Consider the following 57,671-nt stretch of genomic DNA (forward strand, 5'->3'; position numbering starts at 1 on the left):
TCCTGGGTTCTGGCGAGGCCTGGGTTTCCTGTTTGAACTAAAATTTTGCCCCAACCGGCGACACGTGGGTCCCGAATGAGGGTGACATTTCCGCCAGCTTGCGACGTTGACGTCGCGGCTGAGTCCTTTTGCTTGAGGGATTGAGTTCTTCGAAATCGCAGGCGAAATCCTGGGGCCGTTTCAACTCTGGACATCTCGATGTTTCGTTGGACACGAATAGAGTGGTGTGACTTGGACGGTCAAAAACGGAGAATTGTTTGATCAAAAAAATTTTCACACATGGCGGGAAATGTCCGAAATCAGAAACCGGTTGCTCAATTCGGGCTATGCACCGCATTGGATTGAGCCCAAACCGGCATCACCTCGATTGACGTTAGGATTGCACGATGAGCAGCATTGAAAGCCAAATTTGATCTGTGCTGAAATGCGGTTGCTCAGGCTTTTCGCTACGCCGCATCCCATACCTTGTTGAGAATTCTCGCCGCGATTTCTGCTTTATCCTGCGGGAGAAAACGGCCGTAATGCTTTGCCACGACTTCAGGAGTATCCTGAATGGCGTAACTGGCTTGTTCGTAGGACCCTGTCTGTTTGAGAATATGTGTCGCAAGCACGTCGCGCACGTTATGTGGTCCGTGAGGCAACAAGCCCTTTATCGCGCCTCGCCCGGTCCACGGATTGTAAATTCCATAGCGCTGGATCACGGTTCGCCAAGCTTCGAAAAATGTGTTTTGCGAGTATTCAGCATTCGCGCTCGTAATCTTTGCCGTTTTCACGAAAAATGTGCCGGGATCCTGAGCGGGCCCTATCAGCCGCGATCGGTGCCGATCATTCCAGGCGTCGATTAGTTCGTAAAGCCGCCCGAGATCAGGCAGGATTAATCGAAAAGGCTTTGATCCAAAGAAAGAGGAGTGAGCGTTCTTAAATGCAACGGACGGGATGAGTATCTCCCACCCTCCGTCGCGAGCGCTCCAGCGAAGTTCGCCTCGTTTTGCGTTTTCCAGGTTTCTTTCGGATGTTGGTTGGGTGCCAGGTTTGCAAAGCAAAAGTTCTCTTAAATTTTTCTGCCGCAGACCTGTATGCAATCCAATGCGTAAGAGAAGGAAAGCTCTAACCGCTTCTGCTGCCGCCTTGGGATGACGCTTCTCATCAGGCATCCGGTGCAGTATTTCTTCGGTGATCTTTCGATACTCGCCCACGGGGCTCGGAGCCTCAAGAACTGTCATGATTGGCTCAAAAGGGTCGCGATGTATCCTTACGACCCGCTCGATTTCTTTCTTTCTGGTTCGTGCATGTTTTACCAGCCGGTCACAGCCACTGACCAGTCAGATTGAACATCAGAGATGTCCGATTTTGAAATCAAGCTTTCGATTTCGCGAAGGCCGCCTGATATTTGCTCCGATTGTCGCAGCCAACCAGTTTCTTCCCGGCACAATGCGGACGCCAGGGTCAACATGTCGATCTCCCAAGCGGTGAAAAAACCGCGACGACGCTCACGCCATTGTAAGTACCAGTCCCAAACTTGCGGGAAGATCATCATGCCGAACGTTAGAGCCTCAGGGTCAACTCCAAAACCTTGCACTTCGCTGTCCACGGGAGCAGCGAAAGCCCCGAAGAATAGCCCGAAGTGCTCGACCTTTTGTGCAGCTGTCTCAGCGCCCCATACGCCATTTCGTTGTTGGCCAAACGCTGCGAAAGTTGCTGTCTTGAAGCGCAAGATTTCGGCCATTTCGTCATTCAGACATTTTGGCGCGTCCACAACATACGAGGTATCCGACAACCGGCTACCAGAGACCTTTCTTTGTGAACCCGAGCCAAGTTTGAAACGGACTGCATATCGTTGTCGAATTGCCGCTGCCTGATAGCGGCGATACTCGGTAGATCCGCTGATAATCACTTCGCGAACCCAAGCCAGGATCTCATCCTGTTCGGCGCGTGGCCTTCGTCTGAAATCTTCCGGCAGGTGCCAAACCAGTCGACGGCGTTCCGCCGGGTTCATTTCGTCCAACTCACAGCTCGTATTTGGTGCAGCATTAGCTCTGGAAATTTTGGAAAAGTATCCCTCAGCGAGGCGATATCGTCGTTCGATACGGGTCAGGATATCCTGGCTGATTTTTGACGTCGGTACCGTATTTCTGCGTCCCCATCCGACGAAAGTGCTGCGCTTAAGGCCGTCGTCCGTTCGAACGACGGCATCGTAAAGGTGGTAGATTGACTCACCATGACGCTTGGCATGCAGACGAAGTGCAGCGCCAAAACTTGCGGGTTCGCTCCAAATCGACTCCAACGGCTCTGGAAACTCGACGACTGGCCGCGGTCGCTTGCCCCTCTGTTTGCGTCGATCGTTGTTAGGCCGTGTGGACGGATTTGATCAAGATGAAGGCTGCGGCGATAGCGACGATAGACCGGAAGTTTCTGGCGGTTTTCTCGCAACGCAGGGCGACGCGTTTAAAGCGTTTGAGCTTCCCCATCATTTGTTCGATGCGTGCGCGGCCCCGGTAGAGCGCTTTGGCGAAGTGCCTGGGAATGTCGCGCCGGTTTGATTTGTAAGGGATGACCGGGACAGCCCCGGCCTTTCGCGCAGCCTCTCGATTAGCATTGCTGTCATAGCCCTTGTCGGCAACGATGGCCCGGTGTTTGATTTCGGGGCCGGTTTCCATGAGATCTGTAAACTGCTTGCTGTCAGAGGCTTGGCCACCGGTCAGTTCAAAGCCAAGCGGCAGGCCGTTCCGATCCGTTTTCAGATGGATTTTGGTGCCGAACCCGCCGCGCGAACGCCCGAGCGCTTGACCTTCCTGCCCCCTTTGGCGCCTGCCGCTGAAACATGGGCGCGAATGACGGTGCTGTCGAACATGACAATCAGATGCGCGCCTTCATCAAGCCCGGCCAGAATGGAAAAATAGTCCTCGAACACACCTGCCTTGCCAAGACGGTCAAAGCGTTTCCAGACGCTGTTCCAGTTGCCGAACCGCTCGGGCAAAGCGCGCCAGGAGATGTTGTGAAGCGTGAAATATTGCAGTGCCTCGAGAAACAGACGGTCATTCTTTGCCTTCGCGCCAACCCGTGGCAAGCAAGCCCGGAAAACCTCCAGTGCCAGTTCGAAATCCCGTTCTGTCATCTTGGTACACATCGCCGACCTCCAAATCACGTCGGCAACCTATGAATCACTTTGAAATCAAATCCGGAATCCCAAAACTTATACCTGAGTCAATTCGTCCACACGGCCTAAGTCTAGATGGTGATTGGCAGCCCGATAACTCGGTGTGACTGTTCTTCCTGGTTGCTTCCGGACGCAGCGCAGTTTCGGTAATCGAACGTGTGACGGCATCGAAAATTGGTTGGAGGTTAGATCGCTCTATCATCAGATAGCGAGAATCCAAACCCAATCGCTCGGCTAGCGCTCGGACGTCTAAGCGGCTCCCTCTGTATGCAGGATATTCGTTCCTCTCCAGCAAGTCGACCAAATGCCGGTGGAGAACTTCCACATCTTGCGGTGTGAAAACCGGCGCGAGACGTTTCTCGCAAAAGGTTTTGATCATGCTTTGGGTGAGGGCGGATCGTTTTGATTTCATTAACTAACTTCCATAGATCGGGGGTGCCGAGCTATAGGAAGAAGCGGAGCTAAGAAAGACTGGCGGCATTTAAGTTTGTGCAAAAACGCCTGCTTCGGCCTTTGCAGCGCATAATCTCCCGCCACGGGAGCGGAGAGAGCTCAAGATCAGCCTGACAGACGATCGATTTTGTGAATTAAGTACCGAAAAGGATCGTACCCGCGTGGAACTGGTCTCGAAATTGTTGATTTCCATAGCTAGGCGGATCGGTAATTTTAGTTGAAGGGTTGTGCAACCAAACTGAATTCAACTATTTAGATTAAAACTGCCAATGAAGTACAATTCGCTCGAATAGATAATTACCGCGCCATATCGGCCGTTTTTTGCGTCTCCGGGGGGAATATGAGTCGCGATCACGTTTTAGAGTCGTTTGTATGTCCTGTTGCCGAGGAAGCGCTTTCGACGTTTTCCGTAATCTCCCAGCGAGCAAAGGAACAACTTCTAGATGGAATAAAAGGTGGTGGGCCGTCGGCGTTCGCCAGCATGAACACTTTCACGGACAGTAAGGCTTTGAACAGTCGCAAACGTATCGACGATGAGATCCGTGAAGGTTATCGAATACTCTCGGAAGTTCCGTCTATTGCGCGAGTGGTCGTGGTAGACGAGCAAGATGATAAGACAACGTTCTATTTTTCGAGGACTTCTTCACCGGCGCTAATAGATCCTCCTCTGAAATTTGCAAGTTATCGCTCGCCGGTTGGGCGCCTTGCCGAGTTGGACGTCGGGGATGAGCTCGAGTTACCTCGAGGAGGCGGTGAAAGCATCATTGTCGAGATCATCGAGCATGCTCGGTTTCAGCCAATTTTTTCCGACCTCCAATGGGATGGACGCAATGCAATTCTAGAAGGGGTTGGCTATGGGCCTATCTCTGTACAGTCTCTCCGTGCACTTCTGAAAACAGTTCCTGAGATTGACGAGTCGTTTCTGGATGAACTGCTTAGGGAAGAAGACGAGGACGCAAATGTCCGTAAGGGAATTCGTCGAGCGGTCATCTCCAGTATGGATCTGCGAGACCAACCTGTCTTGGATAAGTACCAAGGCGAAATCTTTCGAATGCCGCTTGGTAGTCGTCTTTTAATTCTGGGGGCACCAGGGACAGGTAAAACAACCACATTGATCCGCCGGCTCGGACAAAAGCTCGATCTTGAGTTTCTTGATGACGCTGAACGTCGAGCCATCCGTGGAGATATTGAATCCGGCCACAATGAAAGCTGGATCATGTTTACTCCAACGGAATTGCTAAAGCTGTACGTGAAGGAAGCGTTCAGCCGGGAAGGTATTCCAGCGCCGGATTCGCGGATCCAAACTTGGTCAGAAATGAGAACCGAACTGGCGCGAAATGAATTCCGAATTCTTCGCACCGCAGCGAGCAAAAGTTCGCTGGTTATGAAAGATACGGCAAAAACAATTGATTCCGGAATCGAGACGCGACTGATTGACTGGTTTTCTGATTTTGATCAGTGGCAGCGTGGTACGTTTTGGGAAGAGTTGCATGAAGCCGCGAAAAGACTAAGCGAAAATCCACTACCAAGTGTTTCCAGCATCGGAACACGTATTCTCGAGATCGTGGAAAAAGCCGACGATGACAATCCGGCAGCCGATTTGTTGGCTCTCACGAACGTAGCTGTCGAAATCGGGTCGTTGCTGGAAAGCATGAAGAAAGACACTGATGACAAAATCCGCCAAAGCCTGAACGTCCATGCATTTCAAGATAAATCCTTCCTAGACGAAATGGCGGCATATGTGGCGTCACTTGAAAAACTCGTGGATGATGACTTCGACCCAGATGAAGAGGATGAAGAGGAGGAGGTCATCCAAACACGTGGAAGCCGGTCTATGGCTGCAACCGCGTATATGAATGCAATGCGCACGCTCGCTCGTGCAAAGGCGCGCCGGAGAAGTTTACCCAAGACTGGACCGACCAGTCGTCTACTTGAATGGTTGGGAGAGAAGACTTTGCCGGAAGAGACCATTCCGGAAGTGGGGGAGAGCCTCGTAGTTCAAGCGGCCCTGAGGATTTTTTCCAATCCCGTAGGTCGGTACATAGACAGAGTACCTTCCAGATACCGCGGGTTTCGAAGGGTGCGTCAAGCTGAGAGCCGTTGGTACCGTACGGAAGGAATTGCTCGATCGGAAGTGCATCCCCTCGAAGTAGATGTAATGCTTCTCACGATGCTTCGGGAGGCGGACCAGCTGATAACCGGAGCGCGAGATTTGATGGAGCGGGATACCGCTGCTCGTCGGATACTTCGGAGAATGGAGCAACTTTACAGGACACAGATTCTGGTCGATGAGGCAACGGACTTTTCTCCGATTCAACTTGCCTGTATGGCCACGATGGCAAGACCGGGTACGCGATCATTCTTTGCGTGCGGTGATTTCAACCAGCGAGTAACGAATTGGGGAACACGCACTGACGATGAAATGAGATGGGTTCTCCCGGATATTGCCACGAAGACTGTCACTGTCGCCTATCGTCAGAGCGGTCAGCTTCATAACTTTGCAAAGCAACTGATAGTCCTGTCCGGAGGCAGTGAAGATGATGCGGTCTTACCAAAATATACAGAAAACGATGGTGTGCCTCCCGTCCTTGCGAAAGGTATGAATGACATAGATCGAACGGCATCATGGCTTGCGAGTCGGATCGTTGAGATCGAGAAATTTGTTGGGGAGCTGCCGTCAATCGCTGTGCTGGTGAATTCCGAGGAAGAGGTCTCGCCAATTGCCAAGTCTCTCAGCGCGACTCTTGAAGACCAAAACATAAGTGTTCAAGCGTGTCCGGACGGTCAAGTTCGTGGTCGCGAGAGTGCGGTTAGGGTATTCAATGTCCAGCACATCAAAGGGCTGGAATTCGAAGCTGTGTTTTTCCTCGGTGTCGATGGCCTGGCTCAGAAACAGCCCGACCTTTTTGACAAGTACCTTTACGTCGGTGCGACGAGAGCGGCGACTTATCTTGGCCTGACATGTGAGGCTGATCTCCCACCTGCGTTGAGTTCTCTCGAGAGCCTATTCGAAACGCATTGGTGATCAGGGGCTTATAGAAGATTTTGTGATGAAGAGACGTAACCGATTGCCGAGGTCTGAAAGTGGAAATTAGCCGAAGCATTTGGCAGGTAGAACTTCCAATCGGGAATTTATTGCATCGGGAAACGGGCCGATTCCGCGAGACACAAACGGAAGTAGCCGTGGATCGCACACGCTACTGGTATTTTGTGCGAGCCAAAGATGACCACTGAGAGCTACCCACAAATTGGTGATTTTGTTTCTGTGCGTGGTCGGAACTGGTTGGTTGAAGACGTAGAGGCTGGAGAGACAGGCCCAACTGTCGCTCGACTGGCTTGCGTCGAAGATGATGCACAAGGGGAAGCGGTCACAGTCGTCTGGTCATCGGAAATCGCCCCTGAGATCGAAACAGATGAAATCTGGAAATCTATTGCCAAGAACGGGTCGGATGGGGCCGATACCTTCTCCGCCTACCTTCGCACAGTGAAATGGGGCTCTGCGACATCAGCAGACCGTAGGCTGCTTCAAGCGCCTTTCCGCGCAGGGATAAGAATGGACGCCTATCAACTCGCGCCTTTGTACAAAGCGCTAAGCCTACCGCGCGTCAATCTACTGATCGCAGACGACGTTGGTCTCGGCAAAACAGTTGAAGCAGGGCTCATTGTTCGGGAAATGCTTCTGCGACGGCGCATTGACTTTGTCCTGGTCTCAGCGCCTCCCTCGATGTTGCAGCAGTGGAAGGACGAACTGGCGGTTAAGTTTGGTTTGGCTGCCACGATCATTGACCGTGACTATCTGGGCCATGTTCGACGCACCCGGGGTTTCTTGTCTAATCCCTGGGCGACAGGTTCTTTTTTCATTCTTTCGCATCGGCTGTTGACCGATGAGACATACGTCGCCGGGTTGCGCGAAATGTTGGGAAACACGCGGGCGAAGTCGTTATTCGTTCTCGATGAGGCCCATCACGCCGCACCTTCCAGTGGATCGCGGTATGCAATCGACAGTCAGCTCACGCGGTCAGTAAATGAATTGTCGAAACGGTTCGAGCACCGTTTGTTTTTGACGGCCACTCCGCACAATGGTCACTCCAACAGTTTTACCGCGCTCCTTGAAATGTTGGATCCGCAAAGATTCACGCGTGGGGTGAAAGTCCGTCCGAAGGATCTCGAGCCGGTCATGGTGCGTCGTCTGAAAGGTGATCTCCGAGCGTTGGGAGAGACCTTTCCGGAGCGGCTGGTTGAACCGATAAAGATCGAGAACATCTCAACCGATGCGCCCGAACTGCGACTCGATCAAATGCTCGCAGACTATGGTGAATTGCGCGGTCGTCGTATCGCCAAGCTTGGACGACGGGCTCAAGTCGAAGCGATGCTGGTCTTTTCCGGTTTGCAGCAACGCCTGTTGTCGTCCGTCGCAGCCTTCGAAAAAACCCTTAACGTGCACCTCCGGAGCCTTCAACGCTACAAGGAAGAGAATGCCAAAGCCTATGGCTCAATGGGTCAGGCGTTCGTTTCCGGGTCCGGTGTTGTCGATGAATTCGATGAGTTAGAGACCGAAGAACAACTGGCGAATCTTATCGAGGAGGATGAAGAAGCCGCGGCAGAAGCCGCAACGCTGGTTGGTGCCGGAGGAGCGTCCCTCGATGAAATTCAGGCAGAAATCGATGCAGTTAACGCCATGCTCGAGGTTGCAGGGCCTGCCGGACAAAGGCCTGACCAGAAAGTGCATTGGATCGCTCAGTGGGTTGAACAAAATCTCCTGAATGGAGCGGAATGGAACGACCGTCGCCTGATCATTTTCACAGAATATGAAGACACGCGGCGTTGGCTTCAGGCACGGCTATCGGAGCTGCTCGATTCTTACGATTGCGAAGACCGGATCGCGGCCCTGACGGGAGCTACGGCGCTCGATCAGCGCGAATTGCTGAAATATGCCTTCAACGCAGATCCATCCGAAGAGCCGCTCCGGATCCTGATCTGCACTGACGCGGCGCGTGAGGGTATAAACCTTCAGCATCGGTGCTACGATCTCATCCATTTCGATCTGCCGTGGAATCCGTCGCGGCTTGAACAGCGAAATGGCCGTATTGATCGAAAGCTTCAACCCGCACCGACAGTCTACTGCCGCTATTTCCTGTATGCTCAGCGGGAAAGCGACATCGTCCTGGATGCGCTTGTCCGAAAAACGGATCGGATCCGGCGGGAACTCGGCGCGGTCGGCAAGGTCATTGAAGATCGGATGATGGAACGGTTGATCAGTGAAGGTATCGGCAAAGGCCGAGGCCAGGCACTGGTTGAGGCTCTGAATTCGGACGAAGACAATGAGGTCATCAGCCGCGCTTTGCGCGAGATGGAGGAAAGCGAAGGGGAGAAACGGCAGGATCGGCTCAAGAATGAAATCGACCGGCTAAGAGCTGTTCTTGAGGAATCTCGCCGGAAAGTGGGTGTCGACCCCGGTGACCTCGAGCGGGCTATACAAATCTCTCTGTCCCGCATTGGCATTCCGTTTCAAGCTGAAGCGGATGGCAGTGGGTGCACTGTCGACACCTACAGCCTGGACCCGCAAGCGCCCGCATTTGCCCATGACAGGAGTTGGGCTGACGTATTCGACGAGTTGCGTGACCGACCCCGAAAACGTGGCGAGAGCCTCAATGACTGGCGCAGGAACACCGAGCCGCGCCGCCTATCGTTTGAGCCGCCGGTTTTAGCAGACGGCAGGGATGCGTCCCATGTCGCTCAGCTCCATTTGGAGCATCGCCTTGTCCGGCGGCTGCTTGCGCGTTTCAAATCACAGGGTTTCCGGAGTGATCTGGAGCGGGCCTGCGTACTCGTTGGCCCAGGAGCAATGCCCCGCGTCGTTCTTCTGGGGCGCCTATCGATGTATGGCCCGAATGCAAGTCGCTTGCATGAAGAGCTCATCCCTGTGGTTGCCCAATGGCGAGAGGCCGATCGTGGTAAGAAGCCCCTGACCGCACTCGCGGAAAAGGGCGAGCGCGCGCATCTGACGCTTGAAGAACTAGAAGAAGCACTTGCCCATGGGCATCCTGCGTCGGAGCACGTCGTCGAGCGGCTCTTGTCCTTCGCGCAGCAAGATGTTGTCGCACTCCGCCCAACGTTGGAAGAACGTGCGATCTTGCGTGCGGCCGATGTGACGAAGGATCTTGTGAAAATCGGTGATGCAGAGGCCACGTCACTCAGAAAACTGTTATCGGAACAGCGCGACCGGATTGCAAATCTCGCGAACGATCCCAAGCAGGCTCAGTTGACGATGGAGTTCGACGCTGCCGAAAAACGTCAGGCGGACAGCGATCGGCGCCATTGGTCTGTACGGTTGTCGGAGTTGGACCAGGAAATCAAAACTGAGCCCAATCGGGCTCGAAACTCATACGATGTAAAAGCCCGAAGGATCGAGCCCATCGGGCTGGTGTATCTTTGGCCTGTGAGCGGCTAGGCGACGAATTCAAAATGGTAAGAACAGAAACAACAAACCCCGATTTTGAATGGCTAGACCATGCTCGCCCGGTCGGATTGGTCGTCGCACGATCAGTGCTTAGTGATTTGGGGCTGGTTCCTGAACGGCAGACGCGTTCCGACTCCGTTCAGGCTGCTGAATTTATCAATATAGACGAAGACGGTGCAGCACTTTCTGACCCCTGGGGCTTTTTCGAAACAGTTCTCGAGTGGGATGAGGCATTGGTTTCAGGTGCTCCGGGGGGACCGGAGCTTCCTGCCTCCGCACGGTCCGATTTGCGCGAGTTGCAGACCGAACTCGAAGCCACATGGGCAATCACAGACCGGAAAAATCCGGAAGATCTTACGCTGCTGGTCCGAATTGAAGATCCCGGGGTAGACCTCGACAAGCGTGGTGCGCTTGAAGGATGGGAAGCAACACCTCATCAGCGGTTCGAAAGGCTACTAAGGGAAACGAGCGCTGAACGGGGCGTTCTCATAGGCGACGATGAACTGCGCCTGGTCTATGCGCCACGTGGTGAAACCTCCGGCTGGATCATCTGGCCCTTGCGCGAATTGACGTCCGTTGCGGGTCGCGTCTTGCTCGGCGGCTTGAAACTGATGCTCGGCAGGTCGCGCCTATTCGTTGGCCGGGCAGAGCAACGTTTGCCGGCCCTACTGAAGAAGAGCCGCGACGAACAGGCGAGCGTTTCCATCGCCCTTTCGGAACAAGTGCTCGGTGCCCTGCATGAAATGCTCCGCGGGCTCTATCAGTCTGATCGCGAGCTCTTTGGAGACCTTGCGGCAAATCGGCCGCAGCACCTCTACGAAGGCATCCTTACTGTGCTCATGCGGCTCGTATTTGTGCTCTATGCTGAAGACCGAGACCTCCTGCCGTCACAAACGGATGCGCGGAGCCGGGCAATTTATGACGAAGGCTACTCGGCGCGTGGTCTTCATGACCGCCTGCTGGAGGATAAGGCTCTTCATCCCGATACGATGAATGAACGCGTTGGGGCCTGGGGTCGGCTGCTCGCACTGTTTCGCCTCATCCATGCCGGCGACCCGAGCGGCTGGGTTAAGGGCAGGGGTGGTGAGTTGTTCGACCCTGACCGGTTCCCGTTTCTTGAAGCGCGCAAGGCGGTTTCGGACGCTCCCAAAGTGCTCCGGGTCTCTGATAGCTGCATCCTGTCCATTCTCGATGGGCTCAGGATGCTGAAAGGGGAACGGCTCTCCTATCGAACTCTTGATGTTGAACAGATCGGTTCGGTCTATGAGACCGTTATGGGTTTCACGGTCGAGAAATTGAGGAACCCGGCGCTGGCGATAAAAGCCGGCAAGAACAACAAGGTACCGGTCTTCATCGATTTAGAAGAACTTTTGAAGACCGCTCCCGGGAAACGGGCAAAATATCTGAAAGACAATGCCGACCGCACCTCTCTCGGCAGCGCGACGGAGAAGGCGCTCAAAGCGGCAAAAACTCAGGAAGATCTCGCAGCGGCACTTGACGGAATTGTTGATGAGCGCGCTTCCCCCGGCAGACATGTCGCACCCGCTGAAACCCCAGTCCTTCAGCCGACGGATGAACGACGTGGCACGGGGAGCCACTATACGCCGCGCTCGCTAACCGAGCCGATCGTTCGGCAAGCGCTGGAACCAATCTTTGATCGTATTGGGGAGGACGCAAAGCCCGATAACATCCTCGAGATAAAGATCTGCGATCCGGCGATGGGCTCCGGTGCCTTTCTGGTAGAGGCCTGCCGTGCAATGGCAGCTCGGCTGACCAAAGCTTGGGAGCGCTGGCCTAGAGAGCGACCGAAGTTACCGCAAGATGAAGATGAGGATTTGCATGCGCGCCGACTCGTGGCGCAGCGCTGCCTCTATGGTGTCGACAAAAACAGGATGGCGACCGATCTCGGGCGGCTGTCCCTTTGGCTGGCGACACTTGCGCGTGATCATGAATTCACCTTCCTCAATCATGCTCTCAAGACAGGCGACAGCCTTGTCGGCCTAACAAAGGCCCAAATCGCAGATCTCACCTGGGATGAACCCGGGGCAGGCCGGCCCTTGCTCCGCAAGGTTGTGCTTGAGGCGATCGACAAGGCGGAGAAGGGACGCGACGCGATCCAGCACGCACCAGATGATGTAACGCTTGCCATCCAGGAAGTGCGTAACCGAACTGTGGAGAAGGAACTGACGGCTATTCGCGCGCTCGGCGATGGCCTGTTGGCAACGTTCTTCGGCGCTTCCAAACCAAAGCCGCGCAAGGAGGCATTGATTGCCCTCCAGGCAGCAATGACCGAGAGAATGCAGCCAGATTGGGATAAAGCTGCTCAGCTCCAGACAGAGCTGCGAACGCAAGGGGGCCATCCGCTCCAACCATTTCATTGGGAGCTCGAATTCCCAGAAGTGTTCGACCGCGAAAATCCGGGTTTCGATGCCATGGTCGGGAATCCGCCATTTCTTGGTGGGCGAAGCATTTCGACAAGAAATGGTGCCTCCTATATTGCCTGGCTAAAGCACGGGCGCGATGACGTAGACGGCGGCGCGGATCTTGTCGCGCATTTCTTTCGTCGAGCCTATTCGCTGCTCCGCCAAAAAGGAGCGATGGGTTTGATCGCTTCCAATACAATTGCGCAAGGAGATACCCGAGAAACCGGCCTTAGAACAATTATTGCCAATCGCGGTAGCCTCTATCGGGCAACCAGTCGTCTGAAGTGGCCCGGCGACGCTGCGGTTGTAGTTTCGACAGTGCATATTGGAAAAGTTTTGCCTGACAATGAGCTTCCCACAATCTTGTTGGATGAACGCCCAGTTGATCGGATTTCAGCCTTTCTAGTCCCCGGATTAAACGATGAAAGTCCTGCCAGGCTAAGCCAAAATGAGAATCTGGCATTTCAAGGATCCATTATTTTGGGAATGGGTTTCACATTCGATGATAAGGCCGCAGAGAAAGGAACGGCTTCATCGCTTTCCGATATGGAAAGGATACTCGAAGATCCGCACAATGCGGAACGGATTAAGCCATACTTGGGAGGAGAAGAAATTAACAACGACCCAAGGCACTGGCATCATCGTTATGTAATTGATTTTGAGGACTTCCCGCTCTGCCGTGACAAGGAACTTCAACTCTGGTCCGATAGTTCTGAGGATGACCGAACCTTGATGTTGCGCAAAGGAGTAGTGCCGCGTGATTACAACCGGCCCGTGGCAGCGGATTGGCCCAAATTGCTCGATATTGTTGAGCGTTATGTCAAACCGGATAGGGAAAAAAGTAAGAATAAGGATGTTAGAGCGTATCCATGGTGGAGGCATTGGCGTCCGCGACCTGAACTTACAGAAGCTATGGTTGGAAAAGATACTGGCTTTGCTCTTTCTCGAGTTTCGCCACATTTGGAGCTCGGTCCTGTTCCCAGTTCAACTACATTCGCCGATTCCTGCGTCGTATTTGCGGTCGAGCCTGTCTTGTATTTGGCCGTTCTCCAATCCCGCATACATGAAACATGGGCACGGTTTTTCTCATCTTCGATGAAGGACGATTTGCGGTACGCGCCATCTGATTGCTTTGCGACATTCCCGTTCCCGCTGGACTACGTGACGAACGCCGAATTGGAAGATATCGGTCGGCGTTATCTCGACCATCGAGCACAACTGATGGCCGCTGCCGATGAGGGCATGACCCCGACTTACAACAAGTTTCACGACCCCTATTGCCAGGCGCCCGCCATTGTCGAGCTGCGGCGGCTCCATGCCGAAATGGATCAAGCTGTGCTTGAAGCCTATGGCTGGGAAGATCTGGCGACTGAAGCCGAACCAGTCTTCCTGACCGAGGAAACGGAAAACGAATTCACTTATCAGGCTCGCCTGTTCTGGCCTTCGGCCTTTCGCGACGAAGTTCTTGCGCGGCTGATTGACCTCAACAAGGTGCGCGCGGCAGAAGAAACAGCCGGGGCCGGGCACGCGGCAGCAATGCTCGACAAGCCGGTTGCTCCGAAGCGCCGCGGTAAAGGGCGGCGGATCGACATGGATCTGGGCGGGGAACGGCAAATGGATTTCACGCTAGGGGATGACTGATGACAGAAAGCAAGGATGTTCGTGCCGGTTTGGTGGATGCCTTCCGCCGAGATCTTATTGGCCCCTATCCGACGCCCAGTCAACCTCAGCTGGATCAGGATCTCGCGGATGAGCGCCTCAGCGAAGAACCGTCGAGATGGTATTTGACAGGCTTCATCGCGCCGCTTCCAGATGCCGAAATCGCAAAAGAGGATGCCGATGACCCAGCATGCCAAGAGGAGTTTGAGAACTCTATAGAACCGGGTACCGGGGAAGATGATGATAGCGGGGCCAAGGACGCTACGACAGTTCGCCGCTTTCTACCTACCTCTATCGGCATGACGGCCATTTTGCCGAAAGACGCAAAGACCTTTGAGGCGGTCGTCGACTGGGGTGACTACAAGGTCGAACCACCAATGCCGGAGCTCGTCCTGGACGGTAAGGAAGCCGCTAAAGGAGACTACGATTGGGTTCGCGTTCCGAGGAACGAGCGTCTCACAATCGAGATCAAACCGGGCCGGCAGAACCTGATCATCCCGGACAGCGCGTCGCTGCAACGAAAAGGTGGGGGCTTGGAGCTTCGCATCGTCTGCCGGCCAACCAAATTGCCGCATCCCGGTGCAGTCGCCTCCGACGGATGGGCGATCAGCGTTTTCGTCGTCAACAATCGCAGTGTAACCCGCAATCGGTCTTTCGCTGACCTCTCATATGCATTTCAGGTTCGGTTGACACTCAAATCCGATGTTCCAATTGAACCAAACGTGGATCTCACCGGCTACGGCGTTGATGAGAAGGATCTCCGCATCAACGATTTGCACTACCGTGATGTCGCGTCTTACGGGAGCGGACATAACACAGCGACGGATTACTTGACGGAGGGCGGTGTGGTCCGAACCATCTGGACCCAACCGATACCCCAGGCAGAAGTCGAGAAAGTCGCTCCGAACCTCGGCATCGAGGGCGTTGAGTTCCGGATGGAGGAACTCGCTCGGCTCGCAAACAGCGGTGGAACTGCGATCGGCGATGCTCTTGAACCGTTTCCCAAGCTCTACGCCGACTGGATATCCGGTCAGGAAGGTCAGCTTTCCACCTTTGACGGCGTGCCGGCCCGAAAGTCGACCGCGGAAGAAATCGTAGCCGATCAGAAACAGGCCTGTGCGCGGATAGCAGCTGGCATCGATTTGCTGCGGACCAACCGATTTGCGCGCCAAGCCTTCGAAGCTATGAATGAAGCTGTCTCCAAGGCAGCGCGTCGGCGCTTTGCAGCCGAGGCTGGCAAGAGCCCAGACGAGGTTGGTGCACCAGCGTGGCGGCCGTTCCAGCTGGCCTTTGTCCTGCTCAATCTCGTTGGCCTTACCGACAAGACCGATGGCGACCGCGAGATTGTCGATTTGCTCTTCTTTCCCACAGGCGGCGGTAAGACGGAAGCCTACCTCGGGCTTGCAGCCTATATGATCGCCTTGCGGCGACTTCAGGGTTCAGGCGTTCTTGGTGCAGGTTTAAGCGTCATCATGCGATACACCTTGCGCCTGTTGACCCTCGATCAGCTTGGCCGTGCGGCTGGTGTCGTTTGTGCGCTGGAGCTAATGCGCAAGGATGCAAGATGGACAGACGAGAAAGGACAACGGCTACTAGGCGACTGGCCGATCGAGATCGGACTCTGGATCGGTTCCAAAGCCTCGCCGAACATATTGGGAGGTCGCGGAAACACGGGTGACAAGACTGCTGTCACGCGTGTGCGGACTTATCGTCGGGACAAGAGGGAGGCCCCGGCGCCGATCAAGAACTGTCCCTGGTGCGGGGAAGCCTTTAAGCCAAGCTCGTTCGATTGCGTACCGAACATGCACGCACCGACACGCATGGAAATCCGATGCGTGAACACGGACTGCGAGTTTAGCGGCGAGGATCCGCTTCCTATCCTTGCCGTCGATGAGGAAATCTATGTCCGCCTGCCGGCGTTCCTGATTGCGACGGTCGACAAGTTTGCCGCTCTTCCATGGATCGGTGAAACGGGTGCTTTCTTTGGCCATGTCGATCGCTTTGATCCCGACCGTGGATTCTTCGGGGCCGGCACGCCCGGTCAAGGAAACAGGCTGCCTAACGGATGGTCATTGGATCCCCCCGATCTGATTATCCAGGATGAATTGCATTTGATTTCCGGGCCGCTCGGTACTGTTGCTGGCCTCTACGAAACCGTGATCGACGGCTTGTCCATCCGTACGGTCGAGGGCCAACCGGTGCGCCCCAAAATTGTTGCTTCGACAGCGACCGTTAGGCGCGCTGATAGCCAAATCAAGGCGCTGTTCAATCGGCGGGAAACGGCAATGTTCCCACCGCCAGGGATCTCCCGGGATGACAGTTTCTTTGCGGTCACTCGAACTTCGGAAGAAGAACCAGCCCGCCTTTATCTGGGCCTGGCCGCTTTAGGTCGAGGACCTCGTCTGGTCTTCCTGCGCGCAATGACGACGTTGGCTGCCTATGCAAAGACAGCCTATGGCGCGAACGCTGGATCCGCACCAAATCCAGCAGATCCCTACATGACCTCGCTTTGCTATTTCAACGCTTTGCGGGAGCTCGGCGGGTCACGTCGCATTGTGGAAGACGAAGTCCGGGATCGTGTCTTCCGATATGGGGCACAGCGGCAACGCAAGCACCCTGTCGGCGCACCGTTTACGGATCGCCGACTAGGTGAACCGGTCGAGCTTACCTCTCGAATTTCGACAGATCAGGTTGCAGATGCAAAGAAGCGGCTGGAAACCAACTATGGTGAAGACCGCGCTGTCGACACCGCACTCGCAACGAACATGATATCTGTTGGCCTGGACATTACCAGGCTCGGGCTCATGGTCGTCCAGGGTCAGCCGAAAACGTCTGCTGAATACATTCAGGCGACCAGCCGTGTTGGGCGGGACTCCAAACGGCCAGGCTTGGTCGTGACTCTGCTGAATGTTCACAAGCCCCGTGATCGGGCTCATTACGAGCAATTCACGCATTTTCACCAAAGCTTTTATCGAGCCGTCGAGGCAACGAGTGTCACACCTTGGGCAGCGCGCGCCTTGGACAGGGCACTTGCCGCCATAGTCGTCGCCATTGGACGGCACATCGACGAAGTGATGTCGCCGGAGCCAAGTGCGGCCGATCTTGGAAACAGTTCCTATGCCAAGAAACAGATTGTTGATCTGATCGTAGATCGGGCCTCACCCATCCTGCAAGCGCATGGTCTGGACAACCTTCGCAGGAACGTCGAGAAACTAATCGATGACTGGATCTCGGTTGCGGACGATCTGACCGCGAATGGAGGAAACTTCGTCTACTCCTATCGGGCAAATGGCGCCCGCCTGCTGCACACGCCATTGGATCCGACAATTGGAAATCTCGATGCTCGGCACCAGCAGTTTCAGGCCGGCCAATCCATGCGCGACGTGGAGCCGACCATCGGCCTGCGCGTCCGCGATCCCTGGAACAACGAAATACGAAGCGCAGGTGATCTGACATGAGCCAGCAGGAACTCAGACTGAGTCAATTGATCACCACGTTTGGTCCAGGCTCGATGGTAGACCTACCCACACGCTCGGTGGTAATCAGCGGTCTCGATTTATGGACCAATGTCGGCAGCATGGAGACCATCGTCGAACCACGGCTTCGCGACATGATCGAGCGTGAATTGAAGCGCAGCGGCCGGTTTCCGGAAGACAAGTCGTTGTCCCTCAAGAAACCTCCTATTCAGGAAGGGGAAAATAGCCGGTCGAGCCCGGGGGCGGTTCCTGCGTTGATATTCCCGGAATGGTTTGTTTGCGAGCCTGAAGCTACTGCTGACCAGGATCAACAGTCACGAATATCGAAACGGAGGCTTGTGACCTGGAGGGAGCTTGACCCCGCGGGCGGTCGTCGGAAGTTTCAGAGTGACTCTGGTCGAAAGGTCGACGTAACCCCCATTCGTTTTGTTGCAGCCTGCAAACGTGGCCATCTACAGGATATCGATTGGCGCTTTCTCGTACACGGGGGAACTCCTTGTAAAAGTCCGATGTGGTTGGAGGACAGGGGCACCAGTGCGGATCCAAAAGACATTCGTGTCACATGCGACTGCGGTCGATTCATCAACATGGAGGAGCTCTTTTCGCCGAAACGGCTGGGGAAATGTCGGGGCCACAAGCCCTGGCTATCCAAAGAGGCGGATCTGGACGAGTGCGAAGAGGATTTGCGCTTTCTCACCAGAGGCGCCACGAACGCCTATTTTCCGCAGGTCGCGAGCGTTATTTCCGTTCCTTCAGAAGAGGATGCTCTGACGAGTTTGGTCCGCAAATTTCAAGACAAGTTAAGTCGTGCGAAATCTGTTGAAATGCTGAAGGCGTTTTTCGAGATGGACACCACAATCGGCCAAGAGTTTTCCGGATATACTGCCGAAGAGATATTTGGCCGTGTTCAGCAATTAGCGGCTGATGTTGGTGAGAATGAAGATGCGGTTATATATTCTCCAAAGCACGCTGAATTCGACATTCTGACCAGCGGCGAGAAATTCATCGGTGAAGACATCGTCGGCTCTCAGCTATATGCGGAGACACTTGATCGTGACCAATTGAATGGCCTCAAAAAGCTTGACTTTTCCATTCTGGAAAGCGTCGTTGCGGTCAATCGCTTGCGGGAGGTTTCCTGCCTTTACGGATTTACAAGGTTGGAGCCGGCACCGGTTGCCTCAGATGGTGGACTGGAGGAAGTGTTCCTAGCGGTGGAAGGGGCTCCGCTCGGTAGCGATACTGATTGGTTACCGGCTGTTGAGCAATTCGGAGAAGGGATATTCCTTAAATTTTCCAGCAACATAATAAAGTCCTGGCTGGACAATCCGGCAGTTAAAGAGCGTGTCGATCAATTGCGCTTGGCCTATCGCCAGTGGGCGCAAAGTTTCAACAATATCTCGTTCCCGGGAGGCGCCTACATTTTCTTGCACAGCCTATCTCACATCTTGATGTCAGAGCTGGCGTTGGATTGCGGGTATCCGGCGACCTCCCTCAAGGAGCGGGTATATGCTCTCGAGGGACAAAAAGGGTCGGGAGCTTACACCAAGCTTGGCATTCTCATTTATACCGCGGGTGCCGGCACTCAGGGAACGTTGGGTGGTCTTGTTTCAAGTGCGCCAAACATTCCGGCTTTAATTGCCCGTGCGTTGGACAGGCATGAACTCTGCTCCAACGATCCGATTTGTGCCGACAACGTGCCCGGATTGTCACCTGATGGTACAACGGTCAATGGTTCCGCTTGCCATGGCTGTTTGCTAGCACCTGAAACAAGCTGCGAATTCCGAAACATGCTACTCGATCGCGCGTTTCTGCGGGCAACGCTAAATCCTAACGTTGGCTTTCCGTTCGAATAAAGTGGTGATTTTGACTTGTTCTGCGCAACTGCGCATTTCGTCAAGCAAGTCAAGAAAATCTAAGTAAGTTGTAATTCTACTTGAGGTTTACTTGTGAACGATCGGAAGCGCAAAGAGAAGCAAAGTGTAACAGAGCGGAGGCCTATCGATGAGATTGTAAAGAAGCAGCTCAAGATGCATGGGGTTGCGGAGACTTTATTTAACACTCCGAAAGTAATTGGCTGGTTGGATGGAGAATTAAGGCCTCGCCGGGAGTATTATCTCACCGATATACTAGCCGAACTGGAGGGTGGCAATCTACTGCATATTGAACCTCAAACAGCCAACCTTAAGAACATGGACGCGCGCATGTTGGAGTATGGTGCGTTGGCGTTGGCTGCGCATGGCACCAATCGAAAAATTATTCAAATAGTTTATTACACAGGTGATGAACCACTGCCTGAGAAGCGATATGTTGAAAAAAAATCATATGGTTGTATTGGGCATCGGTATTATGTCGTTGATGCGGGGGCAGGAAACTCTGAAGAATTTCTCGCCCACGAGAACTTCCGGGCGGCATGCTTGGGGCTATTGCTTCGTGAGGTTCCCAATTTTCGTCAGTTTTCCGAAAAACTCATTCAAAGAGCAATTCATGAACTTGCTCCCAACGACTTAGCGCCGGCACTTGTTTCATGCGTTGGGATGGCTTCCATTCGAAGAAGGTCGGAGATTTTTATGGGAGAGATACCGATGGAAGTTCAACCTGAAGTCAGAGAAGATTCTTTGTTTCGGAAGGTACATGATGATGGGGTTAAAGAAGGTTCGGAAATCGAAAAACGTAGGTCAATCTTGCGGCTTTTGAAGCATCAAAATCGCTCCGAAGACCTTCCCAGTGAAATTGTTGAGTATGTCGAAAATTCTGAAGTCCAAAGTCTCGATTTGCTTTTTGAAGATGCCCTCGTGTGTTCTGATATCCTTGCCTTTGCAACTGATGCGGGTATCGAAATACGGGAATGCGATCTAGGTAATTCAAGTCCCAAGCCTTAGTGATCTCGTGTGTTCTGACACGAAGCTTTTGTTCGGCAGCAAGTCTCTTAGGCTGCTAACGAAGGACATGACACAACCGGTTTGTATCGGCGTTCCCAACGTGGTGTCGTACCCTCGACCTTGGCCTGGGTGTGACGAGAACTGCGTTCTATGGTTAGAGACGATCACGAGGGGTTACCGCACTGTTCGAGGTGCGTTGTTTTTCCCTTGCGACGCAACAGCTTAAAATATGCGTATCGGTGGCAAGCCATTAACCAGTTTTGATACGAGATCAGGGACTTCGTTGCAGGTAAAACCGCATGGAGAGTCGGAGATGGAAAAAGGCCGCACCATAATTTGGTTATTTCGGTTCAACGAAATTTTTCCGTACCCTGGATCACATCTGTTTGAGAGTACTCGGCTGGTTTCACAACGTGGTGCCTGTACGAAACGCTTAACGGCCGCTTCTAGTTTAGATTATCTGGTACGAATTGTACGCCGGAGTCGGAGCTTACATGAACAACCGATAGGGGTAGACGTTTCGCGGTAGGTCAGGGACATTCGCGATTGTACGGGCTAGTCTCTGCGAATAGCGGATGCTGACCGGCACCGGATCGTAGAGTGCGTCGTTGTTCCAATCCATCTTGGTTAGTGCCAATGCCTCGTGAGCGGTCAGTTCGAGGGGGCCACTGCCAGCATGACGGATTAGCTCCAGCGGTCGTGGAATGCTCTTTTTGCCTTGATAATAGTCGCCCTTGGTCGAGACACCCGGCGCGTTTCCTGCGACCCAGACCAGAGCAGAATTACCAGACCTAACCACCATGGTTCCACGTGGCACCGGATAGCCTGACGGCTTTGTAGGAGGGTTACGCACTCCTGACTCGATCAGCCAAACACCGCGCCAGCAGGAGGACGAACTTACCTCGACGCACTCGATCTCTGGGACGCCAGTCAGCGCATCGAATGCCCCTTCGATCTCGCTATTTTTAAAGGCTGTGGTCTTGTGGATGACCATCCTCTTCGGCAGATTGCCTCCGTTACGCCCTTGGTAAAGTTCCAAACTGCGTGCGAGCACGGCGCGCATGTCATCGCGGCTTAGGAATGGATTCCTACGCGCCTCAGCAAGGTCGGCAATAGGATCTTGAGCTTCGAACGCCACAAATTGCATGCCGCCGCCGTCCATATCGAACACCTGCGAGCAACACGTCACATAATGCGCATCCCGTTGGTCGCCACGCAGCGCATATGCCAGTCCTATGTACGCCGTGTCAGTGGGAACGCCCTTTAGCGGTGCAAGCTTCCACGGAGTGCCGGCGGCCTTAACATAGAGCGCGGTTGCAAGTCGCCACGCAAGAGAAGCCTTGTGCTTGAAGGTAAAAGCGCGATCATTCAAGACCTGAGTTGGAATCTTGAATCTGGCACCGAGCGCTTTGAGTGCGTCATGGGCGTCGAATAACTTGCTGCGCGTGGCCGGATTCCAACTGTCTGGGAAATGGACAAGTACGACGTCAAATTCGTTTCGCACAAGCTCTAGCTGTCGGAATGCTGCTTCCATGGCAAGGAAGAGCCGGGTTTGTGGATCGCCATCTCCGGCGAAGTCATAGATATTCTCAGGCCATTTGATGTGAGCATCACGTGGTGCCGAAACGAGCTCCACATGGTAGAGTTTCTCGAAACCCGGATATGGGGGGACATATTCGGACCTGTCAGAAGGTCGGTGCGTATTGCGTAGTGAAAGCATCAACTCACCGCGCCGTTTGAAAGCGCTCTCCGGACCTACGGTTGCGATCCTGACGCGAGAAGTAAAGCCGCCGAACGACCCTTTGGAATAAGGTCCGAATTTCGCAAGACCTCGAAGCGGATGGACATCAACCTGTGAAGAGTCCGAGGGCGAGAACGAAAGATCCGGTTCGTCCAACAAGGTGAATGGCGGAAGTTTCGTCAAAAGCGCCGGATTGCTCATCAATTGGTCCTGTCAAAATAGGCATGATGATGTCCTGGGCGACTCCAGCCCGTGACTGGGAAGACTCTAAACACCGCATCAATCCCTGTGCCCTCTTTTAGTCCAAAAGCTCGCGTGGTCCCGTCTTCGGTGTTGGTTAGAAGCTTCGCCCAAGCCGCGATTATTTGGGCCCAGTTTCGATTGTAACGTTGGGCCCACCGTTCCCGGCGCCAGTCACCGGCCGGATCACCGCCCGCGTAAGGACGAGCAGCCATCGGATCTCTGTTGGCGACTTCCGGTTGCGGCAGATATTCATCCTTTGTGACTTCTGGACGAGGGATATGCACAAAGGTGTAGGGTTCGAAACCGCACCACCAGCGGCCATCGATCAGGTCAAGTTTCAGGAGCAGGCCTTCCTGAAACGGGAGCCCGAGGCCGGGAACCTTGCCGGTAAGCTCGCAATTATAAGCGCTCCGAAGATTTGATAGCATCTTCGCGTCGCGGCGTGTCCTTTCCGGGTCATCCCCATCGCGCGGCGAAGCAATGACTACGGAATGTCCAGCGCGTTTAAAGCGCGGAATGAGTGGAATTCGCCGCGCTAAGCTTCTGACTAATACATCATAGATAAGACCCTTTGCCCAACTGTCTTGGGCCGGATTCAGTTCAATCTCACCACCGAGTGTCGCTCCGAACGAAGAAAGTGCATCGAGGATCTCCCGATCTTTGCCAAAGACGGCGAGCTCTCGTCCGAGCGCGGCGACGGTCGCCCTGACCCCTTTCTCCTTCAATAGCTCTCGTACAACGGGAGAGGTTGTGCTCTGCGAGAGTTTTATCCGCCGGGCAGCACTCGGCATTCCTTCGATCTGTAGAGAGGAACAGCGTAAAACAGGGAAAGCGCGGGCCTCAGCAGCAGGCAGCTGAACTGGCACCAAGCGTGGTGCAGGTCGCCCGGCCATCACCAGATCAAAGAGCGGTTGAGGCAGGTCAGTCGTTTTAGTGATGTCGGCGCTCAGTTCGTCAAAGGTCGCACACTCGACGACAGCTACGTCAACGCCGGCGAGCTGGGCCCGTTTCAGGAATTCAGACACAGAGGGCAGCAAGCGGGAGGCCGACGCGGTGAGCCAGTAAAGTCCATTCGGGAAAGGCGAAGGCGCATCAAGCACGGCGGTCAATGCTTCCATGATCGAGGCGTCGCGACCACTATAGCCGATAAATACCATCCCGAAACGCTTGCCGGCTTCCACCAAAACATGACGCATTCGGATGTCCTGCTGCTCTAACTCCGAACCCGTATTCTTGATCGAGGTCGACTGATAATCGCCATGAAGCTTGGCGATCATCGGCCAGTCGGATTCATTGAGGCAGCGCATGGCTCGATCGGCGGAGTCGAGCGCTGCCACTGTCGGACGTTTCTGATCGACGACAGGAAGGATTGCGTTTGCGGAAAGTGCTGCCTCTTCAATCAGCGGATCGAAGTTCGTCGTGAACACACAATCTACTTTGCCGGCGGCCATCAAGCTTCCCAGCACCTTGTGCCCAAAACAGGGCGTACCCTTGGAGATCGCATCGTTTATGTACTGCCGTCGATGCCGAGGTTGCGGGTATACCGCTTCGAAGGCCGCGGCATACTCCATTGGGTCACCGTCGGGGGGCAGGTGCGAAGTTTTTTTGAAGAATGCGTCAATCCTGTCGATCCAGATGGGATCGGCTGTATCGATCTCCCGCTTCGAAAGGTTCGTCTCGCGGCAAAAGATCTGAGCCTTGAAACCCCGGATCATGGCGTATCCGGTTGGAATGCCGGAAGCTGCCGATGCGCCGGCTCCGAGGAACCATGCAACAAGATTTGGCCTAAGTTCGAAGGCGGTTGCGAATTGAGAGGCGGTTATTGTCGGGACTGGGTTGATAACTGCGTTCCTTCAACCGACTTGCACGGAGAATATTACTCAGGGTTGCATAGCCCTGTAAAGTCGAACTGGCTGTTTCACACAGAAACGCTCTTAAGAACGGACATCGCAACCGACCGAAATCAACAGAATACTGAAAACCCGCCCGATCGTCTCCGATGGGCGGGTTTTGTGGCCCTAGGGCCGTATGAGCCATTTATTGGCCTAAATAGTCCATCCTATGCCGTCACGGACACGAACTCCCGGCTAAGTCTTAGCTACAGCCCGAAGTGCTGCCGCAGGTGTCGCATTTCAGGCAGGTGCCGTTGCGCACCATTGTAAAATTGCCGCATTCGGCGCAGCTTTCGCCTTCATAGCCTTTCATCCGGGCCTGGGCGATCTGCTGTGCCGCCGTCTTGACCTGCGGGGCAGGGGCCGTTTCCAAAGCCGCTGTGACCACGGCTTCCGTGCTGCGGGCAAAGGCCGTTGCAACAGCTGCCGTCTGGCCGCCAATCGTGCCTGCCAATTCGGCCTTCACGGCTTCGGTGATCTCACCCACGGGCTCATCCTTGCCGGAGACAAGACGGAAGCGTTCGGTCTGACCACGGACAAGGCCGTGAGACACCATGCCGTTGTCCTTCTTGTCTTTCATGGTGCCGGCTGACACCTTGTCGCCGCTGAAGACTTCCGGCGGGACGTGCGCCAGTTCGTGGCGGCCAAGATAGGAGACGGCAAGCTCGCGGAAAATATAGTCGAGGATCGACGTTGCGTTCTTGATCGCATCGTTGCCTTGGACCATGCCGGCCGGTTCGAACTTGGTGAAGGTGAACGCATCGACATATTCCTCGAGCGGCACACCATATTGCAGGCCAAGCGAGACGGAGATGGCGAAGTTGTTGATGAACGCGCGAAGGGCGGAGCCTTCCTTGTTCATGTCGATGAAGATTTCGCCCAGACGGCCATCTTCATATTCGCCCGTGCGCAAGAACACGGTATGCCCGCCAATCTTGGCCTTCTGCGTGTAGCCCTTGCGGCGGTGCGGCAGTTTTTCCTGCTCCCGCACGACGCGCTCGACAATCCGCTCGACAATGCGCTCGGCAACCACCTCGGCCTTGGCGGCCTGCGGCAGGGCGGCGACTTCCTCGGCCGCATCTTCCGCTTCGTCTTCGTCGTCGGACAGCAGCTGCGCATTGAGCGGCTGGCTGAGCTTGGAGCCGTCGCGGTAGAGTGCGTTGGCTTTCAATGCCAGCTTCCAGGACAGCATGTAGGCTTCCATGCAGTCTTCAACCGTCGCATCGTTCGGCATGTTGATCGTCTTGGAGATCGCACCGGAGATGAACGGCTGGGCCGCGGCCATCATGCGGATGTGGCTTTCCACGGACAAGAAACGCTTGCCGATGCGCCCACACGGGTTGGCACAGTCGAACACCGGATAGTGCTCTTCCTTCAAGAAGGGCGACCCTTCCAGCGTCATCGCGCCGCAGACATGGGTGTTTGCAGCTTCAATATCGGCCTTGGAGAAGCCGAGGAACGGAAGCAATTCGAATTCCGGATCTTCCAGCTGCTCGTCGGAGACGCCGAGCGCCTTCATCTGGTCATCACCGAGCGTCCAGCGGTTGAAGACGAACTTGATGTCGAAGGCCGACTTCATGCCGTCTTTCAGCTTGGCAAGGCTTTCGTCGGAAAACCCTTTGGTCTTGAGCGATGCCGGGTTGATGCCTGGTGCTTGGTCGATGGAGCCATGGCCGACGGCATAGGCTTCGATCTCGCCGATTTCACTCTCCTTGTAGCCAAGCTTGCGCAGGGCTTCGGGAACGGCCCGATTGATGATCTTGAAGTAGCCGCCGCCTGCAAGCTTCTTGAACTTCACGAGCGCGAAGTCCGGCTCAATACCCGTGGTGTCACAGTCCATCACCAGACCGATGGTGCCGGTCGGGGCAATCACGGTAGCCTGCGCATTGCGGTAACCGTTCTTTTCGCCGAGTTCCAGAGCACGGTCCCAGGCTTTCTTGGCACGGTCGATCAGGATCGGGTCCGGGCAGGACACGTGGTCAAGGGGAACCGGGTTGGTGTTCAGGCCCTCGTAGCCGACCGCCTCGCCGTGCGCTGCAAGGCGGTGGTTGCGGATGACCCGCAGCATATGCTTGGCGTTTTTCTTGTACCCCGGGAAGGATCCGAGTTCACCAGCCATCTCGGCGGATGTCGCGTAGGAGACGCCGGTCATGATGGCGGTGAGGGCGCCGCAGATCGCCCGGCCTTCGTCACTGTCGTACGGAATGCCCGAGGTCATCAGAAGGCCGCCGATATTGGCGTATCCCAAACCAAGCGTGCGGAACTTGTAGGACAGTTCGGCAATTTCCTTGGACGGGAACTGCGCCATCAGGACCGAGATTTCCAGGACAACGGTCCACAGACGGGTTGCGTGCTCGAAATTGTCGATCGCGACCGTTCCGTCTTCGTTGCGGAACTGCATCAGGTTCAACGAGGCCAGGTTACAGGCCGTGTCATCCAGGAACATGTATTCCGAACACGGATTGGATGCGCGGATTTCACCATCTGCCAGGCACGTATGCCAGTCGTTGATCGTGGTGTGGTACTGCAGGCCCGGATCTGCGGACGCCCAGGCGGCGTAACCGATCTGCTCCCAAAGTTCCTTTGCCTTGATGGTTTTCATGACGTCGCCGGTGCGGCGGGCTGTCAGGTCCCACGTGCCATCGTCGGTGACCGCGTTCAAGAAGCCGTCAGTGACACGGACAGAGTTGTTGGAGTTCTGGCCGGCGACAGTCAGATAGGCTTCTGAATCCCAGTCGGTGTTGTAGATCGGGAAGTCGATCTGGGTGAACCCCTGGCGTGCAAACTGGATCACGCGCTGAATGTAATTTTCCGGCACCATCATTTTTTTGGCGGCGCGGATCTCCCGCTTCAAGGCAGGGTTTTTGGCCGGATCGAAGCAATCGCCGTTATCGGCTTCGCAATTTACGCAGGCCTTCATGATCGCCGTCAGGTGCTTCTGGCAAATCTTGGAGCCGGTGACGAGAGCTGCAACCTTCTGCTCTTCCTTCACCTTCCAGGTAATGTATTCCTCGATATCGGGATGGTCGACGTCAACGACGACCATCTTGGCTGCGCGGCGGGTCGTGCCGCCGGACTTGATCGCCCCGGCTGCCCGGTCGCCAATTTTCAAAAAGCTCATCAGGCCCGAGGACTTACCGCCGCCGGACAGTTTTTCTCCTTCAGAGCGCACATGGGAGAAATTCGAGCCGGTGCCGGAGCCATATTTGAACAGGCGCGCTTCGCGGACCCAAAGATCCATGATGCCGCCGTCATTGACCAGATCATCCTGAACGGACTGGATGAAGCAGGCATGCGGCTGCGGATGTTCGTAGGCTGTCTTGGACTTGGTCAGCTTGCCGGTCTGGAAGTCGACATAGTAGTGGCCCTGGCTCGGACCATCGATGCCGTATGCCCAGTGAAGACCGGTGTTGAACCACTGCGGGGAATTCGGGGCGACCTTCTGGGTCGCGAGCATATAGCGCAGTTCGTCAAAGAATGCGTGGGCGTCTGCCTCCGAATCGAAGTAGCCGCCTTTCCAGCCCCAATAGGTCCACGTGCCGGCAAGGCGGTCAAACACCTGCCGTCCGTCGATCTCAGAGCCGTAGCGGTCTTCTTCCGGCAGCTTTGCGAGGGCTTTCTCATCGGCTTCCCGGCGCCAGAGCCAGGACGGAACGGTGTTCTCTTCAACTGGCTTCAGTTTCGCGGGAACCCCGGCCTTGCGGAAATATTTCTGCGCCAGAATGTCGGATGCGACCTGGCTGAATTGGGCTGGTACCTGAATGTCTTCCAGCCGGAATACGATTGACCCGTCCGGGTTCCGGATTTCGCTTGTTGCTGTCCGAAACTCAATGTCGGCGTAAGGCGATTGGCCTTCCTTGGTGTAGCGCCGCTCGATCCGCATTTTCTCAAGTCCCCTTAAATCCCCAACCGGTTTCCCCGAACCGGCAGTCGTTGCCGCATGTCACCCAAAGTGGCGTATGGCCCGCCTCGTCCCTGGATGCCGATCCTGTATGTCACAGCTACATATGCTGCATCTAGCGCTTAGTATCCCTTGATCCACTATATATAGTGTTAATCAACAGCTTTGTCACGACATGTAGTCCGAACCCGGCACGCGAAAACCGGCGACCGGCCTGTAAAAGTACATGCCGGATCAGATACTCGGTTACTTATGTTTCGGATGATCAGAGTGCCCGGGAGAGCCTCCGACTACGCACATCGCAATGGTTAGGAAACTAAAGTAAATGAATTCTTAAGGTCAAGCGCTGTGTGACAACAGCTAGTGCCCAACTGGCGGCCAAGCGCAAAATATTGTGTGTCTGTGTGGATATCGGGGAGCGGCCCGGCAACACCGCCAGCGGCGGAATTTGGCGCTTGCTTTCGCGGCTCAGCATATGGCGGCGAGCAGCCTTTCGAACCCTGTGGATGATATTAGATCAAATTTTATGAAAGTTTGACGAAAATCGAGGACCTGCATTTCAAGCGGGTTTAAGGCGGGCCTGTTTTACTGCGGGTGTGACAGGGAAAGGGTCCGCCCACATGAAGCATCACGCCGCTTTCGGCCTCGCAATGGAAGACATTGATGCTGTCGTCGTAGAAGACAGCAAGCCGATGCAGACGATCCTGAGATCGATTCTGCTCAGTTTTAAAGTCGCCCGTGTGCGGGTCTTCGATTCGGTTGATGACGCATTGGAGGCGAGCCTGGCAGAGCCGCCGAATGTGATTCTCACCGATTGGCGGATGGCGCCGACCTCCGGCTACCAGTTCCTGCGTCTTGTGCGCCACCGGCACATGGAACCGCTGTGTTATGTGCCGATTCTCTTCATCACGGCCCATGGCACCCGTCCGCTGGTGGACAAGGCGCTGAGGGCAGGCGCTCACCATGTTCTGGTCAAACCGGTGTCTCCGTCGACATTGTTCAAACGGCTCCGCTGGCTGTTGAACGATGACCGGCCGATGATTCTGGAGCATTCCGGATTCTACAACATCTATGGCATTCAAAAGACCATGGATGTTCAGGCAGAGAAAATGCAGTCGCTTGCGGGGGCGCGGGCGTTGCATCACCAGGCCCTACAAAAACGAGCAGAACTCGAGGGGGCCGTTGAGGCGGCATTCGACAAGAAACCGGAACCGGAAAGACCGGACCGGTTTGCGCGGCGGAAGCTGGACAAGGACGGGTTTGCGCCGGCGAAAAAACAGTCAGCGGCGGCGCGCCACATCCGGAACGCGGGCTTTGCGGCGGTAAAGGGCGTAAAACTCAACTAAGCCGGATGCCTTTGACTTGCTGAGTTGTGCTGAGCTCGGGAGCTGGAAAACCTCAGAGTATCAGAGCAAACTGGTGAGGGATTGCCCTTTGGATGAAGGGGCGGCTGGGCTTTGTTTTGAAATTTATCCGCCTGCGGCGGTGCGGCACTGGACAGTAACGCTCGTTGCCGCCATATTCCGGCGAAATCGGGCGCTGGCGATTGGCGTCCCGCATCGGACGCGAAACCAAAGGACCTGTTCGGGGCCATGAAAACGTTTCTTCTTCAGTTTTTCACCTGGTGGAATGGCCAAACGCTTGGCACGCGCTTTTTCACATGGCGCAAGGGCGAGTTCGTCGGTGAGGATGAATTCGGCAACACCTACTATAAGGAACGTGCCGGAAAGAAACGCTGGGTGATCTATAATGGTTTGGCGGAAGCCTCGACAATTCCGCCGGGTTGGCACGGCTGGATGCACCACCGGGTTGATACCCCGCCGTCGGATGAAACCTACCACGCAAAGCATTGGCAGCAGCCCCACCGGGAAAACAAGACCGGGACAGCCGAAGCCTACCGTCCCGATGGTTCGATCCTGACACCGGAAAAGCGGCCGGAAGTCACCGGTGATTATCAGGCCTGGACACCCGGACAGTAGGTCAAGCAGGCTATCAAGGTCCAAGAGCCGGTGAGGACACGTCCTTGCCGGTTTTTTTATGGACTGGACCGCCCGGCGGTAAATCGGGATCGATATGCCGTCTAAGTCTTATCGATTGTGGGGTGGTCCAATCTCTTATGGCATTTCCTGCTAAACGCCCGATACTTTGGCCTCAAGAAACGCCACAAGGCGCGGGACGAGACTTCGAGAGACCCGCGACGAGCCGATCAACGTCGCCGACGCTGCGCCGGTCCAGTTGCCGTATCCGGCAAGCCATAGCCGTGGTTCGCCGGCCGATTGGTTGTCAATCACCTCCACCTTGCCATTTTGCCCGACAATGCCGAGGGGTTTTAGATGATCTGTGGCGGGGCGGAAACCGGTGCACCAGATAATGGTATCAACCGGTTCGTGGCGCCCGTCTGGCCAGACAACACCGTCGCTAGTCATCTCCAGAAAGGGACGTTCACTGGTCAGGTCGCCGCGATCCCGGGCCGCCCTCACCGGTGGAACCATCACGATATCGCCAAACCCGGACTGGGTGGACGCGCCGTTGCCGGTGACTTTCGCTGTTGCGCGTTCGAACAGGGCATGTCCGTCGACATCATCTGGCAAAAATTCGGGCGGGTCTATGGTGACCCAAGTGGAATGCGCCACTTCGCTGAGCTCTGCCTGGATTTGCGCGCCAGAATTTCCTCCGCCAACCACAAGCACTCTTTGTCCGGCAAACGCGCCCGGGCCTTGGTAATGCGCTGAATGCACCTGGTGGCCGTGAAAGGACAGTCTTCCAGTATAATCCGGGACGAAGGGCGCACTCCATGTGCCGGTGGCACTGACCACCGCTCGCGCCAGCTTCGTGCGGCCATCTGACAGTTTAAGGCGAAGGCACGTGCCGGTGCTTTCCACCGCCCGCACGCGAACCGGCCGCTCTACCGGTATGGCGTAGCGTGCTTCGTAACGGGCCAGATAGTCTATGACTTCCTCGCGCGAGGGAAAGGCTTTTCCTGCGCTGGGCGGCATTGGCCAGCCGGGGAGGGAGCTGTAGACAGCCGGTGAAAACAGCCGGAGCGATTGCCAGCCATGCCGCCATGCCGCCCCCGGACCGTCCTCCGAATCATAAATCACATAGGACAGATCTGAGCGGCGAAGATAGTAGGCAAGGGCCAGCGCTGCTTGGCCTCCGCCAATGATCACAAGATCATAATCTGCCTTTGTTGGAGAACCGCCGTCACTCAATTCAATGGATATCGACATTGTATGCCCTTTGAAAATCGTCTTGGCAGCTCATACAGGAAAGCATCTTACCTGCGCATGCCCGGTAGATTAAATGGATGGTGTGCGAAATCGAAGGGCTGAATATCCACTAGAAAGCTGCGCGCCAGAAGTACGAACTTGTCACGGTTACCTCCGTGGAAAGGCCTGCACCCGTTACTTCTTCCAGCTATCCAGCACCTGAAGGACCTCTTGCCCGCAGGCTTGCGGCGAAAGGGCGTAAAAATCGGTTTCCTGTTGCAGGGCATTGGCCAAACGCGCATTGTAGTCCGACTGGGAGATTTCCTGCGTGCCGAATTTACTCAGGTGATCGGTTACAAACTGCGTATCGAGCAGTGTGTACCCGCCAATGATCAGCCGCGCCACCAGATGGGCCAGACACACTTTCGAGGCGTCTGTTTTGAAGGTGAACATGCTCTCGCCGAAAAACGCGCCATTCAAACTGACGCCGTAAAGGCCGCCCACCAGTTCGCCATCCTGCCAGGCTTCTATTGTGTGGCAGTAGCCCATTTCAAAAAGTTCGCCATAAAGACGGCGTATCTCCCGGTTGATCCAGGTCTTCTGGCGGCCGGGCATGGGCTCCGCACACCCGTCGATCACCGCCTGGAAATCCGTACTGACACGGACTTCGAAAACATCATTGCGGATGGTCCGTCTGAGACGTCGCGGCAAATGGAAACTGTCGAGGGGAAGGATGCCGCGATGTTCCGGTTCAAGCCAGAATAGCCCCGGATCATCTGCGGATTCCGCCATTGGAAACAGGCCGCAGGCATAAGCTTTCAAAAGCACCTGCGGCGTGATTTCCATGACGATGTCGTCTTTGTATCCAGCCATGAGGCCTCACTTTCCGGATGGGAGGGCGTTAATCCCTCCCGTGCGTCCGGTCAGCTCGACTTCTCCGCCAGATATTTTTCCAGCCAGTGAATGTCATACTGACCGTTTGCGATTTCCTGATTGTCCACCAAATCACGGAAAAGCGGAATAGTCGACTTGATCTCGTCAACCACAAACTCATCCAGGCAACGGCGCAAGCGCATCATGCATTCAACACGATTACGTCCGTGGACAATAAGCTTGCCGATCAGGCTGTCGTAATAAGGCGGGATTTTGTAGCCTTGGTAGACACCTGAATCGACCCGCACACCAAGTCCGCCCGGCGGGTGGTAGTAGGTGATTGTACCCGGTGACGGCGTGAAGTTGACCGGATCCTCGGCATTGATCCGGCATTCGATCGCATGACCGTCGAACTTGATGTCGTCCTGCGTCATGTCGAGGTCGCCGCCCGCGGCAATCCGGATCTGTTCGTTCACAAGATCGATCCCGGTGATCATTTCGGTGACCGGGTGCTCAACCTGCAAACGCGTATTCATCTCAATGAAATAGAACTCGCCGTTTTCATACAGGAACTCCACGGTCCCGACGCCCCGGTATTTCAGCTTGCGCATGGCATTGGCGACAATCTCACCAATCTCGCTGCGCTGGGCCGCGTTCAGGCTTGGGGAAGGGGCCTCTTCCAGAACCTTCTGGTGGCGGCGCTGCAGCGAACAGTCGCGTTCACCCAAATGAACGGCGTTGCCTTTGCCATCGCCCAGAACCTGGATCTCGATATGCCGGGGCTTTCCGAGATACTTTTCCATGTAAAGGGCATCGTCGCCGAATGCAGCCGCCGCTTCCGAGCGCGCCGTTGACAGGGCAGTGTCGAGCTCAGCCTCGGTTTTGGCCACTTTCATGCCGCGGCCACCACCGCCCGCTGCGGCCTTCACAAGGACCGGATAGCCGATTTCACGTGCGATTGCATGGGCATCATCGGCAGCTGTGACCGCGCCGTCAGATCCGGGAACCACAGGGATTCCAAGGTCCTTGGCCGTCTGTTTGGCCTGGATCTTGTCGCCCATGATCCGGATGTGTTCCGCGGTCGGACCGATGAATTCGATGTTATGCGCTTCCAGGATTTCCGCAAACCTTGCGTTCTCCGACAGGAAGCCGTAGCCGGGGTGAACCGCATCCGCGCCTGTGATTTCACACGCCGCCAGCAGGTTCGGGATATTCAGATAACTGTCCCTGGCTGCGGGCGGGCCGATACAAACACTCTCATCGGCCAGGCGGACATGCATGGCGTTGGCATCTGCCGTGGAATGGACCGCGACTGTGGAAATGCCCAGTTCCTTGCACGCGCGCAGGATACGCAGAGCGATCTCGCCGCGATTGGCAATAAGGATTTTGGAAAACATGGCCGTAGCGGCTCCTTATTCGACGATGATGAGGGGTTCGCCGAATTCCACCGGCTGTGCGTCGTCGACGAGGATCTGCTTGACGGTGCCGGATTTTGTCGCCGGGATGTGGTTCATCGTCTTCATGGCTTCGATGATCAGGATTGTCTGGCCTTCGCTGACCTTGTCGCCCACCTGAATGAAGACAGCTGCGCCAGGTTCTGGCGCAAGATAGGCGGTGCCGACCATCGGAGATGTGATTGTGCCGGGATGGGCGGCGTTGTCGGCTGCGGCTGGCGCGGCGGCTGCCGGAGCTGCCGCGGCAGCTGGTGCAGGCGCTGCTGCCGGCTGAGCCGCTGCAAAGTTCACAGGCGCGTTGATCGACAACTGACGCGCAACACGAATGCGCGTTTCGCCCTGTTCAAGTTCAATCTCGGAAAGGTTCGTCTCATCCAGGAGGACGGCGAGATCGCGGATCAGGGCCGTGTCGAAATTCTTGTTATCTTTACGCATATCTTTTGGCTCTCACACTAGGACCGCAATTGGCACAGAGGTTTTGCCAGGATCCGGTCGCACCGCTCCGCGCCCGCCGGGCACGGGGTATTCCCGTTTCCAAAATGAACATCTGATGGAACGATTGCCGATCAAATGTCCGGCCTGTACTGCGCCGTTTGCTCCGCTGATTGGATTAGCGGATAGATCTTTGTCCCCGGGCCGTAACGGAACCGGAGTAGCCCCCTTATAGGCAACCTGGCGGAGTTGGAAAACCCCCGATTTTTCATTGTATTTACAGAAAAGGGTTTTCCAACAGGCTTGATCAGCAGGTGGTTTCGCCGCAATTCGCCTCGGCATCCACCAAGGCCTGCAGCTGGTCGTATCCGACCGCACCGGGAACAATGGCCTCGCCGACGACATAGGCAGGCGTCCCGTTGAGCCCGAGGCTTTGCGCCAGTGCGCCAACTTCCTCAAACGTCCTTTGCGCTTCATCCGTTTGCATGGCAGCCATCAGGTCATCCTCGTTGACCCCTGCCGCAAGAGCTGCCTGCATGGCACTGTCCTGATTGGCAACACCGCGCCCCAGCAGAAGGGTCTCATGAAACTGGAGATACTTGTCCGGCGCAACCGAGTTGACGGCAACCGCCACGGTCGCGGCTGCCTGGGATTCGGGGCCGAGGATCGGGAACTCCTTCAAGACCACGCGAAGGTCGGGATTGGCCTCAATCAGTCTGACCATGTCGCCATAGGCCCGTTTGCAGTAACCGCAATTGTAGTCGAAGAATTCAACAACGGTTACGGAGCCTTCCGGGTTTCCAAGGACGACCTGACGGGTGGAGTCAAACAGAACGCCGGCATTGCTGGTCAGCGCTTCCCGGCGGGCCAGTTCCTGCGCCTCGTCCTGACGGCGCTGCAACTCATTCAGCGCTTCCATGATGACTTCCGGGTTTTCCAAAAGGTACTCGCGAACGATCTCGCCAACCTCATCCTTGTTGAGGTCCTGGGCGGACGCCGGATTGAAGCTGCTGGTTGCTGCCAGGAAAACGGCTGTTGCAGCAAACAGCGCGGACCGTAGTCCACATTTGAATTGGCGGGAAATGCTGGTCATATGGGGCTCCTCATGCAACTGCCTTCATGCGTTGCAATGGTCATCACGCTTTATCCGCGTCTTTGCAAATTCGGTGGTTTGTACGACACAATGTCGTCGGCTTGAAGCCAAGCGGGCGTTCCTCGCTTCAAACTTTGTTGAGCACGGGCGGCGTAGCGCTTTGCGGCTTCGAAATCCCCGCGGACCATAAGGCTTTTGGCGGTTGCCAGGTCAGCCTCCGCACGCTCGCCCTGGCGGCCATGTGCGATTGCGAGCTGGGCATAGGCCACACCGGAATTCGGGTCGCGTTGGATCGCCCGTTTCAAAATGCGTTCCGCCTCGGGCAAATAGGCAGGATTGTTCGCGCCGACCAGCGCGTATCCGAGCCAAACAAGGAACTGAGGCTCATTCGGCTTGAAGGACAGTGCTTTCCTGAAGGGGGCAATGGCGCCGCGGGGATCGCCGCCTTCCAGAAGAGCCTGGCCCTTCAGTTCGTAATAGTAGGGATTGTTGGGCTGAGTCCGGATCAGGGCGTCAATTTCCTTGACGGCTGCCTTGCCCCGGCTTTGCATGGCGGCGATTGCACGGGCGTATTGGGCGGCAGGACTTTTGTCACTGCGCGGATAGGCACGAAGGGTCGCGGATGGGTGGCTTGTAAAGGCAAACAGCTTCGCCCTGGCAAGGTCATGGCGGTACTGGAGAACATAGTCCTCCGGTTTGTCGAAATATTTCGACGATTGAGCATCGCGCACCAAGCCGTTGAAGCGTTCCTGGGCCATGGGGTGGCTCTGCGCGTAGGGATCAGCAAAGCGCCGCGAGAACATCTGCTGTTCGGACATCCGCTGGAATGTCTTCAGAAGACCACGTGGGCTTTGGCCTGTTGCGTTCAGATATCTCAGAGCAGCCCGGTCCGCCGCCGCTTCTTCGCCGCGCTGATAGGACAAAAGGGAGCGTTGGCCGACCGAACCAGCGCCCAGGGCAGCAGCAGCGCCGCCCGAGGCAGCACTGCCGGAACCGGCTGCGGCACCTGCGGTTGCAGCACCTGCGCCCAGGATCATCCCGATCACCGAGATGATCTGTGCATTGGCCGCCGCCGAGCGCAGCCGGACGAGGTGGCGGCCCGCAATGTGCCCGGTTTCATGGGCAATAACACCAATCACTTCGCCGGGCGTCTCCGACTCCATGATGACGCCGATATTGATGAACATGCGGCGGGAATCAGGAACGAACGCGTTAAAGCTCTTGTCGTTGACGAGAATGATCTGGGGCTCGGCATTGGCAATTCCGGCCGCTTTGAAGATGGGCGTCGCGTAATCGCGCAATAGGTCTTCGATTTCGGCATCCCGGACCAGCGGAAGTTTGCCCCTTTGCGCGGATGCAGGCGTGAGCGTAACCGGAAGCGCAACCGCTGCAGCTGCAACTGTGCAGATTGCTTTGCGCACCATGGAGGACGCGGTGCTGCGTAAAGAGTGTATTGAACTCAGGGGTGTACTGGGCACGATACGGTAGTCTCCAACCGGTTCGGTTTTGGTGTCGGGCTTTGCAAGCTGCCTGATCAATAAAGTGTGGCGAGGGTATGGAGCGGATGCCGACTGGTCAAGAATTGCAGAATGACATTTTGGACATCTTCAATTCTCCCATTGGCAGCCGGTGGGATTGCGCGCCTGCAAACATACGCGATAGGTAAGGCACATCAGTCTCAAAGAAAGATCCCTCATGCCGTCTTCTGCGTTTTCCCCATCCCGCCGGAGTGATGTTGCCCCTTTCATTGCTATGGATGTCTTGAGCGAGGCGGCAAAGCTTGAGGCTGATGGCCGGTCCATCATTCATATGGAGGTGGGGCAGCCATCTGCCCCTGCGCCGAAAACAGCAAGGGCGGCGGCGGAAGCGGCGTTGGCGCATGGGCGTCTGGGGTATACGGAAGCCCTTGGCCTCAAGACGCTCCGGGCGGCATTGGCGTCGCACTACCAGCGCCTTTATGGGATCAGCGTATCCCCCGATCGGATCATGGCCACTACCGGTTCGTCGGCAGGGTTCAACCTTGCTTTCCTGTCCGCATTCGATCCGGGCGACAGAATTGTACTGACGGCGCCGGGATATCCGGCCTATCGCAACATCATCAAGGCCCTTGGGTTGATACCGGTCGAAGTGCCGGTGGACGAGAGCACGCGCTGGTGCCTGACGCCCGATCACCTTCTGGAGGTTCAGAAGGAAGGGCCGGTCAAGGGCGTCCTCGTGGCAAGTCCGGCGAACCCAACCGGGACGATGATGCCGGCCGATACTTTGGAAAACCTGATCCGATACTGCGACGAAGAGCGGATCTGGTTCGTTTCCGATGAGATCTACCATGGGCTGGACTATGACGGAGAGCAGAAGACGGCTCTGGAGACCTCCCAAAACACGATCATCATCAATAGCTTCTCAAAATATTATTGCATGACGGGCTGGCGAATCGGATGGATGGTCCTGCCAGAGCAGCTGGTTCGGCCGACAGAACGGATCGCGCAGAGCCTTTATATCTCACCGCCCGAGATATCGCAGATTGCGGCAACCGCCGCTCTGGATGCGGTGCAAGAACTGGAATCGGTGAAAGCCGGGTATGCCGCAAACCGCGACCTGCTTCTCACAGCGTTGCCGGCAATCGGGTTTGATCGGCTGCTTCCGGTGGACGGGGCATTCTACATCTACGCGGACGTGAGTGCGTTCACATCCGACAGTCTTGAATTCACGAAGCGCATGTTGCACGAGGCCGGGGTTGCGGCGACGCCCGGCGTCGACTTCGACCCGGTTGCAGGCCATCACTTCATGCGCTTTTCCTTTGCCGGGGCGCACCCGGATATGAAAGAGGCGGTCAACCGGCTCTCTGCCTGGGTGAGCTGAGGTGTGTCTGAGAACCACCGACTTTGCAAAGCTTTATTTGGATCGGTCAGTACTCTGATTGCGTGAGCTTCAAGTTTCAGAACGGCCATAAAAAAGGCGGCCAATTGGCCGCCTTTTCTTATTCACGTTTCAGCTTTCAAAAGAACGAGCGGCCGCGTTGCCACCATCCGCCCCGTTTCGGCTTGTCTTCCGAGGCACCTGTCGCTGTTTCGCTTGTCACAACTGGTTCGGCGGGAGCCGAAGGTTTCTGCGGCTCGGCAGGCTCTTCATCTGCAGCTGGTTGATCTGCGTCTGTGCTTCCGGCCCTGGATTCAGCTTCGGAACTGTCCGCACTAACCTCTTCTGCAACCGACGTTTCGTCTGCTGCACCATTTTGTGGCGCAGCGTTACTGCTCGCGGTCGTTTCCGCGCCATTCACATGGCCGGCATCCGTAGACTGGTCATCTAGGTCAGGAGCGGCGTCGCCTGTTCCGGTAGTGCCGTCGCTGTCTGTTGCGTCTGCCGCGGCTTCTGCCGGTGCATTGGCATCGTTTGTCTCAGCAGGGGACCCGTCGTCGTCCGATGCAGCGTTTTGATCAGAATCCTCGGCTCCGTCGTCTTCGCTGCCGTCTTCAGCCTGGAACTCAGCACCTTCACCACCACGGCGTCCGCGGCGTCCGCCGCGGCGTCCACGGCGCCGTTTGCGGCGCGGTTCATCATCGCCATCTTCCTGGTCATCCGACCGGGCATCCTGCTGATCTTCGTCGCTGTCCTCAGACGCTGCGCTTTCAGCACCAGCCTGCCGGTCATCACCATCTTGCTGGTTATCCGAACCGCCCCGGCGGCGCTTTCTGCGCCGGCGGCGTCTGCGGTCACGGTCACCATCGCCGTCATCGTCGTTGTCGGCCTGAATCTCGTCTTCGATGACCGGCTGATCGGGTTCTTCATCAATGATATCGACAATATCCGGCTGCACGGCGGCAACCGGCTGCGGAAAGCGCTCGCGATCAATCGGGGCGCCGCGTTCCAGCACATACAGTTGACCGTTGACCATTTCGCCTGCCTGCACCTCGATGCCGACGGCAAACCGTGTTTCGAGATCAAACAGGTTGGAGCGCTTGATGTTGAGGATGTAAAGCGCGACTTCAGCCGTCGTGCGAACAATCAGATCGTGGGTCGCACCTTTAAGCAGGTTGTCCTCGATGGACCGCAGGACATGGAGCGCGACTGACTCAACCGACCGGATCATGCCGGTGCCCTGGCAATGCGGGCAAGGGGTCGTGGAGCTTTCCAGAACACCGGTACGGATGCGCTGGCGGGACATTTCCAGCAGGCCGAAATGGGAAATCCGGCCGACCTGGATGCGGGCCCGGTCCGTCTTCAGACAGTCTTTCAACTTGCGTTCGACAGCACGGTTGTTCTTCGACTCCTCCATATCGATGAAGTCGATGACGATCAGCCCGGCAAGGTCCCGTAGGCGCAATTGGCGGGTAACTTCTTCGGCTGCCTCCAGGTTGGTCTGAAGGGCGGTATCCTCAATGTTGTGCTCACGGGTGGACTTGCCGGAGTTCACATCAATTGAAACCAAAGCCTCTGTTTGGTTGATAACAATGTAACCGCCGGATTTCAGCGTGACATGAGGCGAGAACATCGCATCCAGCTGCGGCTCGACCCCGTAGCGGATGAAGAGAGGTGAGGGGTCCCGATACGGTTGGACATTCTTCGCATGGCTCGGCATGAGCATGCGCATGAAGTCCTTGGCTTCCCGGTAGCCTTCATCGCCCGAGACAAGAACCTCGCTGATGTCCTTGTTGTAAAGATCCCGGATCGACCTTTTGACGAGACTGCCTTCCTCATAAACGAGGCTGGGTGCACTCGACTGCAAGGTGAGTTCACGCACGTTTTCCCAAAGGCGCATCAAATATTCGAAATCGCGTTTGATTTCGGCCTTGGTCCGGCTGGCGCCTGCTGTCCGCAAGATAACACCCATGCCCTCCGGAACATCCAGTTCCGAGGCAATCGTCTTCAAGCGTTTCCGGTCGGTCGGCTGGGTGATTTTGCGGGAGATACCGCCGCCGCGCGCCGTGTTCGGCATCAGAACGGAATAGCGGCCGGCAAGGGACAGGTAAGTCGTGAGAGCTGCGCCCTTATTGCCCCGCTCTTCCTTGACAACCTGAACCAAGATGATCTGGCGGCGTTTGATGACTTCCTGGATTTTATATTGCTTGCGGACCGGAGCCGGACGTTCCGGAAGTTCTTCGAGAGCATCTTCCGCGCCGACGGATTCCACGGCGCCGTCTTCGTCCTCAAGATCGTCTTCGTCGATATCATCGGACTTCTGGCGCCGGCGGCGGCCACGGGTTGCGCGCGGGCGGCGCCTGTTGGACCCTTTAGTCTCGCTGTCGTCTTCAGTCTCGGCGTCGCCATCATTCTCAGCGTCTGCATCGCTGTCGGCTTCATTATCTGATTCGGTTTCAGATGTATCCTCACCGTCCGGCGCGGGGGCTTTGGCACTTAGCTCGCCGGTGGTGTCCGCACCGTCACCAGATGCCTGGCTTTCGTCATTGGCAGCGTCTGCCTCGCCCGGCTGGTCCGCCTGGTCAGAAGTTTCAGCATCTGCCGTCTGATTTTCAGGGGCGCCGTCTTCTGACGGCTCGACTGCTTCACTGACGACCGCGTCAGCGGATTCATTGCGCGCCGCACGTGTCCGGCGGCGCCGCTTCGGCTTCTCTTCCGTTTCCGCGTCATCGCGTTGGCGCTCCGCCGCTTCGGCGGCCAGAAGTGCTTCACGATCCGCAACGGGGATCTGATAATAGTCCGGATGAATTTCGCTGAATGCAAGGAACCCATGGCGGTTTCCGCCATATTCCACGAAAGCGGCCTGAAGTGACGGCTCGACCCGTGTTACTTTCGCAAGATAGATATTCCCGCGTAGCTGCTTTCTATTCGCTGCCTCAAAATCGAATTCTTCAACCCGATTGCCACGTACGACGACGACCCGGGTCTCTTCCGGGTGGCCCGCGTCGATGAGCATCTTGTTTGCCATTATTGAACGTCTCCACGGCAGCACTGCTGGGCGCGTATCCAAAACGCGCGCCGCCCGAAAGGAGGATAGCTGCCGTATTTGTTTTGCTGAGATGAGAAAGGGCGTCTGCGCCCTGCGCGGTCGGATGATCAACGCAAGCGGCCGCCGGAGCGGGGGCTTGTGTCTGTGTGATCACCATGTGCATCGCGCGGGTCCTTCGGGGCAACGCAGGCCCTTGGAGTTAAGTCTTTGTTTCTTCGCTCGGAGACAAAAAAGACGGCGGTAGCCAGTGCCTTGTGCCTCCAGTGGCGGTTCCATTCATGTGCCGGTGCGAGCCCCGCAAACAGTCTGCCATCTGGAATGAAGGGCATAGGCGGGGCGGGCAGGGTCCGAGCAGCACTGATACCGTATCCAATCATGTCCCCGACCGGTTAAGCTGCTTGAAGGACGGCCTCTGTCCCAGCAATCCGGCCCCAAGAACCCGATGACATTGTGGATATGTAGTCCATCATGCCACCTTGGACGGTATCGGTCATGAACCGAAATCCGTAAGGTACTTTTACGATCCGCCGTTGAGCTTTGCAAGCAATGTGAAAGCGGTAAGGCATTTTCCTCATTGGCGGAATGGCGTATGAGGTCTCCAAACGGTAGGCTCGGCCGTCTAAGCAATGCGTGCCGGAGCCGCATTAAGGTAACAAGAAAGCAGGATTTCCCTTGGCTGTTGCGGACCGAATCTCCGTAAAAATGAATTTCGCCGCCGTGTGGCTGGTGGTTGCCGCGTGCCTCATGGCCGGGCTACCGGTTTATGCCGCTGACGGTGAGGGAGACAAGCCCGTAGTCAGCGGCGCGAGGGTTGCAGGTGACGAAGCCCGTACGCGATTCGTTATGGATCTTGATCAACAGATCGATCCGTCCATTTCAGCTTTGCAAAATCCAAGGCGGCTCATTCTCGATTTTCCGGAGGTTCAGTTCGATATCCCAGCCGAGACCGGGCAGACCGGCCGGGGGCTGGTTTCAAACTGGCGGTTTGGCCTGTTTGCGGATGGAAAATCCCGCATCGTAATGGACCTGAAAGCGCCCGCAGCCGTCGACAAGACCTTTTTTCTTCCTGCAATTGATGACCAGCCTGCGCGTCTGGTGGTCGATCTCGTCCGGTCGAGCGATCCTGAGTTTCAGGCGTTTTCAGAGCAAAGCCGCAAGACCGCCCGGGCTGCTGCCGTGAAAGCCGCACCGAAGGCTGACAAACTGACGGCCTCTAAAGCTGGAGAACGTCCCCTTATCTTGCTGGACCCGGGACACGGGGGCATTGACACCGGTGCCGTCGGCGTCGGCGGAACACTGGAAAAGGCTCTCGTTCTCGAGTTTGCCAAGGAATTCAAAGAAAAACTTGATGAGACGGGTCTTTATGACGTCCGTCTGACACGGGACGATGACACGTTTATCCCGCTCGCGCGGCGCGTTGAAATGGGGCATGAGCTGGCTGCGGACCTTTTCATATCGATCCATGCCGACTCGGTCCGGCGGGGCCGCACTCTGGCGCGTGGCGCGACCGTCTATACCTTGTCAGACAGAGCATCTGATGAATTGGCGGAGGAACTGGCTGAAACCGAAAACATGTCAGACATCATCGCCGGTGTTGAGCTTTCCGAAGAACCGGCGGACGTGACCGATATCCTGCTTGATCTTGCCCGGCGGGAAAGCCGGTCGTTTTCCGTCTTCTTTGCAAAGACGCTTGTAAGTGAGCTCAAAAGCGCCGTCCGCTTGATCAACAATCCGCATCGCTCGGCCGGATTCCGGGTGTTGAAGGCGCACGATGTTCCCTCGGTTCTGGTTGAACTCGGCTACCTCTCCAACGAGCACGATGAAAAACTGCTGATCACGGAAGAGTGGCGGGGGCGTATGGCAACGGCCATGACCGAAGCCGTTCACCGTTTTTTCCGCCCGCGGCTTGCCGGGACGCCGGTAACGCCATCTCAATGAAGTCGGGATTAGCCTGATTTCTTGAAGGTTTAAGCTGGCAATTGCCTCAGCATCGCCATATTGGTGCACGAGTTACACACCTTACACAGGGTGACATCCGGCGGAAGGGTGCCGGAATCAGCATTCCATGTTACAAAGCTTGAGACGAGAAGACGGGGAAAGACGAGCCCGCTCATGAAATTTTTGGTGAAGTTTTTCGGTTACCTATTCGGTATTGGCGCCGCGCTTGGTCTGCTGGTCGCAGCAGGTGTCTGGATGTATCTCCAGCATCTGAACGATGGCCTGCCGGATTACACGACTTTGAAGAACTATGAACCGCCCGTCATGACGCGTGTTCATGCAGCAGACGGCAGCCTTATGGCGGAATATGCCACCCAGCGCCGCATGTTCCTGCCGATCCAGGCCATGCCGGACCGGTTAAAGCAGGCATTTATCTCTGCTGAGGACAAGAATTTCTACAATCACATTGGTGTTGACCCTGAAGGCATCGCCCGTGCTGCTGTTCGGTACATTCAGAATTACGGATCCGGGCGGCGGCCCGAAGGTGCGTCGACGATCACCCAGCAGGTGGCAAAAAACTTCCTTCTGACCAACGACCTTTCAATCCAGCGTAAGATCCGTGAGGCCATCCTCGCACTGCGGATCGAGCAGGCATATTCAAAAGACGAGATCCTCGAGCTTTATCTGAACGAGATCTACTTCGGATACGGTGCTTACGGCGTTGCGGCGGCGTCCCTTATCTATTTCGACAAGTCCGTTCATGAGCTGACCCTGGAAGAGGCTGCCTATCTTGCGGCCCTGCCGAAAGGCCCGTCCAACTACGACCCCTATAAGAAGACCGAAGCCGCGATTGCGCGCCGCAACTATGTGATCGACCGCATGGAACTCGATGGCTTTGTCACGCCCGAGGCAGGTGAAGAGGCCAAGGCCAAACCGATCACGGTCAATATCCGGAACCACGGTTCGAAGCTTGCAGATGCGAAATACTTCACGGAAGAAGTCCGGCGCGAGGTTGCCGACATTTTCGGGTCGAAGCGGCTTTACGAAGGCGGGCTGTCCGTCCGGTCCACCCTTGATCCGGATCTTCAGAAAATTGCCCGCAAGTCTTTGATGGACGGCTTGATCAAATTTGATCACGAGCGCGGAAAATGGCGCGGACCGGTCGACCGGATTTCCCTCGGTGCCGATTGGGGTGTGGAAGTTGCCAAGGTTGAAGCCCTGAGCGATCTCCCGGAATGGCAACTGGCCGTGGTGCTTGAAGCCGGATCTGAGCAGGCGCGGGTCGGTATCCAGCCCGACCGGGTCGGCGGGGGACGGCTTTCGGAGGACCGCAAGACCGGGACCTTGTCGCTCGATACGATGAAATGGGCCCGCGTGAACGGCCGCGCACCCAATGCCGTGTCTGACGTTCTGGCTCCTGGCGATGTGGTCTACGTACAGGAAAGCCTCGTTGTTCCGGATGTCTACGAGTTGCGGCAAATCCCGGAGGTGTCCGGCGCACTGGTGGCCATGGACCCTTACACGGGGCGCGTGCTGGCGATGGTCGGTGGCTTCAGTTTCGCTCAGAGCGAGTTCAACCGCGCGACCCAGGCATACCGTCAGCCGGGCTCGTCCTTTAAGCCCTTCCTTTATGCGGCAGCGCTCGACAATGGCTACACGCCGTCGTCCGTTGTCATGGATGCGCCACTGGAAATCAGCCAGGGGCCCGGTCTGGGCACATGGCGTCCTCAAAACTATGGCGGCAAATTTTACGGTCCCTCGACCCTGCGCACAGGGATCGAACGCTCGCGGAACGTGATGACTGTCCGTCTTGCGCAGGACATGGGCATGCCGCTCGTCGCTGAATATTCGAAGCGTTTTGGCATCTATGACAACATGCTTCCGGTGTTGTCCATGTCACTTGGCGCCGGTGAGACCACCGTGCTCCGGATGACGACCGCCTACGCCACAATCGCAAATGGCGGCAAAAAAGTGCGTCCGACCCTGATCGACCGGATTCAGGACCGCTATGGCCGTACGATTTACAAGCATGACAGCCGGATCTGCGATGGCTGTACTCAGGACGCTTGGGAAGGCCAGGCCGAGCCGCGGCTGATCGATGATCGTGAGCAGGTCCTTGATCCGATGACCGCTTACCAGATCACATCCATGATGGAAGGCGTTGTCCAACGCGGCACGGCAACCTCTGTCCGGGCGGTTGGCCGTCCTGCCGCCGGTAAAACGGGAACCACCAACGACGAAAAAGATGCCTGGTTCATGGGATATACCCCGGAACTTGCCGTCGGAGTTTTTGTCGGGTTCGACAATCCCCGCCCCATGGGTCGCGGGGCAACCGGTGGTCAGATCGCCGCGCCGATCTTCACGGACTTCGTGAAACAGGCCTTGGCCGGAAAACCGCCGATGGAGTTCCGGGTTCCCCGGGGTCTTCAGCTGATTCCGATCAACAAGAACACCGGTCTTCGCACGGCCGGCGGAACCCCAGGCGCGATTCTGGAGGCGTTCAAGCCGGGTATGGCGCCGCCTGACAGCTACTCCGTCATCGGCTTCCAGGATGAAATGGGTGTTCCCACCTATGTTTCTCCCGAGGCCGGTCAGGCCGTTCTGCAAGGGACAGGCGGACTTTACTAGGTCTTTGCATAGACGGGCCGGTCTTCTTTACAGCTGGTCTTTGCACAGCTAATGTCCCGCGAAATTTCACGGCCCGGTTCCCCGTCAGGGAGCCGGGCTGTTTCAACAAACACATGCGAGGTATCCGATGCGCGCCGAAATGGAAGCGATCGTTGACGACATCAAGCAGGCCATAAGCCTGCTGAGGAGGCATCTTTGACTGGGATCAGGCTCTCGTCAGACTAGAAGAACTGAATGCGCTTTCGGAAGATCCCGAGCTTTGGAATGATCCGGCCAAGGCGCAGAAACTGATGCGCGAACGCCAGCAGCTCGACGACGGTATTTCTGGCGTGAAATCATTGGAACAGGACCTGTCGGACAACATCGAGTTCATCGAAATGGGCGAGATGGAAGACGACCAGTCCGTCATCGATGACGCTGAACAGGGGCTGCGCGGTCTCAAGGAAAAGGTGAACCAGCTTCAGCTCAATTCGCTTTTGTCCGGGGAAGCAGACGGCAACGACACCTATCTGGAAATCAACTCCGGGGCCGGTGGGACGGAAAGCCAGGACTGGGCGTCCATGCTGCTCAGAATGTACCGGCGGTGGGCAGAAAAGCGCGGGTTCAAGGTCGAAGTTCTGGAATATCATGATGGTGAAGAGGCCGGAATCAAGTCGGCGACCCTTCTCATCAAGGGCGAAAATGCTTACGGCTGGCTCAAGACCGAATCGGGTGTGCACCGGCTTGTGCGGATTTCGCCTTACGACAGCAACGCACGCCGCCATACCAGCTTTTCAAGCGCTTGGGTTTACCCGGTTATTGATGATTCCATTGATATCGAGGTGAACGAAAGCGATTGCCGCATCGACACATACCGCGCGTCCGGCGCCGGCGGGCAGCACGTGAACACGACGGACTCCGCGGTCCGCATCACGCACCAGCCCACTGGCATTGTGGTTCAGTGCCAGTCAGAGCGTTCGCAGCACAAAAACCGTGCCACCGCGTGGGGCATGCTGAAGGCGCGTCTTTATGAGGCTGAGCTGAAAAAACGGGAAGAAGCTGCCAATGCGGAAGCAGCTTCCAAGACTGATATCGGCTGGGGCCACCAGATCCGGTCCTACGTTCTGCAGCCCTATCAGATGGTCAAGGATCTCCGGACCGGTGTGCAGAGCACGTCACCGGATGATGTTCTGGACGGGGATCTCGACAGTTTCATGGAGGCCGCGCTGGCCCAGAGGGTCTTTGGCGGGGATCCGGTTGAAGTTGACGATATCGAATAAAAAAACGGAGCCATTTGGCTCCGTTTTGCTATCTGGCGAGGGCGGCCAGCTGGTCCCCGGCATTTAGAAAGGCGGACGGGTTGTTTGGCCGGTCGTGCCGGCGGACTTCATAGTGCAGGTGAGGACCGGTTGAGCGCCCAGTGGATCCGACATTTCCGACGAGATCACCGGTAATCACATGGTCACCCTTGGAAACCCGCAATTTGCTGAGATGGGCGTATCGTGTGACGAAGCCGCTGGCATGCCGGATTTCGACCATCTTGCCATAGCCGCCTTGCCAGCCTGCCTTGACGACGGTACCGGGCGCGGTTGCGAATACGCGTGACCCGTAAGGCGCCTTGAAGTCGATACCGGTGTGAAGTGCCAGCTGGCCGAGAAACGGATCCATGCGCGGGCCGTAGCCACTGGAAATAGCGGCGTTACGAACCGGGCGGCTGACCGGCAGCCGGGCTGCTGCGAACTTGAGCCGTTTATAGGCCTTGAGTGTTGTATTCGCGCGTTGCAGTCGGTCCGGGAAGTTTTCCATGGAGGTCGGGTGGAACGGGCCGCCTACCGGCATTTTTTCCAGGAAAGCTTTTTTGAGTTCCGGCGCGACCGATTTGGTCGCATCGAGAATGTCTTCGATCCGGCTTTCCGTTGCAATCGTAACCGCATCAACGGCCACCGTGCTTTCGGCGCCCATTTCCGACAGGTCGGTCTTGATGTGGTCTAGAGCGGCTTGTTTTTCAGAGTTTTTTTTTGAGCCGCTGTTTCCGCAGTAACCGGCGCTTGCAAAATAGAAAGGGGATCGACAGCGTTCGTGGATCCATCGCGCAAGCCCAAAGCCTTCACCGGCTCGTCAATCAGTTCGCTTTCACCACCGATAGCCGTGGGGTCGTCGTTTCCGATTGAAGCAACTGCGTCCAGGGGCGGCTTTGCCGGGGGCAGGGGCTGATCCGAGTTCAGATAAATGCCCACGCTTTCGGCCCGGGCGACCAGATCAGCTACGATTGCATGGCGCTGGCTCAGGTCCTGCTGGCGGCGCAGAACATCCATGACCTGGATCTCGACCGTTTCCCGATCCACCATCTGACGGCTGGAGAGGCGTTCGATTTCGGTCCGCAAACGATCAATGTGATCCTCGTACTCCATCACCAGTTCGGTGCGTTTTTGCGAGGCCTCGGCTTGTATGTCGCTGCGCAGGAAGTAGTAGCCGGCTGTCCCGGCAAGAGCGAGCGTGACGGCCGCGCAGGCAAGCGCACCGCACACCAGATGAACCGGGCGAACTGTGTATGTCGTTGATTTGACCTCCCGATCCGTTTCCTTCTGAAAAGGCTCCGGTCCGAGAGCTTGGTAAATCCGCGTCGTTTCTTGGCGCTGTAGCATCATCACTCAGTCACTGGCTGCATTCTGCATTTGAACTGACTGTGATTAGAATTTGGTAAGGTTAATAATTCGTCTTCAACGTAGCGGTTTCAACCGACCAATGGGGCAAGTGGCTTGTAAAAGCCGGGCGTCAGTCCCGCTTCTGACCGTGCACGGTCGTTAAATGGCGGTTTAAGGGCACCGCGGAAGTGTTTGCGCACCAGGGCGTGAAAGGACGGTTCGGGTTTCAGCTGGTTTCGATCGCAGATGAAGCGGAACCACTTTGCGCCGAAGGCGACATGATTCTTCTCGTCCCGGTAGATGATTTCGAGGCATTTCGCCGTGTCATCGTCCCCCAGTGCTCTCGCCTTCTCGATCATCGGCGGCGTGATGTCGAGCCCCCTTGCTTCCAGGACCAGCGGAATGATCGCGAGCCGCGCGGCAAGGTTATGACCGGTATGTTGAGCGGCCTGCCATAAGCCGTCATGAGCTGGCATATCACCATAGGCAGCCCCCAGACGGCCCAGCCTGTCGTCAAGCATGGAAAAGTGCTTGGCTTCTTCGAGCCCGACGCGCACCCAATCATCATAATAGGACCGCGGCAGACGGATATGAGCGAATCTGCCGATCAGGTCCCACGTCAGGTCGACAGCATTCAACTCGATATGAGCAAGTGAGTGAAGAAGTGCCACGCGGCCCGCCGCCCCGCTCAGTTTGCGTTTGGGCATATCCCTTGGGGGCAGGAGGAGTGGCGCGTCCGGTCTGCCCGGACGGTCTGGCATGGGGCCCGCCTGAGACGGCGAGCCCAGGGCCAAATCCCTTTGAAACCATGATTTGGATATCGCGTAGGCGAGGCGGACTTTTTCTGAAGTCTCCTTCGCACACACGATTGCTTTCGCACCAGCGACAAGACTTCCAGGCAGATCACGGGACATTGGCATCAAGAAAGTAAGACCGAGTGGCGACGTTAAAGAGCTTTCACCGCGTCAAGGACCGCGTCCGAGTGACCCGGCACTTTTACCTTGCGCCAGATCTGGGCGATCTTGCCATCACCGTCAACCAGGAATGTTGAGCGTTCCACGCCCATGTATTTCTTGCCGTACATCGCCTTTTCAACCCAAACGCCATAATCCTGAGCTGTTTTGGTTTCCGTATCAGCGCCCAAGCGGACCTTCAGTCCGTGCTTTTCGATGAAGTTGTCATGCTTCTTGGCAGAGTCGGGCGAAATGCCGATGATAGTCACGCCAAGCGCGGTGAAGGCGTCCATGGCCTCTGTAAAGGCAATCGCTTCCTTGGTGCAGCCCGGAGTGTTGTCTTTGGGATAAAAATAAACCACCACGGGTTTTCCCTTGTGAGCGCTCAGAACGATGCGTTCGCCGCCATCAGCCTCAAGATCGAAATCGGGTGCATTGTCCCCAACTGCCAGCTCTGCCATCGATTGCCTTCCTATCGTCAAAGTTTGTGCGTTAATGCGGTTTTCCGCCGCTTGCCATGCCCGTGCCTATCGCTTTCGGCGCTGAACTCGAAGTAACATATGCTGGGCGTTGACCGATTCAATCCCAGGCTTCGATTGGCCGGAAAAGAGCCCTAAAAACATGCATGTGCCCTGGACATGATCCGGGCAGAAAATGGAATGCAGGAATTGCCGGAAAAGGGTAAGCAACAATCAGATAAACTGCCGAAGCGCAGAATTAGCCGGCTCAAAAAAGCCGGATTGGCCGCTGCCGGTTTGCTTGTCCTTGTTATTGCTGGTTGCGCAGCCATTTTAACGACCGGACCAGTCACCGTTCCGCTTCTTGGAACCTTCCTGGCGCAACAGGGAACCCGCGGACCGGTCTCATTGCATATTGGCAAAGCCAGTCTGGATTTCACGACGCCTGGAAACGTCAATGTAGTTGTAGAGGACGCGCGCGTTGAAATTGCCGGCCAGTCACCGGTTGCAATTGACCTGCCACGGCTTGAAGCCCCGGTTGACAAAAGCGCGCTGCTATCGGGCCAGCTGCATTTTTCATCGCTGAAACTTGACCGGCCGCAGATACGGATTGCCCTCAAAGGTGGCGCGGCGAAGATACCCGAGGTTGCCCCTTTTATGGAGGCGGTGGACCGGGTTGCCGACTTGGTGGATGACCAGTTCGCCCGGCGCGCCTTGGCTTCTGTCTCGGTCCGGGATGGGGCTTTCGAGATCACAGGGCCTGCGCCGAGGCGTTTTGAAAAAATCGACGCCGATGCAGTGCGCACCAAGGACAGAACCATTCGGATGTCTGCGAAGGTTGGTGGGGCTGTCACAACCTGGCGCCTGGATCTGGCTCGCCATGTATCGCATGGATCCGAAGCAACTTCGCTTGGCGTGGTCGTCAACGGGATCACGCTGGCCGAGTTGCTTGGTCCGGACACACCCTTGGCCAAAGGCAAGGGGCTCAGGCTTCCAGGATCTGCAAAGCTCGAGACCGAGTTTGGTGAAGACGGCAAGTTCCAGTCGGCGAATTTGGTGGCCCGTGTGCAGAACGGGTGGTTCCAGATGGGGCGTACACTCGTGGCGTTCGACGATGCGGCGCTGTCCCTCGTTTTCCGTGGAAACACATCCACTATCGAAATCACGCCTTCCCATATTATCCGCGGAAACTCCCGGCTTTTCTTAACCGGAACGATTGAACCGCCCAAAGCCGCGGAGGGCGACTGGACCATAGACGTCCAGGCCCAACACCCGCAGTTCGGCTCTACGGATATTCCAGAGCCTCCGCAAATGCTCGACGGTGTGCTTGTCCGGGCACGTTTCAACCAGGCGGACAAACGCATCGATGTCGATCAATTCACGGCCCGGTCAGGAAAGGCGGTCGTGCATGGCGTTGCGTCGGTTCAAATAACAGCGGAAGGCCCGTATCTTGCGCTTGCGGCAGACGGGGAACAGATCCCGATTGCGCTGGCAAAACAGGTTTGGCCCATCACACTGGTGCCGCCCGCACGCGAATGGATCATCGATCACGTCAAGGCCGGCCTGATCGAATCGGTATCCTACACCGGTGCCATCCGTCCGCCCGCTTTCGATCACCGGGATCCTGATCCCGGTTGGGGCGGTGACGACATGGTGCTTGATTTGAGTTTTCGGAACGGCACGGTTCAGCCGGTTGGAGACGTTCCAGAGGTAAGCGGGCTTGCCGGCACAGTGCGCGTGGCCGATGAAACGTTGACCCTGACCGCTGCAGGCGGCTCGTCGGGCGTGTCAGAGGATGCCATTGTGGAGGTGCCGAATGTTGTCTTCCGCATTCTGAACTTGCCTCAGCGTGTCGGCAAAATCGCGGAGGTGGCCGTTGAGATGATCGGTCTCAATTCGGATCTCGGCAGCGTTTTCAACAGCTCCCCGTTTTACGTATTGGACAAGGCTGATCTTTCAGCTGGCGGGGTAACGGGGTCCGGTGAAGTTCAGATCGAAGCCTCTTTCCCGCTGGAAGAGCAGATCGATATGGACAAAGTCGATTGGAGGGCCAATGGGGCCTCTGACGACTTTTCCGATGAAAATCCCATCATGGGGCACACCATCCGCAGCGCCGACATTGAGTTCGATGCAAACCGCGACCGGATCGAGATCAACGGAACCGGTGAGCTCGACGGCTTGCGGGCGGATATCGATCTTCTGGTGCCGCTCAATGAGTCCGGCGTCACGGGCCGGCAAGACGTTACAGTTACCGCGACGGCCGACCAGCTCAAGGCACGCGGAATTGACCTGACGGCTTTTCTTCAGGGCCAGATGAATGTCGAGGTCAACCAGTCCGCAGCTGGCGATGACATCTCGATTGATCTGACACAGGCCACGATTGACCTCAAAGTGCTTGGGTGGCGCAAAAGCAAAGGCGTTCCCGCGAGCGCTTCCTTCGTGCTTGTAAAAGGGGAAGACCAGCAACAGGTCAACGATTTCAGGCTGTCGACCGAGGGAGCGGACGTCAGAGGCAACATGGTCCTGTCATCTGCAGGGGAGCTCGTTTCTGCAACATTCGACCGTTTCCAGCTCCGGCAAGGCGATGATGCGGATGTTCGCATCCGAAGGGGAGGCGATGGGCGGTATGATGTTGTCTTCACGGCGGATACGTTTGACGGCCGCGGCTTCATAACGGCCATTCGAAATCCCGGTGGCAGCCAGGGCGCTGGCGACTTCTCCGAAGGGGCGCGGATTGCAGCGACCGTCGACAACGTAATCGGCTTTAATGGCCGCCGTGTTGAGGGCTTTTCCGCACAGCTGGAAACCGGACCCGCGGGCCTGCTGGCTGCCGACATAAGCGGCCAGCTGGACGGCAGATCTCCGGTCGAATTCACCTTGAATGACCGCAATGGCGCGTCGGTTGCGTCAGGCCAGTTTGCCGATACGGGAGCCTTGTTAAGGTTTCTGGATGTCTATGAGCGGATGCGCGGCGGAACAGGACGGCTTGAGGTCGTCATGGCAGATTCTGACACCTGGATCGGTGACTTCAATGTCCGCTCGCTTGTTATCGCAGAAGATCCCGCCATCAAGAGGATCAGTGAACGGGAACGGGATAACCTCCGCAGCCGCCCAATTCCACAGCCCCAGGGAGATGGTTCAGCGCATTTCGACACGCTCGATATCAACTTCGCACGCGAAGGGGATACAATGACGATCACCCGGGGCGCCCTGCAAGGCAATGCTTTGGGAGGCACGGTCAGTGGAACAGTCGACCTGACTGAGCAGACATTGAATCTGACGGGGACTTTTGTGCCAATCTACGCACTCAACAATTTCTTCGCCAAGATCCCGCTCCTTGGCTTTGCCCTTGGCGGGGGAAGTGGTGAAGGGCTCATTGGAGTGACCTACAGGCTGTCCGGGCCACTTTCGGATCCGGTTTTGTCCGTAAACCCGGTTTCTGCCATTGCGCCAGGTATCTTCCGGAAAATGTTCGAGTTCCAGCAGAACTGAAACACGACGGACTGCCAACAAAAAATGCCGGGAAATCCCGGCATTTTTTCTAGGCGCAGACCGGTCAGACCGGCTTCAAGAGCACATGTTTCTTCTTGCCCAGGGACAGCTTTATAATTCCGTCTTCGGTCAGGTCAGAAGGGGTCAGGATCCTGTTGGCATCCTGCTCGCCCTTGTCATTGACCTTCACCGCGCCGCCCTTGATGTTCCGGCGGACATCCCCGTTTGATCCGCACAAGCCGGCAGTGACGAAGGCGTTCAAGACACCCAGTCCGGCTTCAAGATCGCCTCTTGAAACTTCGACGGTCGGCAAGCCCTGAGCCGACTGGCCTTCTTCAAATGCCTGCCGTGCAGTTTCGGCGGCGGCTTCGGCTTTTTCACGGCCATGGATCATGGCCGTGGCCTCGGTTGCAAGAACCTTCTTGGCTTCGTTGATCTCCGAGCCTTCAAGGGCGGCGAGGCGCCCGACCTCTTCGAGTGGCAAGACGGTGAAGAGCTTCAGAAACTTCTCCACATCAGCGTCTTCGGTGTTGCGCCAATACTGCCAGTAGTCATACGCCGACAGCTGCTCCTCGTTGAGCCAGACAGCACCGGCAGCCGTCTTGCCCATTTTGGCCCCGGAGGCTGTCGTCAGCAGCGGTGCCGTCAGTGCATAGGCTTCCTTGGCTTCCTTGCGCCGGATCAGATCGACACCGGAAAGGATATTCGACCATTGGTCCGACCCGCCCATCTGAAGGCGGCAGCCGGTTTTTTGATAGATTTCCAGATAATCATATCCCTGGAGCAGCATGTAGTTGAACTCCAGGAAAGACAGGTGCTGTTCACGTTCAAGGCGCAGCTTGACCGAATCGCGCTGGATCATCTGGTTGACCGAGAAGTGCCGGCCGATATCCCGCAGAAACTCCATGTAGTTCAACTTCAAGAGCCATTCGGCATTGTCCATCATGATTGCATCTGACGGGCCATCGCCGAAGGTGAGCAGTTTCTCGAAGATCTTCCGGATACCGTTCTTGTTTTCTTCAATTGTTTCGTCGGACAGGACCTTGCGGCTTTCGTCCTTGCCGGTCGGGTCGCCAACACGCGTAGTGCCGGACCCCATAAGCGCGATTGGCCTGTGGCCGGTCTGCTGGAACCAGTAGAGCATCATGATGGTGACAAGGGATCCGGCGTGAAGGCTTGGAGCCGTGCAGTCGAAGCCGATATAAGCTGTCACGGTTTCCTTGGCGCAAAGTTCATCCAGACCTTCCGGATCCGAGATTTGGTGAATGAACCCGCGCTCGGACAATACCTTCAAGAAATCTGATTTGAACTCGCTCATACCTGCCTGTCCGTCTTTGGATGCGCCGCATCTCTTTTACTTTCGACAAGGCTCTATACCGGCCAGACCGTCTTGTAAATTCGGGCGCGCCGGATTTTGCGCCGGCGCCTGGCCGAAATACTCAGGTCCCTTGGCACGTTCGGGCCGCACGCGCACCGGGCAGGGTGCTGGTGTCCTTGCGTCAAGAAAGAGAGTCACGTGACCCCTGTCACAGCCGGGCATGCCGGCTTGTCTTAGATTTGGGACATCGGGCGCCAAAGACAGCGCGCTGGAAAACAAAGGAGCGTCGTCATGTTCAAGAAAATCGCATTATCCGCCGTTGCTGCCGCAACACTTGCCACCGCAACAGTTGCAGCAGCTCCAAGTGAAGCGCACGCAAAGAACCGGGCCGGAGCCGTGGCAGCCGGTGCCATTTTCGGTCTCGCTGCCGGCGCGATCATCGCCAGCCAGGCACAGCCGCGCTACTACGCGCCGGTCCGCTGCCACTATCGCCCCGTTACCCGCTGGAACCCTTATTACAGGCAATATGTTGTGGTCGGTCATCGCAAGATCTGCCGCTAACGCATCAGTTTGTAGCGAACGAATGGCCTCCTCCGGGAGGCTTTTTCGTTTTTCAGGACACCATGCCGGGAAAAGTGCGTTTGAAGTTTCATCCCGCCAGCATGCGGGCGGTGCGACACGAATTGATGTGTGTTTTCGTATGTAATTTGGCCGGACTTGGGATGTTATGATACCGGTCTCGCCATATGCATCAGCCGGTTTTGCGGTGCTCTTGCTGATCTGCGACAAGGCGAGACATCAAAAACAAATCGATTTCCCATCTGATCCCCATATACAATGCCTTAGCGGAATTCACGATGGTGCAGGTCGCGGCCCACATGAGGACCGATAATGACACATGCCCATCTTCATCTGATTGCTGGTAAAATCGCATCGGGAAAATCAACCAAGGCCCTCGAGCTGTCGGCGGCACCCGGCTCGGTCTTGATCAGCGAAGACGCGTGGCTCGCCACTCTGTTCGGGCCAGAAATGACGTCGGTCAAAGACTTCGTCAGGGTATCAGCGCGCTTGCGCGCGGCCATGGCGCCGCACATTGTCTCCCTCTTGAGGTCCGGCGTGACCGTTGTGCTCGACTTCCATGCCAATACCCCTGAGAGCAGAGCCTGGATGAGGGAAATGATCGAGGCGGCAGGATGCGCCCATACGCTTTATTATCTCAAGGTCCCAGATGACATATGTAAAAGCCGGATGCGGGCCCGGAATGCAACGGGTCACCATCCGTTTGAGGTCAGCGACAAGCAATTTGAAGCCGTAAACCGGCACTTCGTGCCACCTGCACCCTCGGAAGGCTTTCACGTGCGCACCTATCGAGCTACCGAGTAAGATAAAGCTTCCAAGTGTGGTCTAGTTACAGCCGTTGTGCTTCTTCCACATGGCCTCGTCGTGCCCTTCTGGTACCGTCGAGCATGGGTCATCCTGATAGCCGCGTAGTCTTTTATACGCTGTGATTTGCGCTTCGGTGAGCAGCGGTGGCGTTTCAAGATGGCGGGAGAGGTGGATATAACGGAGGGTCGCGCGTGCCGTAGCCGCATCGCGGAGAAGGATTTGCAGTCTGTCAGGCGCAAGATCTGAGTTCAAGAAAGCCTCGCTCAACGCAGCCTCGGCTTCTATGAAAGCCTCTCCTGCTTCTATGGCCTGCGCTTTCATGGCGGAATGGATGGCTGTGATCTGCTTCACCTGTTCCGGGGTCAGGTCGAGTTCGTCCTTTAGCTCCAAAAGGTGTGCCGGGCCTGGCCAGCCGTTGAGTTCTGCTGGTAGCGCAAAACCCCAGCCGCCGCCCCGGCGAATTTCGGCTATGTCGTCCTCTGACAGGCTCTTAATCTGGCGTTTCTCAAATCCGGCATATGTACCAACAGTGTGTGTGCCGCTCCTGTGTCCATGACTGCCGTGTTGATTGGTCGCGAAGGCGTTCGTGGCCAGAATGGGCGCAAGGACTGCGGCAATAACCAGATGTTTTAGCGGCATGGGGTGTGTCTCCTGGAACTACGATGAATGCAGATTGAAGGATGCGCTCCTTACATTGAACTACAGAGCTAGTGCTTTAGAATGGTCTTTTAAATCTTCGTTGCTATGTCGTAAGGCGCGGACCCCAGAAGATGCTTGCGGGTGCAAACGCCTTATCCCTCGTTCACAAGTCCATTATTCCCGCCAATAATACCCTGGACTGCTAACCGCGGTTTTTTTGAACCGTGGTTCTTTGCAGGAGGGATGGAAACCAACACAGTATATCCTGTCAGGTCATCGCAGTGTTTTCGATAGGCCTACGCTGATACGCGCCAATAGGCTGTGTTTCCTCGGGTGCTGGTTCATCCTATACGGCGCCAACGAGGGGGGCGGCAAATGGCTTATCAGCCCGCACAGGTTTCTTGCTGCCCTTGGCTGAAATCGTCCGGAAACGGTTGGGCAAGCGGTTTCAGACCAGCCGCCTTGAAGATGTCCTCAATTCTGCCTGTAACCCGCAGCTTGTAGATCGCGCAGTTGAGATCCTCGGCATATCCGGACGTGTAGCCGGTCCTTGGAACCGAAAAGAAGCGTCCGTTTAGAAGCACTTCCTTGAAGCTAGCTGCTTCGAAGTGTTGATCGAAGGGCAGCCCGGCAGCTTCAGCGTTTTCCCGGAAGAGGGCAAGATCGTCGCTGATCACCAGATCCATCCGTCCGGCCGCGAGCATCTTGATCAGAGTTTGTTCATCCGTGGCTTCCACGGTGCGCAGATCGCGGTTCTGATTGAACTCGGGATAGTAGTATGCGCTCGCACGTTTTCCGATCTGGTATTTGCTCAGGTCGCTGAAGGAGACCGGATTCGCATTAGAGCCCTTTCGGCGAATGAAGAGAACTTCCCGCTTTTCGAATCCGTAGGGCATTGGAAACAAAAACTGCGCGCGCTCATCATTCATGGAATGGCGCACCAGGACACCCGCGTCGCCATTTTGGGCCCGCAGGATGCTTCGTT

Annotated in this window: 33 protein-coding genes and 2 pseudogenes (1 of these 35 running past the window's edge); 15 read left to right on the forward strand and 20 right to left on the reverse strand. The window is 56.3% G+C overall.

Annotated features, from left to right (window positions below; genetic code table 11):
* Window positions 1–446: 446 nt before the first annotated feature.
* The 3 genes and pseudogenes from E1180_RS22740 to E1180_RS05540 all read right to left on the reverse strand — a co-directional run bounded on the left by E1180_RS22740 (window position 447) and on the right by E1180_RS05540 (window position 3,127).
* Window positions 447–2,284, reverse strand: a pseudogene (locus tag E1180_RS22740) (hypothetical protein).
* A 61-nt stretch (window positions 2,285–2,345) separates the two neighbouring features.
* Window positions 2,346–2,795 (reverse strand): annotated as a pseudogene (locus E1180_RS22040) (IS5 family transposase); the annotation flags it as partial.
* Window positions 2,738–3,127: a transposase gene (locus E1180_RS05540; RefSeq protein ID WP_155190181.1), complete on the reverse strand. Its 390-nt coding sequence runs from the start codon at window positions 3,125–3,127 to the stop codon at window positions 2,738–2,740. The pseudogene E1180_RS22040 and the gene E1180_RS05540, both read right to left, overlap by 58 nt.
* Before the next feature lie 823 nt (window positions 3,128–3,950).
* On the opposite strand from E1180_RS05540, the gene E1180_RS05545 reads away from it, so the two are divergent.
* The 6 genes from E1180_RS05545 to E1180_RS05570 all read left to right on the forward strand — a co-directional run bounded on the left by E1180_RS05545 (window position 3,951) and on the right by E1180_RS05570 (window position 20,507).
* The gene (locus E1180_RS05545; RefSeq protein WP_155190182.1) at window positions 3,951–6,635 is read left to right on the forward strand and encodes an ATP-binding domain-containing protein; all 2,685 of its coding nucleotides are present in this window, start codon (window positions 3,951–3,953) and stop codon (window positions 6,633–6,635) included.
* A 198-nt stretch (window positions 6,636–6,833) separates the two neighbouring features.
* Window positions 6,834–10,061: a DISARM system SNF2-like helicase DrmD gene (drmD, locus tag E1180_RS05550; protein WP_155190183.1), complete on the forward strand. Its 3,228-nt coding sequence runs from the start codon at window positions 6,834–6,836 to the stop codon at window positions 10,059–10,061.
* On the forward strand, window positions 10,043–14,134 hold the full coding sequence (locus tag E1180_RS05555; RefSeq protein WP_208996956.1) for an Eco57I restriction-modification methylase domain-containing protein: 4,092 nt from the start codon (window positions 10,043–10,045) through the stop codon (window positions 14,132–14,134). The genes drmD and E1180_RS05555 overlap by 19 nt, the downstream gene beginning before the upstream one ends.
* Window positions 14,134–17,610, forward strand: coding sequence for a DISARM system helicase DrmA (gene drmA / locus E1180_RS05560; protein ID WP_155190184.1), 3,477 nt, complete (start codon window positions 14,134–14,136; stop codon window positions 17,608–17,610). The genes E1180_RS05555 and drmA overlap by 1 nt, the downstream gene beginning before the upstream one ends.
* Window positions 17,607–19,481, forward strand: a complete 1,875-nt coding sequence (gene drmB / locus E1180_RS05565; protein ID WP_155190185.1) for a DUF1998 domain-containing protein — start codon at window positions 17,607–17,609, stop codon at window positions 19,479–19,481. The genes drmA and drmB overlap by 4 nt, the downstream gene beginning before the upstream one ends.
* Before the next feature lie 93 nt (window positions 19,482–19,574).
* Entirely contained in the window at window positions 19,575–20,507 is a 933-nt protein-coding gene (locus tag E1180_RS05570) for an RpnC/YadD family protein (protein ID WP_155190186.1), read from the forward strand.
* A 490-nt stretch (window positions 20,508–20,997) separates the two neighbouring features.
* Here the strand turns inward: E1180_RS05570 and E1180_RS05575 are convergent, their stop codons facing one another.
* The 3 genes from E1180_RS05575 to E1180_RS05585 all read right to left on the reverse strand — a co-directional run bounded on the left by E1180_RS05575 (window position 20,998) and on the right by E1180_RS05585 (window position 28,266).
* Window positions 20,998–22,449 (reverse strand): argonaute/piwi family protein, encoded by a 1,452-nt coding sequence (locus E1180_RS05575; protein ID WP_155190187.1) that lies wholly within the window; start codon window positions 22,447–22,449, stop codon window positions 20,998–21,000.
* Window positions 22,449–24,206 (reverse strand): SIR2 family protein, encoded by a 1,758-nt coding sequence (locus tag E1180_RS05580; protein ID WP_155190188.1) that lies wholly within the window; start codon window positions 24,204–24,206, stop codon window positions 22,449–22,451. Before E1180_RS05580 ends, E1180_RS05575 begins: the two co-directional genes overlap by 1 nt.
* Before the next feature lie 379 nt (window positions 24,207–24,585).
* The gene (locus E1180_RS05585; RefSeq protein ID WP_155190189.1) at window positions 24,586–28,266 is read right to left on the reverse strand and encodes a vitamin B12-dependent ribonucleotide reductase; all 3,681 of its coding nucleotides are present in this window, start codon (window positions 28,264–28,266) and stop codon (window positions 24,586–24,588) included.
* 638 nt (window positions 28,267–28,904) lie between these two features.
* Between E1180_RS05585 and E1180_RS05590 the strand changes: the two genes are divergently transcribed.
* Window positions 28,905–29,630: a response regulator gene (locus E1180_RS05590; RefSeq protein ID WP_196220541.1), complete on the forward strand. Its 726-nt coding sequence runs from the start codon at window positions 28,905–28,907 to the stop codon at window positions 29,628–29,630.
* Window positions 29,631–29,876: 246 nt separating this feature from the next.
* Window positions 29,877–30,263: an NADH:ubiquinone oxidoreductase subunit NDUFA12 gene (locus tag E1180_RS05595; protein ID WP_155190190.1), complete on the forward strand. Its 387-nt coding sequence runs from the start codon at window positions 29,877–29,879 to the stop codon at window positions 30,261–30,263.
* A 150-nt stretch (window positions 30,264–30,413) separates the two neighbouring features.
* Here the strand turns inward: E1180_RS05595 and E1180_RS05600 are convergent, their stop codons facing one another.
* The 6 genes from E1180_RS05600 to E1180_RS05625 form a co-directional block, all read right to left on the reverse strand.
* Window positions 30,414–31,514: an ArsO family NAD(P)H-dependent flavin-containing monooxygenase gene (locus E1180_RS05600; RefSeq protein WP_155190191.1), complete on the reverse strand. Its 1,101-nt coding sequence runs from the start codon at window positions 31,512–31,514 to the stop codon at window positions 30,414–30,416.
* A gap of 174 nt (window positions 31,515–31,688) precedes the next feature.
* Window positions 31,689–32,366, reverse strand: a complete 678-nt coding sequence (gene aat, locus E1180_RS05605) for a leucyl/phenylalanyl-tRNA--protein transferase (RefSeq protein ID WP_155190192.1) — start codon at window positions 32,364–32,366, stop codon at window positions 31,689–31,691.
* A gap of 50 nt (window positions 32,367–32,416) precedes the next feature.
* Window positions 32,417–33,763, reverse strand: coding sequence for an acetyl-CoA carboxylase biotin carboxylase subunit (gene accC / locus E1180_RS05610; protein ID WP_155190193.1), 1,347 nt, complete (start codon window positions 33,761–33,763; stop codon window positions 32,417–32,419).
* 15 nt (window positions 33,764–33,778) lie between these two features.
* Window positions 33,779–34,255, reverse strand: coding sequence for an acetyl-CoA carboxylase biotin carboxyl carrier protein (accB, locus tag E1180_RS05615; RefSeq protein WP_155190194.1), 477 nt, complete (start codon window positions 34,253–34,255; stop codon window positions 33,779–33,781).
* A gap of 304 nt (window positions 34,256–34,559) precedes the next feature.
* Window positions 34,560–35,345, reverse strand: coding sequence for a DsbA family protein (locus E1180_RS05620; RefSeq protein WP_155190195.1), 786 nt, complete (start codon window positions 35,343–35,345; stop codon window positions 34,560–34,562).
* A 50-nt stretch (window positions 35,346–35,395) separates the two neighbouring features.
* Complete coding sequence (locus E1180_RS05625; RefSeq protein WP_155190196.1) at window positions 35,396–36,769, reverse strand: M48 family metalloprotease; 1,374 nt, start codon at window positions 36,767–36,769, stop codon at window positions 35,396–35,398.
* Between the two features lie 271 nt (window positions 36,770–37,040).
* On the opposite strand from E1180_RS05625, the gene E1180_RS05630 reads away from it, so the two are divergent.
* The gene (locus E1180_RS05630) at window positions 37,041–38,204 is read left to right on the forward strand and encodes a pyridoxal phosphate-dependent aminotransferase (RefSeq protein ID WP_155190197.1); all 1,164 of its coding nucleotides are present in this window, start codon (window positions 37,041–37,043) and stop codon (window positions 38,202–38,204) included.
* Between the two features lie 136 nt (window positions 38,205–38,340).
* Here E1180_RS05630 and E1180_RS05635 read toward each other — a convergent pair whose 3' ends face one another.
* Window positions 38,341–41,229 carry an Rne/Rng family ribonuclease gene (locus E1180_RS05635; protein WP_155190198.1) on the reverse strand — a complete coding sequence of 963 codons (2,889 nt, stop codon included), beginning with the start codon at window positions 41,227–41,229 and terminating at the stop codon, window positions 38,341–38,343.
* Between the two features lie 723 nt (window positions 41,230–41,952).
* Here E1180_RS05635 and E1180_RS05640 point away from each other — a divergent pair.
* The 3 genes from E1180_RS05640 to prfB all read left to right on the forward strand — a co-directional run bounded on the left by E1180_RS05640 (window position 41,953) and on the right by prfB (window position 47,075).
* On the forward strand, window positions 41,953–43,188 hold the full coding sequence (locus tag E1180_RS05640; RefSeq protein ID WP_155190199.1) for an N-acetylmuramoyl-L-alanine amidase: 1,236 nt from the start codon (window positions 41,953–41,955) through the stop codon (window positions 43,186–43,188).
* 174 nt (window positions 43,189–43,362) lie between these two features.
* Entirely contained in the window at window positions 43,363–45,816 is a 2,454-nt protein-coding gene (locus tag E1180_RS05645) for a penicillin-binding protein 1A (RefSeq protein ID WP_155190200.1), read from the forward strand.
* A gap of 127 nt (window positions 45,817–45,943) precedes the next feature.
* Window positions 45,944–47,075, forward strand: a protein-coding gene (gene prfB, locus E1180_RS05650; protein ID WP_155190201.1) for a peptide chain release factor 2 whose coding sequence is annotated in 2 segments (ribosomal slippage) — window positions 45,944–46,012 and window positions 46,014–47,075 — 1,131 coding nt in all. Because the reading frame shifts where the segments join, the coding sequence is not laid out codon by codon here.
* A gap of 28 nt (window positions 47,076–47,103) precedes the next feature.
* Here the strand turns inward: prfB and E1180_RS22170 are convergent.
* The 4 genes from E1180_RS22170 to bcp all read right to left on the reverse strand — a co-directional run bounded on the left by E1180_RS22170 (window position 47,104) and on the right by bcp (window position 49,854).
* Complete coding sequence (locus E1180_RS22170; protein ID WP_208996957.1) at window positions 47,104–47,757, reverse strand: M23 family metallopeptidase; 654 nt, start codon at window positions 47,755–47,757, stop codon at window positions 47,104–47,106.
* Window positions 47,758–47,783: 26 nt separating this feature from the next.
* Window positions 47,784–48,443, reverse strand: coding sequence for a hypothetical protein (locus tag E1180_RS22175; protein ID WP_208996958.1), 660 nt, complete (start codon window positions 48,441–48,443; stop codon window positions 47,784–47,786).
* Window positions 48,444–48,529: 86 nt separating this feature from the next.
* Window positions 48,530–49,354, reverse strand: a complete 825-nt coding sequence (locus E1180_RS05660; protein WP_196220542.1) for a ferritin-like domain-containing protein — start codon at window positions 49,352–49,354, stop codon at window positions 48,530–48,532.
* A 32-nt stretch (window positions 49,355–49,386) separates the two neighbouring features.
* Window positions 49,387–49,854, reverse strand: a complete 468-nt coding sequence (gene bcp, locus E1180_RS05665) for a thioredoxin-dependent thiol peroxidase (RefSeq protein WP_155190203.1) — start codon at window positions 49,852–49,854, stop codon at window positions 49,387–49,389.
* Between the two features lie 177 nt (window positions 49,855–50,031).
* Between bcp and E1180_RS05670 the strand changes: the two genes are divergently transcribed.
* The gene (locus tag E1180_RS05670) at window positions 50,032–53,343 is read left to right on the forward strand and encodes an AsmA-like C-terminal domain-containing protein (protein ID WP_208996959.1); all 3,312 of its coding nucleotides are present in this window, start codon (window positions 50,032–50,034) and stop codon (window positions 53,341–53,343) included.
* A gap of 64 nt (window positions 53,344–53,407) precedes the next feature.
* On the opposite strand, the gene tyrS is transcribed toward E1180_RS05670, so the two are convergent.
* Window positions 53,408–54,661 carry a tyrosine--tRNA ligase gene (tyrS, locus tag E1180_RS05675; protein ID WP_155190204.1) on the reverse strand — a complete coding sequence of 418 codons (1,254 nt, stop codon included), beginning with the start codon at window positions 54,659–54,661 and terminating at the stop codon, window positions 53,408–53,410.
* Between the two features lie 291 nt (window positions 54,662–54,952).
* On the opposite strand from tyrS, the gene E1180_RS05680 reads away from it, so the two are divergent.
* Window positions 54,953–55,222, forward strand: a complete 270-nt coding sequence (locus E1180_RS05680; protein WP_155190205.1) for a tyrosyl-tRNA synthetase — start codon at window positions 54,953–54,955, stop codon at window positions 55,220–55,222.
* Between the two features lie 330 nt (window positions 55,223–55,552).
* Entirely contained in the window at window positions 55,553–56,044 is a 492-nt protein-coding gene (locus E1180_RS05685; protein ID WP_155190206.1) for a P-loop nucleotide/nucleoside kinase family protein, read from the forward strand.
* Between the two features lie 21 nt (window positions 56,045–56,065).
* Here the strand turns inward: E1180_RS05685 and E1180_RS05690 are convergent, their stop codons facing one another.
* Entirely contained in the window at window positions 56,066–56,686 is a 621-nt protein-coding gene (locus E1180_RS05690; RefSeq protein ID WP_155190207.1) for a Spy/CpxP family protein refolding chaperone, read from the reverse strand.
* A gap of 383 nt (window positions 56,687–57,069) precedes the next feature.
* Window positions 57,070–57,671, reverse strand: partial view of a substrate-binding periplasmic protein gene (locus E1180_RS05695; RefSeq protein ID WP_155190208.1) — the 3' portion only. 199 nt of this gene lie beyond the right edge of the window; the window shows 602 of its 801 coding nt (coding positions 200–801); its start codon lies beyond the right edge, outside the window; it ends in the stop codon at window positions 57,070–57,072.

Origin of the sequence: Roseibium denhamense, assembly GCF_009711415.1 — a bacterium.
Taxonomy (GTDB): domain Bacteria; phylum Pseudomonadota; class Alphaproteobacteria; order Rhizobiales; family Stappiaceae; genus Roseibium; species Roseibium denhamense.

Coding starts and splice junctions, on each gene's coding strand:
- E1180_RS22175 (WP_208996958.1), bottom strand. CDS start 48,443: ATGATGCTACAGCGCCAAGAAACGACGCGGATTTACCAAGCTCTCGGA.
- E1180_RS05580 (WP_155190188.1), bottom strand. CDS start 24,206: ATGATCCGGGGTTTCAAGGCTCAGATCTTTTGCCGCGAGACGAACCTT.
- E1180_RS05540 (WP_155190181.1), bottom strand. CDS start 3,127: ATGTGTACCAAGATGACAGAACGGGATTTCGAACTGGCACTGGAGGTT.
- E1180_RS05625 (WP_155190196.1), bottom strand. CDS start 36,769: ATGGTGCGCAAAGCAATCTGCACAGTTGCAGCTGCAGCGGTTGCGCTT.
- drmD (WP_155190183.1), top strand. CDS start 6,834: ATGACCACTGAGAGCTACCCACAAATTGGTGATTTTGTTTCTGTGCGT.
- E1180_RS22170 (WP_208996957.1), bottom strand. CDS start 47,757: ATGGGCGCCGAAAGCACGGTGGCCGTTGATGCGGTTACGATTGCAACG.
- E1180_RS05640 (WP_155190199.1), top strand. CDS start 41,953: ATGAATTTCGCCGCCGTGTGGCTGGTGGTTGCCGCGTGCCTCATGGCC.
- drmB (WP_155190185.1), top strand. CDS start 17,607: ATGAGCCAGCAGGAACTCAGACTGAGTCAATTGATCACCACGTTTGGT.
- E1180_RS05670 (WP_208996959.1), top strand. CDS start 50,032: ATGATCCGGGCAGAAAATGGAATGCAGGAATTGCCGGAAAAGGGTAAG.
- E1180_RS05590 (WP_196220541.1), top strand. CDS start 28,905: ATGAAGCATCACGCCGCTTTCGGCCTCGCAATGGAAGACATTGATGCT.
- aat (WP_155190192.1), bottom strand. CDS start 32,366: ATGGCTGGATACAAAGACGACATCGTCATGGAAATCACGCCGCAGGTG.
- E1180_RS05660 (WP_196220542.1), bottom strand. CDS start 49,354: ATGTCCCGTGATCTGCCTGGAAGTCTTGTCGCTGGTGCGAAAGCAATC.
- E1180_RS05595 (WP_155190190.1), top strand. CDS start 29,877: ATGAAAACGTTTCTTCTTCAGTTTTTCACCTGGTGGAATGGCCAAACG.
- drmA (WP_155190184.1), top strand. CDS start 14,134: ATGACAGAAAGCAAGGATGTTCGTGCCGGTTTGGTGGATGCCTTCCGC.
- E1180_RS05620 (WP_155190195.1), bottom strand. CDS start 35,345: ATGACCAGCATTTCCCGCCAATTCAAATGTGGACTACGGTCCGCGCTG.
- accC (WP_155190193.1), bottom strand. CDS start 33,763: ATGTTTTCCAAAATCCTTATTGCCAATCGCGGCGAGATCGCTCTGCGT.
- accB (WP_155190194.1), bottom strand. CDS start 34,255: ATGCGTAAAGATAACAAGAATTTCGACACGGCCCTGATCCGCGATCTC.
- E1180_RS05600 (WP_155190191.1), bottom strand. CDS start 31,514: ATGTCGATATCCATTGAATTGAGTGACGGCGGTTCTCCAACAAAGGCA.
- E1180_RS05635 (WP_155190198.1), bottom strand. CDS start 41,229: ATGGCAAACAAGATGCTCATCGACGCGGGCCACCCGGAAGAGACCCGG.
- E1180_RS05575 (WP_155190187.1), bottom strand. CDS start 22,449: ATGAGCAATCCGGCGCTTTTGACGAAACTTCCGCCATTCACCTTGTTG.
- E1180_RS05690 (WP_155190207.1), bottom strand. CDS start 56,686: ATGCCGCTAAAACATCTGGTTATTGCCGCAGTCCTTGCGCCCATTCTG.
- E1180_RS05680 (WP_155190205.1), top strand. CDS start 54,953: ATGTTCAAGAAAATCGCATTATCCGCCGTTGCTGCCGCAACACTTGCC.
- E1180_RS05645 (WP_155190200.1), top strand. CDS start 43,363: ATGAAATTTTTGGTGAAGTTTTTCGGTTACCTATTCGGTATTGGCGCC.
- bcp (WP_155190203.1), bottom strand. CDS start 49,854: ATGGCAGAGCTGGCAGTTGGGGACAATGCACCCGATTTCGATCTTGAG.
- E1180_RS05685 (WP_155190206.1), top strand. CDS start 55,553: ATGACACATGCCCATCTTCATCTGATTGCTGGTAAAATCGCATCGGGA.
- E1180_RS05630 (WP_155190197.1), top strand. CDS start 37,041: ATGCCGTCTTCTGCGTTTTCCCCATCCCGCCGGAGTGATGTTGCCCCT.
- E1180_RS05545 (WP_155190182.1), top strand. CDS start 3,951: ATGAGTCGCGATCACGTTTTAGAGTCGTTTGTATGTCCTGTTGCCGAG.
- E1180_RS05585 (WP_155190189.1), bottom strand. CDS start 28,266: ATGCGGATCGAGCGGCGCTACACCAAGGAAGGCCAATCGCCTTACGCC.
- tyrS (WP_155190204.1), bottom strand. CDS start 54,661: ATGAGCGAGTTCAAATCAGATTTCTTGAAGGTATTGTCCGAGCGCGGG.